We start from the raw sequence: 53,928 nt of genomic DNA, 5'->3' as shown, positions 1-53,928 counted from the left end.
TGAAGGCCTTCTCGGCGATGCGGTCCTGCACGATGGCGACCGCGTCGGCGGCCGGGCTGACGCGGCAACGCGCCGCCAGCGCGCGCAGGCTGTCGGCCGGCACGTTCTCGAATTCGGTGGTGACGGCCTGACAGGTCTGCGCCAGGCGCGCCAAGCCGTCTTCATCGTCATAGGCGGCCTGGATGTGCAGGTCCGCCACCATGCCCGCCGGGCATTCGGCGGCCGGGTCCAGCACCGCGACCTTGTAGCCCAGGCTTTGCGCCGCGTGGCAGAACATGCGGCCCAGCTGGCCGCCACCCAGCAGGCCGAGCCAGCCGCCGGGGGCAATGGTGAAAGCAGTCGATTGCGTCATGGGGATCAGGCCTCGGGCGGAACCTTCATGTCGCGCGCGGCCTGCGTCTGGCGCGCGCGGAACGCCACCAGCTTCTTGCGCAGGCCGGCATCGGTGCCCGCCAGCGTGGCGATCAGGTGCAGCGCGGCGTTGGCGGCGCCGGCCTCGCCGATGGCGAAGGTGGCCACCGGCACGCCCTTGGGCATCTGCACGATGGACAGCAGCGAATCCTCGCCGCGCAGGTACTTGGACGGCACCGGCACGCCGAACACCGGCACCTCGGTCAGGGCCGCCATCATGCCCGGCAGGTGGGCCGCGCCGCCCGCGCCGGCGATGATGCCGCGCAGGCCGCGGTCGAACGCGGCGGCGCCGTACTCGGCCATGTCCTGCGGCATGCGGTGCGCGGAAATCACGCGCGCCTCGTACGGCACGCCGAAGTCTTCGAGCATGGTGACGGCGTGCTTCATGACCTCCCAATCGCTGGAAGAACCCATAATCACGCCCACCACGGGGGTGGCGTCTGCCGCTGCGGAAGTCTTGGCTGTCATAACCGGTGTCGAGTCGTTGAAAGGCCGCGGCCGTGCCGCGAAACCCGGTATTTTACCCGGCGCCGGCGCCACCCCTATGGCGTATTGCCCGAACCCAGCCAGAGATACCCGGCGGGATTGTCCGGGCAGGGCCCGAAACCGCATTGCAGCGTGGTGCTGCCCAGGTTGGCGAGCACCATGATGAAAAACAGGGCCATGATGACCACGCCCAGCACCGACACCGGCCGCTTGAGCATGTTGTCGCCCCATTTGCGGTCCACCGACAGCATCAGCACGCAGAACACGATCAGGGCGCCGAAGGCGATGAAGGCCCAGGTATAGAAGTGCAGGCCCAGGAACGGCGTGCCGTAGCCGGCATCGCCCGGGGCGATGTGCAACAGCACCTGGCGGCCCGACGCCACCATGCCGCCCAGCGAGGCGGCAATGGTCATGGCGTAGTGCATGGGAGACGGGCCCAGCCGCAGGTTCAGCAGCAGCCCCACCCCGGCCAGCATGAAGGCCACGCGTTGCAGCAGGCAGAGCGGGCACGGCAATTCGTCGTAGGCGAATTGCCAGGCGAAGGCCAGCCCGAGGATGGCGGTCACGCCCAGCAGGGCCAGGGCGTTGAGCACGCGCGAGCCGCGCGCGGGATTGCGGGAAAAGATCATGTCGGCGGGGCCTACAGCGACAGCGCCAGCGGGCTGGTCATGTGGAACTGGCACCAGGCGGCGAACACCGCCAGGGTGATCAGCCAGAAAGCGACGCAGGGACGGCGCTTGCCCAGCAGGCCGAACCAGACGGCGACCAGTCCGGTCAGGAAAGGCAACATCATGATCATGCGCAGCTCCTTTCTGCATCCGGTGGGCGGCCAGGCCCAGGCGGCGGCTGCGGGCCGCGTCCGGCAAGTTGACAGAGAGAAAGCCGCGCGGGCGCGCCGACGGCTTCCTGTTGCAAGTTGCCGGCGAGTATAACGTAACAATACGCAATAATTCTTACCGAAAAACAGGGATTACCCTGACGAACGGTCTGCGCCGGGCAAAAAAAAACCGCCCGGCGATCGGGCGGTCTTTCGGGCGGTCTTTCGAATGGGCGGCGCGTCAGGCCACCAGGCGGTCGAGCGCTTCGCGATACTTGGCGGCCGTCTTTTCCAGCACGTCCTGCGGCAGGCGCGGCGCCGGCGGGGTCTTGTCCCAGGTCTGGGTCTCGAGCCAGTCGCGCACGAACTGCTTGTCGAACGAAGGCGGGCTGATGCCGACGCGGTAGCCGTCGGCCGGCCAGAAGCGCGAGGAGTCGGGCGTCAGCACTTCGTCCATCAGGTACAGCGTGCCGTCGTCGTCCAGGCCGAACTCGAACTTGGTGTCGGCGATGATGATGCCCTTGGTGGCGGCGAAGCGGGCCGCCTCGGCATACAGCTTGAGCGTGACGTCGCGGATGCGCTCGGCCATTTCCTGGCCGACTTCCTTGACCACATGCGCGAAATCGACGTTTTCGTCGTGCATGCCGAATTCGGCCTTGGCCGCCGGCGTGAAGATCGGCTCGGGCAGCTGGCTGGCCTGCTGCAGGCCGGCGGGCAGCTTGATGCCGCAGACGGCGCCGGTGGCCTGGTAATCCTTCCAGCCGGAACCGATCAGGTAGCCGCGGGCCACCGCTTCCACCAGGATCGGCTTGAGGCGCTTGACCACCACGGCGCGGCCGCGCACCTGATCGACTTCGTCGGGCGCCACCACGTCTTCGGCCTTGATGCCGGTGGAGTGGTTCGGCAGGATGTGGGCCAGCTTCTGCAGCCAGAACTCGGTCAGTTCGGTCAGCACCTGCCCCTTGCCGGGAATGGGATCGTCGAGGATGACGTCGAACGCCGAGATGCGGTCCGACGCGACGATCAGCAACTTGTCGTCGCCCACCGCGTACATGTCGCGGACCTTACCGCGGCCCAGCAGCGGCAAGGACTTGATGCTGGATTGATGCAAAGCAGAAGTCACGGAAAAATGGCCTATGGCAAAAATGGGGGTCGCGCAAAGCGCATAGGTTACTGCAAATAGCCCCGTCTTGCCGCGCGGCGGGCCCCGGGTTAGTCTGGCCGGATTCCAAAAAATGCGCCGGCCGCGCACCGCGTCACGGCGCCCCCTTTACCCCTGGAGGAGACAGAGTCGTATGCAGGATGCAACCCAGAAACGCCCGCCGCACGCCGACGCGCAGGTCCACCTGACCGGCGGCTGCCAATGCGGCGCGGTGCGCTACGCGGTGACCGAAGAGCCGATCATGGCGGCCACCTGTCATTGCCGCGATTGCCAGTATTCCAGCGGCGGCGCGCCGGCCCACGCGCTGATCCTGCCGGCCGGCTCGGTCACCCTGCTGCGCGGCAAGGCGCGCGAGCACCGCTACCAGGGCGATTCCGGCCACACCGTGATGCGCAGCTTCTGTGCCGACTGCGGCACGCCGCTGTTCGGCGGCTCGGAGGGTATGGGCTACGAGGTGGTGCGGGCCGGTTCGCTGGACGACCCCGAGGCCTTCCACACCCGCGTCACCATGTGGACGGACTCGGCCCCGTCCTGGCACCACGTGGACAGGACCGTGCCGCATTTCCCCCGCAACGCGCCGCCCGCCTGACGGGGCCGGCGCGCAAAGAAAAAAAGGCGGACCCGCCAGGGTCCGCCTTTTTGCTGCCCGCCTTCCGGGGAAGGCGGCCGGTGGCTTACTGCACCACCTGGGTCAGCTTGCCCGAGGCGTACTGGGCGGCGATCTCGGTCAGCGGCAGCGCCTTGATCTTGCTGGCGTTGCCGGCGGTGCCGAACTCGGTGTAGCGAGCCACACAGATCGCCTTGGCGGCGGCGCGGGCCGGCTTCAGGTATTCGCGCGGGTCGAACTTCTCGGGGTTCTCGGCGAAGAAGCGGCGGATGGCGCCGGTCATGGCCAGGCGGATATCGGTGTCGATATTGATCTTGCGCACGCCGTACTTGATGGCTTCCTGGATTTCCTCGACCGGCACGCCGTAGGTTTCCTTCATGTTGCCGCCGAATTCACGGATCTCGGCCAGCAGTTCCTGCGGCACGCTGGAGCTGCCGTGCATCACCAGGTGGGTGTTGGGCAGGCGGGCGTGGATTTCCTTGATGCGGGCGATCGACAGGATGTCGCCGGTGGGCTTGCGCGTGAACTTGTAGGCGCCGTGGCTGGTGCCGATGGCGATCGCCAGGGCGTCGAGCTGGGTGCGGCGCACGAAGTCGGCGGCCTGCTCCGGGTCGGTCAGCAGCTGGTCCATGGTCAGCTTGCCGTCGGCGCCGTGGCCGTCTTCCTTGTCGCCCTGCATGGTTTCGAGCGAGCCCAGGCAGCCCAGTTCGCCTTCGACCGTCACGCCCAGCTTGTGGGCCACGTCCACCACCTTCTTGGTGACCTCGACGTTGTAGTCGTAGTCGGCGATGGTCTTGCCGTCTTCCTTGAGCGAGCCGTCCATCATGACGCTGGAAAAGCCCAGGTCGATGGCGCCCTGGCAGACCTTGGGCGACTGGCCGTGGTCCTGGTGCATGACCACGGGGATGTGCGGGTAGGACTCCACGGCGGCCTGGATCAGGTGCTTCAGGAAGCCTTCGCCGGCGTACTTGCGGGCGCCGGCCGAGGCCTGCATGATCACCGGGCTGTCGGTCTCCGCCGCGGCTTCCATGATGGCCTGGACCTGTTCCAGGTTGTTGACGTTGAATGCCGGGATGCCGTAGCCGTGCTCGGCGGCGTGGTCGAGCAACTGGCGCATGGAGACTAGGGCCATGAGTGGTCCTCCTTAGGTACTGTCGATTGAAAGATGGTTGAAATCAAGCGGAATGGTGAGATTTTACGGGGGATTCGAAGAAAGGTCTTGAAACGACGGGTATCCCTATCCGCCAGGACTAAACCGGCCGCCCGAGCCGCGGCCGGGCGCCTCCCCCATAAGCAGGCCCGCCGTTAGGGGCGGCCGGCGCGCGGCACGTCCACCCGCGTCACCAGGATCCGCCCTTCGGGCCGGGCGCGGCGGTTGGCCTCGATGAAATCGGGCGCCGCCGCCATGAACAGCGTCTTGCCGTCCGGCCCGCCCAGCGCCGCCGCAAAGATGCCCAGTTCGCCGGTATCGATTTGTTCCAGAATCTCGCCGCCGCGCGCCAGCCGCACGATGCGCTTGCCGATCGCGTCGGCCACCCACAGCGCGCCCTCGGCGTCCAGCGCGCCGCCGTCCGGCCCGATGGCCGACGCTTCGATCAGCACCGACAGGTCGTCCGACTCCGGCAGGGCGCCGAAGTGGGCCCAGTCGCGCCGCGGCCCCAGCGCCCCGTCCGCCAGGATGTCGAATTCCGAGATCCGGTTGCCGAAGGTCTCGTTGACGATCAGGGTCTTGCCGTCGGGGGTGATGAAGGAACCGTTGGGAAACCACAATCCGTCCGCCACCACCTGGGCCACCCCGTCCGGATCCACCCGCACCAGGGTGGTGGTGGCGAAAGGCTCGCCAGCCATCAGGTCGAAACCGAAATTGCCCACGTAGGCGCGGCCCAGCTCGTCGACCACCATGTCGTTGACCGGTCCGCCGGTCAGGGCGGACAGGTCGCAATGCGTGACCAGCCGGCCGTCGGGCTCGCGCCGCAGCAGCTTGCGGTCCTTCATGGAGGAAATCAGCAGGCGTCCGTCCGGCAGCCACCCCAGGCCGGACGGCTGCTCCAGGACGCGGCAGATGACTTCCGCCCGACCCTCCAGGTCGACGGCGATGACCTTGCCTGTATAGAAGTCCGATGCCCACAGGCGCCCGTCGCGCCAGCGCAGTCCCTCCAGGAAGGTGTACCCCGAGGCCAGCACGGACAATTCGCGTTGCGGCATGGCTTTGTCTCCCACGGCTTTCTCCTTATTGGTGACGGCGGGCCTGGCTGGCCCAATATCTGTATGGATGGCGCCCGCCCCGGGCAGCGCCTGGGCGTCCCGGGGCCAGGCCATTTTGTCATGAGGCCGGCGCGGCGGCAGTCGGGGTTGACCCGTCCCCAACCTGACAACTAACTGTCAGGTTGACGGCGTTAACATCGCGCCCCAAGGGTTAACCCGCGCCGGTTGCCCTCCGGCATATCCGTCATTGGACCGATCCGCCCCGCCCCATGCCGGCGGGTAAGGCCTTCCCCCGGGCCGACCGCGACGATCCCCGTTTTCCTGTTTTTGAAGATGAATACAAAGAAGCTGACGCGTTACATCGGCATCGCCATGGTGCTGGGCGTCGTGGTGGGCTATTTCTGCAACAAGTACGCGCAGAACGCGCAAGAGGCCAAGGAAATCGCCTCGTACTTCAGCCTGATCACCGACATCTTCCTGCGCATGATCAAGATGATCATCGCGCCCCTGGTATTCGCCACCCTGGTGTCCGGCCTGGCCAGCATGAGCGATGCCAGCGCCGTCGGCCGCATCGGCCTGCGCGCCATGTTCTGGTTCATCGCGGCCTCTGCCATCTCGCTGCTGCTGGGCCTGGCGCTGGTCAACATCTTCCAGCCCGGCGCGCACCTGAACCTGGCGCTGCCCGACGCGGCCGCCACGGCCGGCCTGAAGACCGGCGACTTCACCCTCAAGGCCTTCATCGCGCACGTGTTCCCCAAGAGCATTGCCGAAGCCATGGCCAACAACGAGATCCTGCAGATCCTGGTGTTCTCGCTGTTCTTCGGCGCGGCGCTGTCGTTCATCCGCGGCAAGGGCCACAACACCATCTACAACATGATCGACGAGCTGGCCAAGATCATGTTCCGCGTCACCGACTACGTGATGCGCTTCGCGCCGCTGGGCGTGTTCGCCGCCATGGCCGCCGCCATCACCACCGAAGGCCTGGGCGTGCTGGTCAGCTACGGCAAGCTGATCGGCGAGTTCTACCTGGGGCTGGCGCTGCTGTGGGCCATCCTGTTTGGCGTGGGCTACCTGTTCCTGGGCCGTTCGACCTTCCGCCTGGGCGGCCTGATCAAGGAACCGACCCTGCTGGCCTTCTCGACCGCCAGCAGCGAATCGGCCTATCCCAAGACCATCGAGGCGCTGGAGCGTTTCGGCGTGTCCAAGCGCATTTCGGGTTTCGTGCTGCCGCTGGGCTACTCGTTCAACCTGGACGGCTCGATGATGTACCAGTCGTTCGCGGTGCTGTTCATCGCGCAGGCGTACAACATCGAGATGAGCTTCTCGCAGCAACTGACGCTGCTGCTGGTGCTGATGGTGACCAGCAAGGGCATGGCGGGCGTGGCGCGCGCCTCGCTGGTGGTGGTGGCGGCGACGCTGCCGATGTTCCACCTGCCCGAGGCCGGCCTGCTGCTGATTATGGGCATCGACCAGTTCTTCGACATGGGCCGCACCGCCACCAACGTCGTCGGCAACAGCCTGGCCACCGCCGTCATCGCCAAGATGGAAGGCAAGGAAGAGGACCTGGCGGCCGCCGATGCCGCCGCCGACACTGCCACCGGCGCGGTTTCAGCGCCGCCGCGCACGGCCTCTCGCGAGGCCTGAGCCAGGCGCGCCGACTCGTTCCAGAACCGCAAGCACGGGCCCCGCGATGAATGCGGGGCCCGTTTTTCATGAGTCGGCCGATCCCGCGGCCCGCCTGGGGCCGCCGCGTGGATTCAGTCGTTGACCGAACACGACACCGGCGCGCCGTCCTCGAATTCCACGTCGTAGGTGTGCACCGGGTCCCAGGGCAGCGTGAACCACAGTTCATAGCCGTCGCCGTCCTCGTCGAACAGCCAGAGGGCGCGCAGCACGGCCTTCCCGGCCATCGCCTCGGCGGTTTCCTCGCCCAGCAGCTGGTCGTCTTCGATGCCGAGCTTCTTGTAGTGTTCGTACGAGTAGTTGTCCAGCAGGAAGTCGGCCGCGGCCAGGACCTGCTCATCGAGGTTGTCGATGATGGCCTTGACCACCTTGGACGCCGCGCCGGAGGGCTCCTCGCCGTCGGTCTGCACCATGACGTGGATGGGCGGACGCCCCTCGCCCACGGGCACGTTTTCGGCGGCCCAGAGATCGGGTTCTTCGGGGTCCTGGGTGAAATTGAATCGTGCCATCACGCGCTCCGGAAAATAAGGCAGACGGGCCGCTCGCCCGCTGGCGGCGTCCTCGTCCGCCCATTTAACCAGATGCGCGTGCCGCCCGCTTGTCCGGCGACAAGGTCTGGCGGTTTCCTCAGGCCGCCACCAGGCCGTCGGCCTCGGCCGCGCGCGCGGGCGTCGGCGCGCGCGCCGGCGCATAGTGGGTCGAGAACACCAGGCGGCCGGCGCTCCAGGTATGGCTGATGAGCGGCAACGCGCCAACCTGCGCCACGGCCACCAGGTCGGCGCGCTGGCCCACCGCGATGCGGCCGCGATCGGCCAGGCCGCAGGCGTCGGCCGGATTCGCCGTCACCAGCGCAATCGCCTGCGGCAGCGTCAGGTCGGTCTGCGCCGTCACCGCGAAGGCCGCGGCGATCAGGGTCGAGGGCTGGTAGTCCGAGCACAGGCAGCTGGCCACGCCCGCGCGGATCGCGTCGATGGCGCGCATCGAACCGCTCTGGCTCTTGCCGCGCAGCACGTTGGGCGCGCCCAGGATGGTGGGCAGGCCGCAGGAAACCGCGGCGCGGGCGGTATCGAGCGTGATCGGAAACTCGCTCATCGCCACGCCCAGGTTGCGCATGGTGGCGATGCGATGGATCGAATCGTCGTCATGGCTGGCGGTGGGGATGCCCCGGTCGCGCGCATGCGCCAGCAGCGTTTCCACACGCTGCACCGCGCCATCCTTGGCGCGCGCCTTGGCATGCGCGGCCTCCTCGGCCTGCTCGCGGCTCATGGCGTGGTTGCCGATCATGTATTGCAGGTATGACTCCAGCGTCTTGAACTGGCCCTGGCCCGGCGAATGGTCCATCACCGAAAGCAGGTCCACCGCGCCCTCGTCCATCAACTGCCGCAACACCGGCACCGAGGTGGCGTCGGTCACTTCGTAGCGGCAGTGCACGCGGTTGTCGACCAGGCTGTGCTGGCGGAAGGCGCGCACGCTGCGCACCACCTGCGCGGCGGTGTCGTTGTTGCGCACGCCCCATTCGCTGTTGGCGAACGACAGCGCATGGTAGGGCGTGGTGATGCCGGCCGCGGCGTTGCGGCGATCCACCTGCGCCACCGCGAAATCCAGCGGGAACAGCACTTTCGAGCGCGGCTCGGCTTCCTTTTCGATGGCATCGCAATGCAGGTCGACCAGGCCCGGCACCAGCGTCAGGCCGCGCAGGTCGATCTCGCGGTCGGCCGCGGCGCCATCGGGCGCGATGGCGGCGATGACGCCATCCTCGATCAGGACGGCGCTGTCTTCCAGCACGCGGTCGGGCAAGACGACGCGGGCGTGGGTCAGGTAGGTGCTGGTCATGCTCACTCCAATTCGACGGCGGCCTGCGCGGGACGCAGGGCCAGGACCCGCGACGCCACCGCGTCGCGCACTTCTTCATCGTGGAAGATGCCCAGCAGGCAGCGGCCGGCGGCGCGCGCTTCGCGGATCAGCGCCACCACCACCGCGCGGTTGTCCGGATCCAGCGACGCGGTCGGCTCGTCCAGCAGCAGGATGGGATGCCGGGCGATGAAGCCGCGGGCAATGTTGACCCGTTGCTGTTCGCCGCCCGAGAAGGTGGCGGGCGCCAGCCCCCACAGCCGCTGCGGCACGTTCAGGCGGCGCAGCATGGCGGCGGCGCGCTCGCGCGCCTCGCCGGCGTCGATGCCGGCCATGCGCAGCGGCTCGGCCACCACGTCCAGCGCCGACACGCGCGGGATCACCCGCAGGAACTGGCTGACGTAGCCGATGACGTCGCGCCGCAGCGCCAGGATGCGCTGCTCGGGCGCGCCGACCAGTTCGACCCAGTCGTCCCCGGCGCGCACGCGGATGCTGCCTTCGGTGGCCAGGTAGTTGCCGTAAAGGCAGCGCAGCAAGGTGCTCTTGCCGGTGCCCGAGGGGCCCGCCAGCACCAGGCAGTCGCCGGCGGCGGCGTCGAAATCGACCGCCTCCAGCACCGGCAGGCGAATGCCGCCCTGGTTGTGCAGGGTGAACATCTTTCCGAGGCCCCGCACCTCGATCATGGGAGTCGCAACGGTCATGGTCAGCTCTGCAAAATGGAAGACACCAGCAACTGGGTGTAGGGATGCTGCGGGTCGTCGAGGATCTGGTCGGTCAGGCCGCTTTCGACCACCTCGCCGCCGCGCATCACCAGCGTGCGATGCGCCAGCAGGCGCGCCACCGCCAGGTCGTGCGTCACCACGATCGCGGCCAGGCCCAGGTCGGTCACCAGCTGGCGCAGCAGGTCCAGCAGGCGCGCCTGCACCGACACGTCGAGCGACGCGGTCGGCTCGTCCATGAACACCAGGCGCGGATGGGTCACCAGATTGCGGGCGATCTGCAGGCGCTGCTGCATGCCGCCGGAGAACGAGGCCGGCGCGTCGTCCAGGCGACCGGCGTCGATCTCCATCTTTTGCAGCCAGCTGCCCGCGGCCTGGCGCAACTCGCCGTAGTGGCGGTCGCCCACCGCCATCAGGCGCTCGGCGATGTTGGCGCCGGCGCTGACCTGCATGCGCAGGCCGTCGCGGGCGTTCTGGCGCACGAAGCCCCAGTCGGTGCGGGCCAGCAGCCGCAGGCGCGCGCCGGACAGCGCGGCCAGGTCGGTGAAGCCCTGGTCGCGGGTGTCGTACCAGACGCTGCCGGCGTCGGGCGCGGTCTGGTACGACACGGCCGACAGCAGCGTGCTCTTGCCGGAACCGGATTCGCCCACCACGCACAGCACCTCGCCGGGGAACAGGTCGAAACTGACGTTGCGGCAACCGTGCACGCCGTCCCAGGTGCGCGTCATGCCGCGCACGGAAAGCAAGGGTTGGGCGTTCATGCGGTGGCTTCCTTTTCGGCTTGCGCGGCCTGGCGGTCGTTGCAGTATTCGGTATCGGAGCAGACGAAGCGGCGCGTGCCGGCGTCGTCCAGGATGATCTCGTCCAGGAAGCTGTCGCGCGAGCCGCACACGTCGCAGCATTCCGACCACTTCTCCACGGTGAAGGGATGGTCCTCGAAGTCCAGGCTCTTGACCCGGGTGTACGGCGGCACCGCGTAGACCCGCTTCTCGCGGCCCGCGCCGAACAGCATCAGCGCCGGGCTGTTGTCGAGCTTGGGGTTGTCGAACTTCGGGATCGGCGACGGCCGCATCATGTAGCGGTCGTTGACGATCACGGGATAGTCGTAGGTGGTGGCGATGTGGCCGTGCTGGGCGATGTCCTCGTACAGCTTGACGTGCATGCCGCCGTATTCGGCCAGCGCGTGCATGGTGCGGGTCTCGGTCTCGCTCGGTTCGAGCCAGCGCAGCGGCTCGGGGATCGGCACCTGGAACACCATGATCTGGTCGGCCCGCAGCGGCGTTTCCGGAATGCGGTGGCGCGTCTGCACGATGCTGGCGTCGCGGGTCGATTCGGTGGTGGCCACGCCGGTCACGCGGCCGAAGAAGCGGCGGATGTTGATGGCGTTGGTGGTGTCGTCCGAGCCCTGGTCGATCACCTTGAGCACGTCGCCCGGGCCGATGATCGACGCGGTCACCTGGATGCCGCCCGTGCCCCAGCCGTAGGGCAGCGGCATCTCGCGGCTGCCGAACGGCACCTGGTAGCCGGGAATCGCCACCGCCTTGAGCAGCGCGCGGCGCAGCATGCGCTTGGTGGACTCGTCGAGGTAGGCGAAGTTGTAGTGGTCGTCGCGTTCGACCGCGGCGCCGGGAGTATGGGAAGTTTTCATGGGGCAACGGCCTCGTCCAGCTGGCGGGTGGTCTCGGGGGCCGGCGCGGCGCGTTCGGCGCGCAGGCGGCGCAGCAGTTCCAGGTTGGCCTGGAAGTCCACGTAGTGCGGCAGCTTCAAGTGCTGCACGAAGCCGGAGGCCTCGACGTTGTCGCTGTGGTAAAGCACGAACTCATGGTCGTTGGCCGGCGCATCGGCGCGTTCACCCAGGTCGCGCGCCTTCAGGGCGCGGTCCACCAGCGCCATCGACATGGCCTTGCGTTCGCCGTAGCCGAAGGTCAGGCCATAGCCGCGGGTGAACTTGGGGCCTTCCTCGGCATTGCCGGAGAACTGGCTCACCATCTGGCATTCGGTGATCTCGATCTCGCCCACCGTCACGGCGAAACCCAGTTCCTCGATGTGCATCTCGACTTCCAGGGAGCCGTAGCGGATCTCGGCGGCGAACGGATGCGTGTTGCCGTAGCCGCGCTGCGTGGAATAGCCCATCGACAAGAGAAAGCCTTCGTCGGCGCGCGCCAGGTTCTGCAGGCGCGCCGCGCGCGAGGCCGGGAAGTCCAGCGGCTGGCGCGTCAGGTCGAAGGGCTCGGGATCGCCTTCGGGCACCGGCTCGGCGTCGATCAGGTCGTCGTGCGCCAGCAGGTCCGTCACGCGCGGCATGGCGCTGTCCAGCGGCTCGCCGGCCGCCGGCAGGGCGTCGGCCTCGCGCTCGGCTTCCAGCGAGAAGTCCAGCAGGCGCTGGGTGTAGTCGTAGGTCGGCCCCAGAATCTGCCCGCCCGGCACGTCCTTGAAGGTCGACGAGATGCGGCGTTGCAGGCGCATGGCGCCGGTGTCGATGGGCTGGGTGTAGCCATAGCGCGACAGCGTGGTGCGATAGGCGCGCAGCAGGAACACCGCCTCGATCACGTCGCCGGCGGCCTGTTTCAGCGCCAGCGCCGCCAGTTGCGGATCGTAGAGCGAGCCTTCCGCCATCACGCGCGACACCGCCAGCGGCATCTGTTCGCGGATCTGGTCCAGGCTCAGTTCGGGCAAGGCCCGGTCGCCGCGCCGGTAGTCGTCCAGCATGCGGTAGGAATTGAGGATGGCGCGTTCGCCACCTTTGACGGCCACGTACATGTCAGCTCTCCACGCGCGTGCTGCGGGGCAGCGCGCACAGTTGCCGTCCGTGCGTCAGGAACACGTCGACGCCCAGCGGGAAACGTTGATGGTTGATGCGCCAGTCGCGCCAGAAGCCTTCCGGCAGGCCGGCGGCGCGCAGCGCCTGGCGGCCCTGGATGCCGGGACCGGCCAGCGAAACCTCGGGGCCGGCGTCCAGCGATGCGACCTCGATCAGCAGCGTGGTGGACAGGTCCGGATAGGCCGGGTCGCCCGGGTGGCAGGACGCCGGCCTCGGCGCCGCGCTACCGGCCGGCACCACGGCAAAGCGCGCCAGCGAGGCCGACGGCACCACCGGGCAGGCGCAATGGAAACGCAGGAAGTCCAGCACGCCGGCGTCCAGGCCCTGCGGCAGCCACAGCGGCGTGTCCACGTCCACCAGCGTCAGCAACAGCGCGGTCAGCGCCGGCGACAGGCCGGCCGGCACGCCGCAGGTGGCGGCCACGTCGTACACGCGGCCCGGATGCGCCATGGCATCGAGCGCGGTGCGGAAGGTGGCCTGCGCATCGTTCACCGGATCCGCGAAGCCCGGCAACAGCCGGCGGCTGGCGGCCGCGGCGCCAAGAAGTTCTTGATGCATGTCAGTCCTCGCCTCGCACCATCGTGAAAAATTCGACCTTGGTCTGCGCCGCCACGCGCGCCTGGCGCTCGATGCGCTCGGCGCGTTCGCGCGCCAGCGGCTGGATCAGCTGCGCCTGCACCGTGTCGTGCCAGTCGGGCAGTTGCAGCAGCGCGTCGGCCACCGCGGCCTGCTCGGCATGGCGCAACGAGCGGCCCTGCACGTAGGCGATGCCGACCACGCCGTTGTCCAGGCTGACGGCGCAGCGTGTCACCGTCATTTCACCCAGGTTGAAACGCGCCCCGGTGCCGCCGCTGCGGGCCCGCACCATGGCCATGCCGGTCTGCGCCGGGCGCAGCATCTGGTGCGGCGGCAGCCCGCCGAGCGAGCCGAAGGCCCCTTCCAGCATGGCCGGATCGGCCAGCGCCAACACCCGCATCCAGGCGGTCCGTTGCGCCTGGATTCCGCCCTGCGCTGTTTGTGGATGGTCCATTATTTCCTCTAAACGTCTAGACGACTGGATGGAGTATGATCGCGTTCAGAAGCAAGTTCAACAGCCTGGCGTGAATTTTTGATGACAGTTGCGGCAGGGACGCATCGCCTATCCCCCGCCCGCCGCTTGGTGCACAATCACAGCCATTCCTGATGAAGCTGATATGACAGCACGAGCACATTCCATGGTCGAAAGAGGTTCCGGCATCGCCGTGTGGCGACAGATTGGCGAGTCCCTGGCGGACGACATCCGCAACAAGCTGTACACGGCGGGCGAACAACTGCCCTCCGAACCGGAACTGGCGGCCAAGTTCTCCGTCAACCGCCACACCATCCGGCGCGCCATGGGCGAACTGGAACAGAGCGGACTGGTGCGCATCGAGCAGGGCCGCGGCACCTTCGTGCAGGAACACGCCATCGACTACGCCATCGGCAAGCGCACGCGCTTTTCCGAGAACCTGCGCAGCCAGGGCATGCTGGGCCACCTCGAAGCGCTGGGCAGCCAGACGCTGCGCGCGGCCGAGATCGCCAAGCACCTGGGCCTGGCGCGCAACGCCCCGCTGCTGCGGGTGCAGATGGTCGGCAAGGCCGAGAACCGCCCCATCAGCGCCTCGGAACACTACTTCGACGAAAAGCGCTTCCCCGATTTCATCGAGCGCATGAACACCCTGCGCTCGGTGTCCAAGGTCTACGCCCATTACGGCATCGGCGACTACACCCGCAAGTGGTCGCGCATCACCGCCACCCTGCCGTCGCCGGAGGTGGCGCGCATCCTGGGCCAACCCAAGACACGCCCGATCCTGCAGGTGGAAGCCCTGAACGTCGACCAGGCCGGCGCGCCGCTGCAATACAGCATCACCCGCTTCGTGGGCGACCTGGTGCAACTCATGGTGGCGGACGACAGTTGAGCGCGGCTGCGGCCGCTTTCCGGCGGCCGCGCGGGCGGCACGGCGATTTCACTCATCTAGACATCTGGTTGTAATGCAACACCGCTAACTTCCCTTCATGAACCAAGCACACGCCCCCTCGCCCCTGGCCGGTGTCACAGGCCAACGTATCCTGACCCCGCGCGGCATCGAGCACGCCAGCCTGCGATTCCACGCCGGACTGATCGACGACGCCGGCGGCACGCCCGCGCGCGGCGCGGCCTGGTTCGACGCCGGCGACCTGCTGGTGCTGCCCGGCATCGTCGACCTGCACGGCGATGCCTTCGAGCGCGCCATCATGCCGCGCCCCAGCGTCACCTTCCCCTACGACGGCGCGCTGTTCGACGTCGACCGCCAGTTGCTGGCCAACGGCATCACCACCGAATTCCACGGCGTCACGCTGTCGTGGGAAGGCGGCCTGCGCGGCGAGGCCTACGCCGAGCGCATGTTCGCCGCGCTCGAACGCATGCGGCACCTCATGGGCGCGCGCCACTACGTGCATCTGCGCTTCGAGACCCACCACGTCGGCGGCGTCGAGACCGCCCAGCAATGGATCCGCGACGGCCGCGTGCGCTTCGTCGCCCTCAATGACCACCTGCCCAGCATGGCGCGCCGCCTGGGCGATGACCGCAAGCTGCTGCAATACGCCGACCGCGCCGAATGCGACCTGGACACCTTCCAGGAGCGCATCCGCCGCGCCATGGGCGCGGCCGACTCGGTGGCCGACGCCATGCGCGAGCTGACCGCCAGCGCCCAGGCGGCCGGACTGCGGGTCGCCTCGCACGACGATCCCGACGCCGCCACCCGCCGCTACTACCACCAACTGGGTTGCGGCGTGGCGGAATTCCCGCTGACGCGCGACGCCGCCAGCGTGGCCCGCGACCTGGGCAACTCGGTGGTGTTCGGCGCGCCCAACGTGGTGCGCGGCGGCAGCCACACCAACGCCCCCAGCGCCACCGAAATGGTCCGCGCCGGGTTGTGCGACATCCTGACCTCCGACTATTACTACCCCGCGCCGCTGGCGGCGGCGCTGCGCCTGGTGAACGACGGCGTGCTGCCCCTGGAGCAGGCCTGGAACCTGGTGTCGCTGAACCCGGCGCGCGCCGCCGGCCTGCAGGATCGCGGCATGCTGGCGCCCGGCCTGATCGCCGACGCCATCGTGGTCGACGACCAGGTGCCCGGACTGCCGCGCGTCTGCGCCGCCATCGTCGGCGGCGAGCTGCGCTACGCCACCCGCGCCTTCGGCGACGACCGCCACCAGCGCATGGCGGCCTGACCATGCCGTCGGCCCACCGCTACGCGCTGTATCTCGCCCCCACCGGCCCCTGGCGTGAGCTGGGCAGCCGCTGGCTGGGCCGTTGCGCCGACACCGGCGCGGCCCTGCCGCCACTGCCCGGCCAGCCCGAGGCCGCGCGCGACTGGACCGCGGCGCCGCGCCATTACGGCCTGCACGCCACGCTGAAGCCGCCCTTCCGGCTGCGCGCCGGCGCCACGCCGCGGGATGTGGACGCCGCCGCGCGCCGCCTCGCCGCCGGCGACAGCGCCTTCGGCATCCAGCTCGAATGCGAGCCGCTGCGCGGCTTCCTGGCCTGGCGCATCGCATCCTCCGACGCCGACGGCCGCGCCCGCATCAACGCCCTGGCCGCCGCCGCCGTGCGCGGCCTGGACGACCTGCGCGCCGCGCCCGGCGCCGACGAACTGGCCCGGCGCCAGGCGCATGCGCTATCGCCCGAACAGCAGGCCATGCTGGCGCGCTGGGGCTACCCCTACGTGTTCGATACCTTCACCTTCCACATCACGCTGACCGGCAAGCTCGACGGCGAAGCGCTGGAACAGGCCCGGGCAGGCATCGCCGCCTTCGCCGACCCATTGCGCGGCCAGCCCATGCCGGTGCCCGGCGTGAGCGTGTATGTACAGCCGGAAGCGGGCGCCGACTTCATCGCGGCGCGCCACTACCGCTTCGACGGCGGCCACGTCGACGCGGCGGGCGCGGCCTACCTGGAAGGACCAGCCGCGGCATGAACCCGCCCGTTCCCGCCAGCGGCGAACGCCTGGTCTACCTGATGGGCGCGTCCGGCAGCGGCAAGGACACCCTGCTGCGGCTGCTGCGCGCCGGCCTGCGCGGCGACGAACCGGTGCTGGTGGCGCACCGCTACATCACCCGCGACAGCGGCGCCAGCGAGGACGCGCTGCGCCTGAGCGTCGATGAATTCGCGCGCCGCGCCGCACTGGGCTGCTTCGCCCTGCGCTGGGCCAGCCACGGCCTGCATTACGGCATCGGCATCGAGGTCGATACCTGGCTGGACGGCGGCGCGGCCGTCATCGTCAACGGCTCGCGCGCCCACCTGGCCGAAGCGCACCGGCGCTATCCGGCGCTGACGGCGGTGGAGATCACCGTCGATCCCGCGCGGCTAGCGCAGCGGCTGGCGGCGCGCGGCCGCGAATCCCCTGAACAGATCAGCCAGCGCCTGTTGCGCGCCGCGCAGGACTTCCCCGTCCCCGACGGTTGCCGCCTGCTGCGCGTCGCCAACAACGGCGCGCCGGAAGCCGCCGCCGCCGAATTGCTGGATATCGCCCGCGGCCGCCTCATCGCATAGACCGCGCGGAGCGCCAGGCAGCCCGGACGCGGCCGCACGCCTCAAGCCCGCGGCCGCGCGTCCTGGCCAAGGTCCGCGCACAACTCCAGCAGGATGTCCGAAAAGCGTTCCTCGGCCGCCAGCGCCTGCTCGCGCCGGCGGCGGATCAGGTTGATGGGCGGCAGCTCCCAACCGAAATCCCACGGCACCATGCCGAGCTTGCCGCGCTGGCACAGCTCGCGCGCGATGTCTTCCGGCACCACCGACACCAGCGCGGGGTTGGCGCTGAGCATGCCTTCGATCACGTCGGTGGAATAGGCCTCCAGCACCGGCGATGGCGAGCGCAGGCCGGCGCGGATGAAGTGTTCGACGATCAATTGCCGCGTCGGCGTGTTCACCGCCGGCAGCACCCAGTCCATCCCCGCCAGTTGCGCCCAGTCCGGCGCCCGCCGCGCCAGGCGCTGCGCCAGGCGGCTGTGCGCGATCACGCGCGGCCGCTGCCGGTACAGCACCCGATGGTCCAGGTCATCTTGCGCCACCGTCGACGTGGCGCGGCTGATGACGCAGTCGAGTTCGTGCCGCCGCAGCATCGGCACCAGGTGATCGGTCGTCGCCCGGTGCAGCGTCAGGGTGACGCCATGGCGCTGGTGCAGCCGGCCAATGGCCGCGGTCAGCAGCGCGCTCGATACATACGGCACCACGCCCACGTGCAGGTGGGCGGCCCGGCCATCGTGCAGCGCCTCGACCTCGCGCGCCCACAGGTCCAGGTCGCTCTGCATGCGCCGGGCGCGCACCAGCGCCAGCTCGCCCAGCGGCGTGGGCTGCATGCCGCGCCCGGTGCGCAGGAACAGCGGCGCGCCGAAAATGGCCTCCAGCTCGGCCAGCGCCTTGGTGGCGGCCGGCTGGCTGATGCCGGTGGCCGCCGCCACGCGCGTCAGCGTGCCGTGGCGGGCGATGTTTTCCAGCAGCACCAGGTGGCGTTGACGCAGGCGGTTGGCAAGTCGGGCGGCATCCCAGGTCACGGGCGCATTCCTATAACTGATTGGTTATTCAATTATGCCAACAATGGCTTCCTGAGTTATTTCAGGCTCCTATACTGCGACGAAACCCATCCTTGCCCGTACCGTCCATGTCCACCTTCACCACCCGTCCGGAAATCCGCGGCACCTTCGGCGTCGTCTCGTCCACCCACTGGCTGGCCTCGCAGGTCGCCATGGGCGTGCTGGAGCGCGGCGGCAATGCCTTCGACGCCGCGGTGGCCGGCGGCTTCACGCTGCAGATCGTCGAGCCGCACCTGAACGGCCCCGGCGGCGAAGTGCCGATCCTGCTGTGGAGCGAACGGGAGAGCCGCATGCGCGCCCTGTGCGGCCAGGGACCGGCGCCGGCGCTGGCGACGCCCGCCTACTTTCGCGGACTGGGCGTGGACCTGGTGCCCGGCATCGGCCTGCTGCCCGCCACCGTGCCCGGCGCGTTCGGCGCCTGGCTGACCCTGCTGCGCGACTACGGCACCTGGGAACTGGCCGACGTACTGCGCCCGGCCATCGACTACGCCCGCAACGGTTTTCCGCTGGTGCCGCGCATCTCGCAGGCCATCCTGGCGGTGCAGGCCCTGTTCCGCGACGAATGGACCAGCTCGGCCGCCGTCTGGCTGCCCGACGGCAAGGTGCCCGCGCCCGGCGCGCTGCTGCGCACGCCGGCCATCGCCGCCACCTACACCCGCATCCTGGACGAGGCGCACGCGGCGGCAACCGACCGCAATGGCCGCATCGATGCCGCGCTGGCCATCTGGTACCGCGGTTTCGTGGCCGACGAGATAGACGCCTACTACACCCATGAAGCCGTGCGCGACACCACCGGCCAGCGCAATCGCGGCCTGCTGCGCAAGGCCGACCTGGCCGACTGGCGCGCCCGCTACGACGATCCCGTCACGCTGCAATACGGCCGCTACACCGTGGCCAAGTGCGGCGTGTGGTCGCAAGGCCCGGTACACCTGCAACAGCTGGCGCTGCTGCGCCACCTGGAGATGGACGGCCTGGACCCGGCCTCGCCGCAGTTCGTGCACCGCGTGGCCGAAGCCGCCAAGCTGGCCTTCGCCGACCGCGCCGCCTGGTACGGTGATCCCGATTTCGTCGACGTGCCGTTGGCCGCATTGTTGAGCGACGACTACGCCCGGGCGCGCGCCAGCGGCATCGGCCCCCGCGCCGCCGCCACGCTGCAACCCGGCTCTCCCGCCGGCCGGGCGCCGCGCCTGCCCGACCTGGAGGCCGCCGCCCGCACGCTGGCTGCCTCGGACACGCGCTTCGGCGTGGGCGAGCCGACTTTCGCGGCGCTGCCGCCGGTGGCGGAATGGGCCGCGCGCGAGATCTTCGTCGGCGATACCTGCCAGATCGACGTCATCGACCGCGACGGCAACATGGTCGCGGCCACGCCGTCCGGCGGTTGGCTGTCGTCCAGCCCGGTGGTGCCGGCGCTGGGCTTCCCGCTGACCACGCGATTGCAGATGACCTGGCTGGACGACGGCGTGCCCGGCCAGCTGCAACCCGGCAAGCGGCCCTGCACCACGCTGTCGCCCGGCCTGGTGTTGCGCGACGGCCAACCCTACATGGCCTTCGGCACGCCCGGCGGCGACCAGCAGGACCAGTGGACGGTGGCCTTCTTCCTGCGCCATGCCATGGGCCTGAACCTGCAGGAGGCGATCGATGCGCCGTCCTGGCACATCGATCATTTCCCGGGCTCGTTCTGGCCGCGCGCGCTGACGCTGAACCGCCTGACGGTCGAGGGCCGCCTGGCCGAAGCCACGCAACAAGCGCTGCGCGAGGCCGGCCATGAGTTGCGTGTCGGCCCCAACTGGTCCGAAGGCCGCATCAGCGCCTGCACCCGCGAGCCCGCGGCCGGCGGCGGCCTGCTGCTGCGCGCCGCCGCCAACCCGCGCGGCATGCAGGGCTACGCGGTCGGCCGATGAACCGATTTTCCATCCAGCCGGCGACGAGACCGGCCTTATCGCAAGGGGTAAACACCATGAAAACCATCCGACGACTGTTGCGCGCCTGCGCCCTCACCGTGGCGTGCGCCGCGCCCGCGCTGGCGCAGGCCGCCTGGCCCGAAAAGCCGATCACGCTGATCGTGCCGTGGGCCGCCGGCGGCTCCACCGACATCCTGGCGCGCGTGCTGTCCGAAGGACTGACACAATCGCTCGGCCAGCCCGTCATCGTCGAGAACCGCTCGGGCGCCTCGGGCAACATCGGCAGCACTTTCGTCGCGCGCGCCAAACCCGACGGCTACACGCTGCTGGTCGGCTCGATGAGCACCCACACCATGAACCAGGCGCTCTACGGCAACATGCCGTTCGACGGCGTCAAGGACTTCACGCCGATCGCCGAACTGGCGCTGGTCACCAACACCATGGTGGTGCATCCCTCGGTGCCGGCCGCCAACGTCAAGGAATTCATCGACTACGTCAAGGCCAACCCCGACAAGGTGGCCTACGCCTCGGCCGGCCAGGGTTCGACCAACCACCTGAGCGCCGCGCTGTTCGAGAAGGCCGCGGGCGTGAAGATGATGCACATTCCCTACCGCGGCGGCGCGCCGGCGGTGCTGGACACGGTGGCCGGCCGCACCCAGGTGCTGTTCAGCGCCGGCACCCAGACCCTGCCGCACGTGCAGACCGGCAAGCTCAAGCTGCTGGCCGTCACCGAGGAACAGCGTTCGCCGCTGCTGCCCGAGGCGCCGACCGTGGCCGAGACCCTGCCCGGCTACGAACTGTCGGTCTGGTACGGCGCCTTCGGCCCGGCCGGCATGCCGCCGGAACTGACGACGCGGCTGAACCAGGAGATCAACAAGATTCTCAAGCGGCCCGACGTCGTCAAGAAGATGGGCGACATGGGCGTGCTGCTGCTGGACACCACGCCGGAGCAGTTCGGCCAGGTGCTGGCGCGCGATGCCGACAAGTACGGCAAGCTCATCAAGGAACTGGGAATCACCGCCGAATGAGCATCACGTCCGACACCGTCGAGCGCCTCGCGCAAGCCTATGACGCGGCCTCGGCCCCGGCGGCCTTCGCCGCGCTCGACACGCACGCCCACGCCACGCTGGGGCACACGCTGTGCACCATCAACCGCCATGACGCCGAACGCATGCGGGTGGTGCGGCTGTACAGCTCAAACCCCGCCGCCTATCCGCCCGGCGGCAGCAAGGACAAGCGCGGCACCGCCTGGGGCCGCCACGTCCTGCTCGAACGCAAGGTCTTCATCGGCGAGGGCAGCGACGCGATCCGCGAGTTCTTCGACGATCACGACGCCATCCAGGCGCTCGGCCTGCAATCGGTGATCAACGTGCCGGTGGTGTTCGACGGCGCCTGCCTGGGCACCGTCAACTTCCTGATGCCGCGCGCGGCGCTGGCGCCGGCGGACATCGCCGCCGCCCGGCTGGCGGGACTGCTGGCCCTGCCCGCCTTCCTGGCGCTCACGCCGGCCGACTGAGCCAAAGGGGCGCGCCGCGGCGCGCCCCGGCCTTCAGATCAACGCGCGGCGGATGCGGGCCGACGCCATATCGATCACGACCACGAAGCCGACGATGATGATCATCACCGCGCAGGTTTCCGCATAGCGGAAGCTGCGGATGATTTCCCACAGCACCGTGCCGATGCCGCCGGCGCCGACGATGCCCACCACCGAGGCCGAGCGCACGTTCGACTCGAAGCGGTACAGCGAGTACGAGATCCACAGCGGCAGCACCTGCGGGATCACGCCATAGACGATCTCTTCGAGCGCGTTGGCGCCGGTGGCGCGCACGCCCTCGACCGGGCGCGGGTCGATGGCCTCGACCGCCTCGGAAAACAACTTGGCCAGCACGCCGGTGGTGTGCACCCACAACGCCAGCACGCCGGCGAAGGGCCCCAGGCCCACCGCCACGATGAACAGCATCGCGAACACCATTTCATTGATGGCGCGGCAGGCGTCCATCAGGCGCCGCATCGGTTGGTAGACCCAGGCCGGCACCATGTTCGACGAACACAGCAGCCCCAGCGGCACGGCCACCACGATCGCCAGGAACGTGCCCCACACCGCGATCTGCACCGTCACGATCATCTCGTCCAGGTACATGCGCCAGTCGCGGAAATTGGGCGGAAAGAAGTCGGCCGCGAACTGGGCCATGTTGCCCGAGTCCCGCAACAGGTCCAGCGGCCGCATGTCGGCGCCGCGCCAGGACATCACCAGCAGCGCCAGCACGAAGGCCCATACGAGCAGGACCGGCAGCGACGAGCGCGGCGCGGCGGGGGAACGGGAAGAAGGCACGGCCAGGGTCATGGGGATTCCGGAATAGAAAAATCGGATGGACGCGGCGCCGGCGCTTCAGGGGCAAGCGCCGGCGCCGCGTGGCATCGTTACTGCTTGGCGGTCGGCTGGCCCAGGCTGGCCAGCTTGGCGTCCAGCTCGGCCAGCTGCTTCTGCTTCTCGGCCTGGCCGATGGTGGCATCGGCCTCGATCTTGGCCTTTTCACGCGCCAGTTCGATCTGGCGGATCGGCACCAACTGCTGGTTGTCCGAGGCGCGGAAGCCCTGGTAGGTCAGCGCCTTCAGGTTGGCCATCTCGCGCGCGGCGTCCTTGCCCTTGCCGTAGTTGACGAAGAAGTCGCGGATCTTGGCCTTCATGTCGGCCGGCAGGTCGGTGCGCATGACCAGCGGATCGGCCGGGATCAGCGGCGACTTCCACAGGATGCGCACGCTGTCATTGGCGTCCTTGCCGGTGCTCAGGCGATAGCGCTCCAGCGCCTCGGTGTTGTTGACGGCCACGTCGACCTGCTTGTTGATCACCGACAGCAGGTTGGTCTCGTGGTTGCTGACGCGCACGGCCTTGAAGAAGGTCTTGGGCTCGATCTTGTTGGCGGCCCACAGGTAGTAGCCGGGCACGGCGGTGCCCGAGGTCGAGTTGGGATCGCCGGCGCCGTAGGTCAGCTGGCCGCGGCGCTTGAGCAGGTCGTCCAAGCTCTTGATGTCGCTGTCCTTGTTGACGATCAGCAGCGACCAGTAGCCCGGGTTGCCGTCCTTGTCGATCACCGAGGCGAACACTTCGCCGCTGGCGCGGTCCACGGCTTCGATCGCAGACTTGTTGCCGTACCAGGCCAGCTGCACCTTGTTGAAGCGCATGCCTTCGATGATGCCGGCGTAGTCGGAAGCGAAGAACGGCTTGACCGGCACGCCGATGGCGCGGCTCAGGTCGTCGATGACGGGCTGCCACACCGACTTCAGATTGGTCGACGACTCCGTCGAAATGATGCCGAAGTTCAACGGCTTGGCCTCTTGCGCATGGACTTGCGTGGACAAGGCGGCAGCGGCGATCAGGGCAACAAAGGTTCTGCGTAGCATGGAAAGCTCCGGGTAGGGAACGGGTAAGGTCAGGCCGCGCAGGCCTGTCGGGAAAGCGGCGCCAGGCCCGGCATGGGCAGGACCTGCGGCGTGTATTCGGGAAGCAGCTCGCTCAATTCCGAGCCGTACAGGTCGCGCAGCATGGCCGGCGTCAGCTCGGCCGAGGGACCGTCGTAGACCACCTTGCCATGGCGCAGCGCCACCACCCGCGGGCAGTAGCGCAGGGCGACATCGACCTGGTGCAGCGAGACCACCACGGCCACCTTGCGGCTGCGATTGATCTGCGCCAGCGTGTCCATCACGCGACGTGACGATTCCGGATCGAGCGAGGCGATCGGCTCGTCGGCCAGGATCACGCGGGCGTTCTGCACCAGCGTGCGGGCGATCGCGGCGCGCTGCTGCTGGCCTCCGGACAGCGTCGAGGCGCGCTGAAATGCGTAGTCGTCTATACCAACCTGGGCAAGCGCGTCGAGCCCCTGGCGCACTTCGGCCCGCAGGAACACACGCGTCAGGCTGCGCCACATCGGCACGCGCGGCAGCAGGCCGGTCAGCACGTTGGTGATCACCGGCAGGCGGCCCACCAGGTTGAATTGCTGGAACACGAAGCCGATGCCGGCGCGGGCGCCGCGCACATTGCGCGACAGGCGGCCGTGGCGCTGGATCAGCTGCCCATTGACGGTCACGCTGCCCTGCCCGGCGTCGCCCACCACGAAGCCGGCCAGGTGGCGCAGCAGAGTGGACTTGCCGGAGCCCGAGGCACCCAGCAATGCCACCATCTCGCCGTCGGCCACGCGCAGGTCGACGTTGTCCAGCGCCCGCGCGCCGGGATGGAAGGACTTGCTCAGCCCCTGTACTTCGATGGCGTAGGTCATCGTTGAATCCCCTTGGTCTGGTTCATTCGCGCATTCTGTTTTCGCGGCATGACAACGCGATGACCCGGGGATCGAATCATTTGGCGGAAAATAGGGGCCATGGCAACCAACTGAAAGACATCCGTCATATATGGCCGCGCCGCTGTCGCGGGCCCCGGGTATATTCAAGGCATCCCCTCTTCCCGACAGGCGGTCATCATGCTCAACGGTTCCTGCCTCTGCGGCCGCGTTGCCTACCAGATCACCGGCCCGCTCACCGACGCCCTCAATTGCCATTGCGCCATGTGCCGCAAGTCGCACGGCGCCGCGTTCCGCAGCCGCGCCACGGTGCAGGCCGCCGACTTCGCCTGGACCAAGGGGGAAAACCACGTCACCTGGTACTGCTCGTCGCCCGGCAACTACCGCGGCTTCTGCGAGGCCTGCGGCACGCCGCTGCTCAGCCGCTTCGACCAGACGCCCGACATCTACGGCCTGCCGCTGGGCGCCCTGGACGACGACCCGGGCATCAGGCCGTCCGCGCATTGCCACGTCGCCAGCAAGGCGCCGTGGTTCGACATCACCGACAACCTGCCGCGCTATCCGGGGGCCTATGAAGATGCCGAAGCGGCCTTGCCCCACGCGGTTACATAAAATTCAACCAAACAGTTGAATTCGATATGAACGGCAGGCTATATTCAACCCTATGGTTGAATCAATGCCTTCCTCCCTCGATGCCGTCTTTCGCGCGCTGGCCGACCCCACGCGCCGCGACATGCTGCAAAGCCTGGCGGGCGGAGACCGGACCATCGGTGAACTGGCCGCGCCCCTGCGCATGAGTTTCGCCGGCGCCTCCAAGCACGTGCAGGCGCTGGAACGGGCCGGCCTGCTGCGGCGCACCGTCAAGGGCCGCAGCCACGTGTGCAGCCTCGAGCCGGCCCCCATGGCCGAAGCCATGCAATGGCTGCGTTTCTACGAACATTTCTGGTCGGGCAGGCTGGACGCGCTTGAAGCCGCGCTGGCCGCCCATGCGCCCCGGCCGGACTCCCCCGGAGAGCCAACATGAGTGAATACGGTGTCGTCACCAGCCCCACGTCCCTCTGCTTTACCCGCGTGCTGCCCGCCAGCGTCGAACGGGTCTGGGCCTTCCTGACCGAATCCGACAAGCGCGGCCTGTGGCTGGCGACCGGCGACATGGAATTGCGCGAAGGCGGCGGCGTTACGCTGCGTTTCGTCCATGCCGACCTGTCGTCCGTGGCCGAGCCCACCCCCGAGCCATACAGGCCGTACGAGAACGGCGTCACCACCCACGGCGTCATCACGCGTTGCGAGCCGCCGCGGCTGCTGGCATTCACCTGGGGAGGCTCGCCCGGCGAACCGTCCGAAGTGACGTTCGAACTGTCCCCACAAGGGGACGACACCCGCCTGGTGCTGACCCATCGCAAACTGGCTTCGCGTGCCGGCATGATCGACGTAGCCGGCGGCTGGCATACGCATCTGGGAGTACTGTCGGCCCGCCTGGCGGGGCGCGAACCGGGCCCCTTCTGGTCGGCGCTGTTGCGCTGGGAAGCCGACTACCAGGCGCGCATCCCCGCGCAATGAAAAGCCGGTCAGTCGTTCAATAGCAACTATCACGCCACGAAGCCGGATAAAAACTGGCTAATCATTGCGCTTTGCAGTAACATAAGTGCGTGATTTTTCCGCAAAAACCGGGCTTCGTTCACGTCGAGCGCCTACCCGCAGTTACTACGGGCCATGCCGGACTTTCGCCTGGCATACCTGCGACGCTGCAACCGGTTTTCTTGGGTGAAACCTGCCCCTGGCCCATGGCGCAACCCGCGCCGCGCGCCGTTGCAGCAGACACTCCAACCCGCTTCTTCCGGCGACGCGCCACAAGCGCCAACCCGCGACCAAGCTGCGCATCGCGCGCACACTGCCCTCGCGGCGCGAGTATCCGTCATTTCAGACATCCACTCGGGATGCCATGGCCCATACCCGCGCTTGCCCGGACGTTTTACGTTCAACCGCTGGACCTGGCTATCAGAGTCCGACGCGCTCGCCGCTCCGGTGGCGCGCCATGCCGACGGCATGGCGGCGCGTATTGATCAAGGAGTAGAGAATGGCTAAAGAAGAACTCATCGAACTGGATGGCATCGTTGACGAAGTGCTGCCCGATAGCCGCTACCGCGTCACCCTGGATAACGGCATCGAAGTGGGCGCCTACGCCTCCGGCCGCATCCGCAAGCACCGCATCCGCATCCTGGCCGGTGACCGCGTCACCCTGGAAATGTCGCCGTACGACCTGACCAAGGGCCGCATCAACTTCCGCCACAAGGATGAGCGCGGCCCCGCCCCGAGCCGTCCCCAGCAGCATCGCCGCTGAGAAACCGCGGGGCCGGCATGTGCCGGCCTTCCGCCCCGCCCTGGCGCGCCACGCGGCCTTAAGCCCGCCCGCGCGCTGCCGTAGTAATGCGCAAGACCCCGGTTCGTGAAAGAATGGCGCTCCGCCCGGCGCCCGGCCCGGCGGCAACGCATACGCAGCAAGATGGATCTGACCCAGGAACTGAAGGAAGCCGCCGACCAGCTCTCCCTGACGCGAAGACGCTTCGCCAAGGGGGAAGAAGGCCTGCGCCTGCTGCATCAGTCGCGCGAGGCGTTCATCAACAGCCTGCGCAATACCGGCCTGACCTACGCCGAGGCCAAGACCAAGTACGACAACTGCCTGGATGACCAGGAAGTGCAGTTGCACGACATGCTGGAAAAGATGCGCTACGCCGAGCGCATGCACCAGTACATCCTGCACCGCATCGCGCTGCAGCAGTCGCAGGATGCCGCAGCGCTGCGGCCCGAGCAGGCCGCCGCCCCCGCCTGAGGACGCCGCCCCCGTCAGGGCTTGAAGGCGCCGATGAAGATCGCGGGATCGACCCGCGCATCGTTCAAGCTGACATTCCAGTGCAAGTGCGGCCCCGTGGCGCGGCCGGTGGCCCCGACCTTGCCGACCACGCCGCCGCGCGCGACGCTATCGCCCACCGTCACGTCGATCGCCGACATGTGGCAGAACATGCTGACGAAGCCCTGGCCATGGTCCAGGAAGACCGTCTTGCCGTTGAAGAAGTAATCCCCCACCAGCGACACCACGCCCGCGGCCGGCGCCTTGATCGGCGTGCCGGCCGGCACCGCGAAATCCAGCCCGGAATGCGGATTGCGCTCTTCGCCGTTGAAGAAGCGGCGCAGGCCGAACGGACTGGACAGGCGGCCGCCGCTGACGGGCCGGTCCAGCAGCACGTTGCTGGGCGTGACGCCAGCGCGGTAGGCGCGGTTGGCCGCGCTCTGCTCGGCCATTTCGCGCTCGATGCGCTTCATGTCGTCGGGATCGGGATTGACCTGGCGCGGGTTCTTCAGCGTGATGTGCTGGGCCACGTATTCCTTGGCGCCCACCGTGAAGGGCAACTGGCGCGAGCCGCCGGCGTCGCGCACGGTGACCTCCTGCGGGCCGGGCTTGACCGCCAGCGGGATGCCGACCACGGCGATCCATTGCTTGCCGTCTTCGCGCACCACCAGCACGCGGCGGTCGCGGTAGGTGACCTCGGGCGCCGTCGCGGCGTCGCCCAGCGCCAGCACGGCCACGCCGCCCGGCACCGGTGCGTTGAGCTTGCGGCTGATGTAGCCGCCCGCCTGCGCGGCGGGCGCCTGTCTGGCGCGGGCCGGCAGCGCCAGGCATACCGCCGCCGCGGCCAGGCCCAGCCGCAGCATGTCTCGGCGTTGCGGCATCACTGTTGCAGGCAGAGGTTGGCGGGTTCGATCAAGGTCTGGTCGCGCCGCGCGATGCGGGTCGACAGGCGGGCCTCGGTCTTGCCCTTCCAGGTGGTGGTGGTCAGCACCGCCTCGACGCCCAGGCTGTCCGACTGGATCAGCTCGAAGCCGTTGCGCACCGTCTTGCGTTCGAAATTCACGTCCAGGCTCTTCCAGGCGTCGGCCACGCAGTTGGTGTAGTCCTCGGCCGTGCGCTGGGTCGAGCCGTAGAACACCGGATCACGCTGGCGGACGTCTTTGACGTTGGCGCACGCCGACACGGCAAGCACGGCGGCGGCAAGGGACAAGGCGGTACGGACCTTCATATCGGGACTCTCTGGCAATGAATGGAAAGAGGCGGCCAACTATACCGCAGCGTCCGGCGACGGTTGCGGACGGCGCGCCGACTTGGGGCGGAAGGCCGCGATGACCTCGGGATGGGTCTCGGCGTAGGGGCCGCCGATCAGATCGATGCAGTAGGGAATCGCCGCGAAGATGCCCGCCGCCAGCACCGTGCCGTCATCGGCCTTCAGGCCCTCGAGGGTTTCGCGGATCGCCTTGGGCTGGCCCGGCAGATTGACGATCAGGGCGGCGTGCGATGGCCGTTCGCGGATGACGGCGACCTGCCGCGACAGGATCGCCGTGGGCACGAAGCGCAGGCTGATCTGGCGCATCTGTTCGCCGAAGCCCGGCATTTCCTTGGTGCCGACCGCCAGCGTGGCCTCGGGCGTGACATCGCGCCGCGCCGGGCCGGTGCCGCCGGTGGTCAGGACCAGGTCGCAGCCGCAGGTGTCGACCAGTTCGATCAGGGTGTCGGAAATGCGCCCCGCCTCGTCGGGAATCAGCCGCTCCACGGCCTGCCACGGCGAAGCCAGCGCCCCGCCCAGCCATTCGCGCAACGCCGGCAACCCCTGGTCCTGGTAGGCGCCGGCCGAGGCGCGGTCGGAAATCGACACCAGGCCGATGATCAGTTCGTCGGGGTGGCGGCGGGCGATGCGGGCAGGGGCGGTCATGGGCAGGCGAGGGGTGGAGTGGGCGGATGGCGGCAACCACCGTCCCTGCGGGCCGGGACGCGGTCAATCCTGGTAATCCAGGAGTCCGCCAGACAAGGATGCTAGCGCATTCTCCCCCCTTGGGCCCGCGGACGGGCCTGCCGTCCCTGTGGCAAAAAGGGGAATCCCCGGGTTTGCGCGCTTGTATCGGTCATGGGCGCTGGATAACATCCGCTCACAATCTTCCCTTCCACCCCGACCCGCGCGCCGCGCCTCCTGGTTCCTCATGTTCAAACGCACACTCGGGCAGCATGCGCTGGCGGCGGCGCTGGCCTTGACGGTCGCGCTGGCCGCGGGCCTGGGCGCCTGGCACGGGCTGGCCCTGCGCACCGGCCCGGCGCCGGACGCGGCAACGGGCGTCTACATCCACAACCTCGGCAATACCCTGCAGGACCAGACCCGCAACCTGTCGCGCCTGAGCCAGGCGCTGCGCACCGGCGACCGGCTGGTGGTGATGGGGTCGTCGGAACTCACCAGCACCGACCTGCGCTTCGTGCCCTACCGTTTCCTGGCCGATGAATTGCGCATGCCGGTCATGGCCTACGGCCATTCGGGCTTCCAGTCGCTCGGCATGCAACTGGTGCTGGCGGCGCTGGCCGACGACCTGTCGCCGGCCTCGCGCGTGGTGATCATGGTGTCGCCCGGCTGGTTCGATGGCGACGGCGGCCTGGGGCCGGACGAATTCCGCGAACATGCCAATCCCCTGCTGCCGCGCCTGGTGCGCCAGCCCGAGGGCCGCGAGCAACTGGCGCGCTGGCTGCGCGACAAGGGCGATGCCCGGGTGGCGTGGTCGATGGCCGCCGAGCAGGCCTATGTGTTCCGCCAGCGGCTGGTCGACCTGTGGACGCCGGCCCATGCCGCCCCGGCGCCCGAGACCGAAGCGGCGGGCCCGGCGGCGGCCGCCCGGGTGGTCGACTGGGACGCCCTGGCGCGCGAGGCGCAGGAAGCCGAACAGGCGCGGATGGCGCGCAACCGCTATGCCGTGCGCGACGATTTCTTCGACAAATACCTGCAGGCCGTCCCGGCCGGCGGCAAGACCGCCTTCCTGCCGCGGCCGCTGACCGGCAAGGACGAATTGCGCGAACTGGAGGCGCTGATGCGGTTGCTGCGCAACCATGGCGTCAACGCGCTGTTCGTGATGCAGCCGCTGCACCCGCTGGTGTTCAAGGACCTGGACCGCTTCGCCCCGATCCAGCGCCAGGTCGACGCGCTGTGCGCGCGCTACGCCATGGCCTGCATGAACATGTACGACGCCCCCTACGAGATCGGCACCCTGCGCGACGTGCAGCACCTGGGCGAACTGGGCTGGCTGCGTGTCAACCAGCGCATCGCCGAGGTCTTCCGCCCGTGAACCCGTTCCCCGATACCCCTTCCCTGGCCAAGGACGCCGCGCGATGAGAAAAACCCTGTGGCTGTGCCTGCTCTACCTGGGCCTGCTGGCGGTCATGATGATCCAGGCCGACACGTCGGCCAATCTGGGCAAGCCGCTGGAAATCGAGTTCCAGTACCAGAAGTTCTAGCGGGCTGGCCGGCGCCCGGGCCCCGGCCAACCCGCCATGGCCCCGCGCGGCGGGAGCCCCGTCGGAAAGGCGTCGAGAAAATTGCCCCCAGCAACCGGGGACAGGTCACAAATCTGTAATAATCTGGGCTCGCCGGAACCTCTCCCCGCCCCCCCATGCCCTCCCTCTTCCACGGCCTAGATCTCTGGGTCGGCCTCAGCCTCGTCCTGGCCCTGACGTTCGTCCTGGCCTTCGAATTCATCAATGGCTTCCACGACACGGCGAACGCCGTCGCGACGGTCATCTACACCAAGGCCATGCCGCCCCACCTGGCGGTGGTGCTCTCGGGCATTTTCAACTTCCTCGGCGTGCTGCTGGGCGGCGTGGGCGTGGCCTATGCCATCGTCCACCTGCTGCCGGTCGAACTGCTGATCAACGTCGATACCGGCCGCGGGCTGGCCATGGTGTTCGCCATGCTGGCCGCCGCCATCGCCTGGAACCTGGGCACCTGGTATTTCGGCATCCCGGCCTCCAGCTCGCACACGCTGATCGGCTCGATCCTGGGCGTGGGCCTGGCCAACGCGCTGATCACCGACCTGCCGCTGGCCGATGGCGTGAACTGGGGCAAGGCGATCGACATCGGCGCCTCGCTGGTGGTGTCGCCGGTGGCCGGATTCCTGGTGGCCGGCGGCCTGCTGCTGGCGCTCAAGCGCTGGCTGCCGCTGTCGAAGATGCACAAGACGCCGGAACAGCGCCGCGCCATCGACAACAAGAAACATCCGCCGTTCTGGAACCGCCTGGTGCTGGTGCTGTCGGCCATGGGCGTGAGCTTCGTGCACGGCTCGAACGATGGCCAGAAAGGCATCGGCCTGATCATGCTGGTGCTGATCGGCATCGTGCCGGCCAACTTCGTGCTGGACACCAACAGCACCACCTACCAGATCGAGCGCACCCGCGACGCCGCCACCCACCTGAGCGCTTTCTACCAGCGCAACGAAGCCATGCTGGGCGACTTCCTGGCGCTCAAGCGCGCCGGCTCCGCCTCGGACCTGCCGCGCAATTTCCGCTGCGACCCGCAACTGACCCTGGCCACCATCGACGCGCTGCAGGCCGACCTGCGCGGCGTCAGCAACTACGCCGACCTGTCCGCCGCCAAGCGCATCGACGTGCGCCGCTACCTGCTGTGCCTGGACGACACCGCCAAGAAGGTGGCGCGCATCGAGGGCCTGCCGGCGCGTGAACGCACCGACCTGCAGCGCCTGCGCGCCGACCTGACCGCCACCACCGAATACGCGCCCTTCTGGGTGATCGTGGCGGTGGCGCTGGCGCTGGGCGCCGGCACCATGGTCGGCTGGCGCCGCGTGGTGCTGACGGTGGGCGAGAAGATCGGCAAGCAGGGCATGACCTACGCGCAAGGCATGTCGGCGCAGCTCACCGCGGTCGGCGCCATCGGCCTGGCCAACGTCTTCAGCCTGCCGGTCTCCACCACCCACGTGCTGTCCTCGGGCGTGGCGGGCACCATGATCGCCAACAAAAGCGGCCTGCAGGGCGGCACGGTGCGCAACATCCTGCTGGCCTGGGTCCTGACCCTGCCCGCCTCGATGCTGCTGGCGGCCGGCCTGTTCTGGATCGGCGTGCAGATCGCCGGCTGACGCCGCCACCGGCCGCGCGAACGATCTGCGCGGCCGGCGCAACACAGTGGCTACCGCGGCGGGCTATGTCCCGCGCGGACGCGCCCCTACCATGGCGCCATGGCTACCCCTTTCCCCATCCTGCATTACATCTACGACCCGCTCTGCGGCTGGTGCTATGGCGCCGCGCCGCTGGTGCAGGCCGCCCGCGGCATCGACGGCCTGGCCATTGCGCTGCACGGCGGCGGCATGATGACCGGCGGCAACCGCCAGCCGGTCACCGACGCGCTGCGGCGCTACGTCATGCCGCATGACGAACGCATCGCCGGCCTGACCGGCCAGCAGTTCGGTCCGGATTATTTCGACGGCCTGCTGCGCGACAGCGGCGCGGTATTCGACTCGGCCCCGCCCACCACCGCCATCCTGGCGGCGCAATTGCTGGGCGGCCGTGGCCTGGACCTGCTGCAACGCCTGCAACGGGCCCATTACGTCGAGGGCCGGCGCATCGCCGACCCGGCCGAACTGCGGCGCCTGGCGCAAGACGCCGGCCTGGATGGCGCCGCCTTCCAGGAGGCCTATGCCGCCACCGAAGGCGCGGCCACCGATCGCCACATTGCCGAAAGCCGCGCGCTGCTCGGGCGGCTGCGCGGCTCGGGCTTTCCGACGCTGGCGCTGGAACGCGACGGCGCCTGCGAACTGCTGGAACCGTCGCGCTTCCTGGGCCGCCCGTCGCAATGGCAGGCGGACCTGCGCGCCCGGCTCGGGTAGTCAGCCTTCGCCGATGTCACCGTCGCGCTGCAAGGCGCGGTGCATCGCCGGACGCGCCGCCAGCCGCTCGGCATAGGCCGAGAACACCGGGTTTTCGGCAATCACCTTCATCTGCATCATGAACTGCAAGGTGCCGCCCAGCACGATGTCGACGGCGCTGAAATGCTCGCCGAGGAAATACGGGCGGGCCTGCAGCACCCGGGTCACGACCTGTTCGACCTCGTCGGCCGAGCCCCACCCCATCGTGCCCTGCTGGTGCGCCGTCTTGAACACGCGCTCGGTCATGGCGGGCTCGAACACGCCGGTCGAGTAGGCCAGCCAGGTCAGGTAGGGACCGCGTTGCGGATCGCCGATGACCGGACCCAGGCCGGCCTGGGGGAACAGGTCGGTCAGGTAAAGCGCGATGGCGGGGGTTTCGAACACCGGCACCCCGTCGTGCACCAGCGCCGGCACCTTGCCGTGCGGGTGGATGTCGATGTAGTCGGGCGGGATATGGCCGGAGCCGTCGCGGCGGCGGATCGACACCATCTCGGTGTCGTAGGGCACGCCCAGCTCTTCGAGCAGCCAGAGAATGCGGAAAGAGCGCGAGCGCGGGGCGTGATAGAGGGTCAGCATGGGCGGTCTCCTGGTTCCGGGGCGCGGCCCCTGCGGCCATTGTGCCGCAGGCCGCCCAGCCGCGGCCAGTACCGTCACCGGCGGCCAGGCGCCTGTCCGCCGTCCGCCCTATTCGCCGGTCGCGCCCAGCGCGCGCAGTTGCGCCTTCAGGCGGCGCACTTCCTGGCTCAAATCCAGGATCAGTGCCACGGCATCCAGGCCGGCGCCGAAGTCGCGCTCGAGGCGGCGCGCATCCAGCGCTCGCTGCAGGTCGACGCTGTAGAAGCGCCATTCGGCCGGACGCGGCCCGCTGGCGTCGACGATGCCGACCTCGACCAATTGCGCGACCCATTCGACTTCCGCGCCGCAGGCGCGGGCCAGGTCGTCGGCGCTGAGCGGCTGCGACTTGCCCACCACGGTGGCGCTGCTGATGACGACTTTCTTCATGATCAGACCCCCAGGTGGCGCCGCGGGTTGAACGGCAGGTCGTGCTGCATCTTGCGGTAGGCCTCCTTGGCCGCTTCGGTGTCGGCCGGCGGCAGCGCCAGCTCGAGCACCAGGTACAGGTCGCCGGGCGGATCGCCCGGAATGCCGCGGCCGCGCAGCCGCAGCTTGCGGCCGTTGCCGGACCCCGCGGGCACCGAAACCTCGACCGTGCCGCCCGGCGTCGGCGCATTGACCTTGGCGCCCAACGCCGCCTCCCAGGGCGCCACCGGCAGCGTCATGTACAGGTCGCGGCCTTCGGCGCGGTAGCGGGCGTGCGGCTTGAAGCGGACCTCCAGGTACAGATCGCCGTTCTCGCCGCCGCCGTAGCCCGGCATGCCCTGCCCGGCCAGGCGGATGAACTGGCCCTCTCGCACGCCCGCGGGAATCCGCACACTGAGCGTGCGGGTCTGCACCTGCGGGCGGCCCTGGTCGTCCACCGTCATGGAGCGCAGGCTGATGTCGCGGGTGGCGCCCTGCAAAGCGTCTTCGAGGTCGACCTCGATGGCCGCGTGGTGGTCGTCGCCACGGGCGCGGAATTCCTGCTGGGGGCCCTGGCCCGGCGCGCCGCGGCGGCCGCGGCCGCCGAACAGCGACGAGAAGAATTCGCTGAACTGGGCCTCTTCGCCCGACGCCGGACCGCGGTGGAACTCGAAGCCCTCGTCCCATCCCGGCGGCGGCTGAAAGCCCCCGCCCGGCGACACGCCGGCGGCGAGATTGTCGTAAGCCTCGCGCTTTTCCTTGTCGCGCAGCACGTCGTAGGCTTCATTGACGTCGCGCATGCGCGCCTCGGCGTCGCTTTCCTTGCTGACGTCGGGGTGGTACTTGCGGGCGAGCTTGCGGTAGGAGCGCCGGATCTCGTCTTCGGAGGCGCCGCGCTCCACACCAAGAATGCTGTAGTAGTCCTTGAACTCCATTTCCCAGCCCATGGTAAGGGTTGCAGCCAAAGGCGGCTCGCGCCGGATTCGGCTCTGAATGGAAAGAAGATAGGGGTTACGGTGCGATTTTTCAATGCGTTTCGTCAGCCGCGCGGCTTCGCGCATAATGGACGGTTGCCGCGCCCGCCGCCGGGCCCGGCAGGCCATCGCCAATGAACAGGAACCGATCGTGCTGGAAATCATCGACGTCGACTTCAACAACCCGGAACACGGCCGGCAGGTGCTGGCCATGCTCAACGAATACGCCAGCGGCCCCATGGGCGGCAACACGCCCCTGCCCGAGTACGCCCAGCGCAACCTGATTCCGGAACTGGCCAAGCGGCCGACGGCGCGCGCCCTGCTGGCGCGGGTCGACGGCGAGGCGGCCGGCGTGGCCATCTATATCGAGGGCTTTTCGACCTTCGCCTGCCGTCCGCTGGTCAACCTGCACGACCTGGGCGTGTCGCCCCGGTTCCAGGGCCAGGGCGTGGGCAAGCAGCTGCTGGCCGCGCTGGAAGACCGCGCCCGCCGGCTGGGCTGCTGCAAGATCACGCTGGAAGTGCTGGAAGGCAACGACGTGGCCCAGGGCCTGTACCGCAAGCTGGGCTACGAAGGCTATTCGCTGGACGAAGACACCGGCCGCGCCATGTTCTGGCAGAAGAAGCTGGCCGCCTGAGTCCTCCATTCGCGGCGCGCGGGGCGCGCCGCCCCCAAGGGAAAAACACATGAAGATGAGCAACATCCCCTTCGGCACCACCGATTGGTCCGAGGTCGAAGCCACAGAACATGCCGGCGACACCGGCATGGCCTATTGGCGCACCCGCCAGTTCGGCGACCTGCGCGTGCGCATGGTCGAATACACGCCGGGCTACCTGGCGGACCACTGGTGCAGCAAGGGCCACATCCTGTTCTGCCTGGAAGGCGAGCTGCATACCGAGCTGGAAGACGGTCGCACCTTCGTGCTGACGCCCGGCATGAGCTACCAGGTGGCCGACCAGGCCGAGCCGCATCGCTCGTCCACCACCACCGGCGCCAGGCTGTTCATCGTCGACTGACGCGCCGGCGCGACACGCGAAATTTCAGTTGCGTTACGCTTTGCGCTACGCACCCCTTTTTCAACGCCGCGCCGCTTCGAGATGAAAGCCCCTTTTCCGGGGCAGCAAGCCGAAGGCGCAACGTTGGAGTTTTTTCAATCGCCTGACCGGAGATCCACTTGGGCGCCCCGTTTACGCTGTACGTCGATTCCCAGTTCCTCAGCCTCTACGCCATGTCGGCCTATGTGGCGCTGGCCGAAAAACAGTTGCCCTTCGAGGTCCGCCTGATCGATCTGGACGCGGGCGAACAGCGCATGCAGCCCTACCAGTGCCGCGCCCTGACCGCGCGCGTGCCGGCCCTGACCCACGGCGATTTCAACCTGACCGAATCGACCGCCATCACCGAGTACCTGGAAGACCTGCATCCGGCGCCGGCCTGTACCGCCCTGTACCCGGCCCAGCCGCGCGAGCGCGCCCGCGCCCGCCAGCTGCAGGCCTGGCTGCGCAGCGACCTGGGCGCCCTGCGCCAGGAACGGCCGACCGAATCGGTGTTCTACGGCGCCGCCGGACAACCCCTGTCCGACGCCGGCCATGCGGCCGCGGCCAAGCTGATCCACGTGGCCGGCGCCCTGATCGGCGCGGGCCAGGCCAGCCTGTTCGACGACTGGTGCATCGCCGACCTGGACCTGGCGGTGGCGCTGCGCCGCCTGTGGCAGGACGGCCTGCCCGACCCGCTGCGCGAGTATGTCGAGATCCAATGGCAGCGGCCCTCGGTGCGCAAATGGCTGGATCACAACGCGGCCGCCCGCGCCTGATCCACCACTCGGAGCCGCCATGCAATTGCTGGATCACGTCTCCATCAGCGTCGCCGGGCTCGACACCGCCCGGCCCTTCTACGACGCCGTCATGGCCGCCCTGGGCGCGGCCAAGGTCTACGACCACGCCGACGCGCTGGGCTACGGCGAACGCTGCCGCCCCGGCGATTCCGGCCACACCTACCTGAGCGTGCAGGCCGATCCGGCCGCGTCGCCGAGCGCGCCGGCGCGCCGCCATTGGTGCTTCAAGGCCGCCAGCCGCGCCGCGGTGGACGCGTTCCATGCCGCCGGGCTGGCCCACGGCGGGCGTGACGAAGGCGCCCCCGGCCCGCGCCCCCACTACCACCCGCATTACTACGCCGCCTTTCTGTCGGACCCATCCGGCAACCGTATCGAAGCCGTTTGCCACGACGCGCCGTGAGGCCGGGCGCGGCTGCCGCGAACAAGCAGGGACGGATAGTCCCCGACGTTTGACCTGCATCAACCGTCCCCATGTTGCGATGCAACATCCATTCAGGTGTAATGGGGGGGTCAAGTCAGCTGGTTCCACTTGAGGAACCGGTCCGGTAGCACCCGCTGCCGGGTGCTACCTATAGGAGATCGCCATGGCCGGATCCGGCAACGATCGCGTCCCCGCCCCGTCCTTCAACCCCTGGACGGCCGCCTATGAATACGCTGTGGACGCCTGGCAGCGCGGCGTGCTGTACGCCGATGTGATGCGCCAGCGCGGCAATCAGTACCACGACCACATGGCCAAGCGGGCCCCCAACGTGCTCAGCATGGAGTACGAACTGGTGCTGGATGGCCGCGAACTGCCGCGCCCGGTCAACTACGGCCTGCTGCGCATCAAGCCGCCCGAGGGCGTGACGGTCGACCCGATCAAGCGCCCCTTCCTGGTGGTCGATCCGCGCGCCGGCCACGGCCCCGGCATCGGCGGCTTCAAGCCCGAGAGCGAGATCGGCGTGGCGGTGCGCGCCGGCCATCCCTGCTATTTCGCCACCTTCCTGCCGCAGCCCGTGCCCACCCAGACCGTCGAAGACGTGATGAAGGCCGAGGCCCATTTCCTGGAAGAGATCATCGCGCGCCACCCCGACGCCGAAGGCAAGCCGGTGGTGGTGGCCAACTGCCAGGCCGGCTGGCAGATCATGATGACCGCCGCCGTGCGTCCCGAGCTGTTCGGCCCCATCATCATCGCCGGCGCGCCGCTGTCCTACTGGGCGGGCTGGCGCGGCATGAATCCGATGCGCTACGCCGGCGGCCTGCTGGGCGGCAGCTGGCTCACCGCCCTGACCAGCGACCTGGGCGACGGCAAGTTCGACGGCGCCTGGCTGGTGCAGAACTTCGAGAATCTCAACCCGGCCAACACGCTCTGGTCCAAGCAGTACAACCTGTATTCCAAGGTCGACACCGAAGCCGGCCGCTACCTGAGCTTCGAGAAATGGTGGGGCGGCCACGTGTTCCTGAACGGGCCGGAAATCCAGTACATCGTCGACAACCTGTTCGTCGGCAACCGGCTGTCGACCGCCGGGCTGGTCACGTCGGACGGCATCCGCATCGACCTGCGCAACATCCGCTCGCCCATCGTGGTGTTCTGCTCCAAGGGCGACAACATCACGCCGCCGCCGCAGGCGCTGGGCTGGATCCCGGACCTGTACCAGGACGACGCCGAGGTGCTGGCGCACGACCAGACCATCGTCTACGCCGTGCATGAAAGCATCGGCCACCTGGGCATCTTCGTGTCCGGCAGCGTGGCGCGCAAGGAACACCAGGAATTCACCTCCAACATCGACATGATCGATGTGCTGCCGCCGGGCATCTACCAGGCCGAGATCGCCGACAAGACGCCGGACACGCCCAACGCCGACCTGGCCTATGGCAACTACGTGCTGTCGTTCGAGCAGCGCCGCATGGACGACGTGCGCGCCATCGTCGAACGCAAGGAAGACGACGACCTGCGCTTTGCCGCCGTGGCCCGCATCTCCGACATCAACCTGGGCATGTACCGCAGCTTCGTGCAGCCCTGGGTGCGCGCCCTGGTGACGCCGCAATCGGCCGAATGGAGCCAGCGCCTGCATCCGCTGCGCCTGCCCTACGAACTGGTGTCCGACCGCAACCCGCTGATCGCGCCCATCGCCCAGGTGGCCGAGCAGGTGCGCGAACATCGCCAGCCGGTGTCACCCGACAACCCGTTCCTGCTGGCCCAGGAGATGTTCTCCAAGCTGGTCGAGACCAGCCTGAACATCTTCCAGGAACTGCGCGATTCGGCCGACGAGCGCACCTTCATGAGCGTCTACGGCTCGCCGCTGGTGCAGGACCTGGCCGGGCTGGGCGGCAAGGATGGCCAGCCGCGCCGCCACCCCGGCGTGTCGCCCGAACACCGCCGCTTCATGGAAGAACGCGCCGCCGAACTGCGCTCGCTGCTGCAGGAAGGCGGCCTGCGCGTGGCCGCCATCCGCATGCTGCTGTACGTGGCCGGCGCCGAGGGCGGCCTGGACGAACGCAGCTTCGCGCTGATCCGCAAGATGCGGGCCGAGGCCGGCAACGCCATGACGCTGCAGGAATTCAAGGACATCACCCGCGACCAGGCCATGATGATGCGGCTCGATTCCGCGGCCGTGCTGCAGACCATGCCGAAGCTGCTGGAAGGCTCGTCGCCCGCCGCCATCCGCGAGGCGCTGGAGGCCATGAAACACGTGCTCGAGGCGGCCCAGCCCCTGAGTCCGGCGGCGCGTGACAGCCTGGCCGAGATGGAACGGATCTTCGAGACCGCCGCGCGCCGCGCGCAAAAGCATGAACCGGCGCCGGGCGCGCGCAAGGCCGTGCGCGCCGCCACCGCGAAACTGCAACCGTCGCCGCCGGCGCCGCCCGCCGCCCGTGCGCGCCGCGCCGCCACGGCGGCCGCCGCCAAGTCCACGCCGCAGGCCGCGGTCAAGGCCGCCGCCCGCAAGAAGGAAGCCGCGCCCGCGCGCGTCCGCAAACCCGCCACCGCCAAGACCAAACCGGAATGAGCCTGCCCACCTCCACGCACTACGACAAACTGATCGCGCGCGCCCAGACCCTGGCGCCCGCGGCCTGCGCCATCGCCCATCCCTGCGACGAACCGTCGTTGTCGGCCGCGCTGGAAGCGCGCGACCTGGGCCTGCTGCGCCCCATCCTGGTGGGGCCGGAACTCAAGATCCGCGACACGGCCGCGCAGCACAAGCTGAACCTGGGCGACGCCCGCATCGTCGATGCGCCGCACAGCCACGCTGCGGCCGAGACCGCCGTGGCGCTGGTGCGCGGCGGCGAGGCTTCGCTGCTGATGAAGGGCAGCCTGCACACCGACGAACTGATGCACGAGGTGGTGGCGCGCGCCACCGGCCTGCGCAGCGGCCGGCGCATCAGCCATGTGTTCATCATGGAAGTGCCGACCTACGCCGAGCCGCTGTTCATCACCGACGCGGCCATCAACATCTTTCCGGACCTCGAAACCAAGGCCGACATCATCCGCAACGTGATCGACCTGCACCACGGCCTGGGCCTGGGCGAGCCGCGCGTGGCGATCCTGTCGGCGGTGGAACAGGTCACGCCCAGCATCCCCAGCACCATCGAGGCCGCCGCGCTGTGCAAGATGGCCGACCGCGGCCAGATCAGCGGCGGCGTGCTCGACGGCCCGCTGGCGCTGGACAACGCCATCAGCCCCGACGCCGCCCGCATCAAGGGCATCCGCTCGCTGGTGGCGGGCGTGGCCCAGGTGCTGGTGGTGCCCGACCTGGAAGCCGGCAACATGCTGGCCAAGAACCTGACCTTCCTGGCCAACGCCGAGGCCGCCGGCATCGTGCTGGGCGCGCGCGTGCCCATCATCCTGACCAGCCGCGCCGACAGCCCGCGTTCGCGCCTGGCGTCCTGCGCGGTGGCGGCGATCTACGCGCACCACCTGGCCGCGCAGCAGGCGCGCCCGCTGGCTTAGGCGGGCCGACAGGCCGTGAATGAGCGGCGGGGCCCCGGCCCCGCCTTGTCCGTTGCATCAAGAGGCGATCGACTCCATGTCCGACACCATTCTCGTCATCAACGCCGGCAGTTCCAGCATCAAGTTCTACCTGTACGACATCGACGGCAAGCAGGCCCTGGCGCCGCGCCTGGGCGGCCAGCTCGAAGGCATCGGCACCGGCCATCCGCGCCTGCGGGTGCGCGACGCCGCCGGCCAGACGCTGGTGGAACGCGACATCGCGCCCAGCCACGCGCCCGACGTGCCCAACGGCCAGGAAGTGGTCGGCACCTGGCTCAGCGGCCACCTGGGCGGCGCGCCGCTGGCCGTGGGCCATCGCGTGGTGCATGGCGGCCCCGACCTGGCCGAGCCGGTGCTGATCGACGACGCCATCCTTGCCAAGCTGGATACCTTCACGCCGCTGGCGCCGCTGCACCAGCCCAACAACCTGGCGCCGATCCGCGTGATCCGCGAGCGGCGCCCGTGGATTCCGCAGGTGGCGTGCTTCGACACCGCCTTCCATCGCAGCCATTCCGACGTGGCCGACCGCTACGCCCTGCCCGAGAACCTCTACCAGCAGGGCGTGCGCCGCTACGGCTTCCACGGCCTGTCGTACGAGTACATCGCGCAGCGGCTGCGCCAGGCGCTGCCCGAGATCGCGATGGGCAAGATCATCGCGGCGCACCTGGGCTCGGGCGTGTCGGCCTGCGCCATGCACCAGGGCAGGAGCGTCGACAGCACCATGGGATTCACCGCGCTCGAAGGCCTGCCCATGGGCACGCGGCCCGGGCGCCTGGATGCGGGCGTGGTGCTGTGGATGATGGAACAGGGCATGTCGCACGACGACATCGAGCACCTGCTGTACCACGACTGCGGCATGAAGGGCCTGTCGGGTATCAGCAACGACATGCGCGAGCTGCTGGCCAGCGACGCGCCGTCGGCCAGGCTGGCGCTCAAGTACTTCGCCTGGCGCGTGGCCGAAGGCATGATCGGCCTGGGCTGCGCCATGAACGGCATCGACGGCATCGTCTTCACCGCGGGCGTCGGCGAGAACTCGGCCGAGATCCGCCAGGCCATCAGCGAGCATTGGGGCTGGCTCGGCATCAAGCTGGATCCCGAGCGCAATGCGCATCACGGGCCGCGCATTTCCAGCGACGACAGCCGCATCGGCGTGTACGTGGTGCGCACCAACGAAGAACTGATCATCGCGCAGCACACGCTGGCCCTGGTGAAGCAACGATGAGCGCCGCCCTGCCTCTTGCCGGCAAGCGCGGCCTGGTCACCGGCATCGCCAACGCCGACTCCATCGCCTGGGGCTGCGCCAAGGCGTTCCGCGCCATGGGCGCGGAACTGGCCGTGACCTACCTGAACGACAAGGCCCGCCCGCACGTCGAGCCGCTGGCGCGCCAGGTCGACGCGCCGCTGCTGATGCCGCTGGACCTGCTGCGCGAGGGCGAGCTGGAGGCGGTGTTCGAGCGCATCGCGACCGAATGGGGCGGCCTGGACTTCGTGCTGCATTCCATCGCCTACGCCCCGCGCGACGACCTGCACGGCCGCGTCACCGACTGCTCGCGCGACGGCTTCCTGACGGCCATGGACGTGTCGTGCTGGTCGTTCATCCGCATGGCCAAACTGGCCGAGCCGCTGATGCCGACCGGCGGCACCTTGTTCTGCATGAGCTACTACGGCTCGCAGATGGTGGTCGAGCACTACAACATGATGGGCCCGGTGAAGGCCGCGCTGGAATCGGCCACCCGCTACCTGGCGGCCGAACTCGGCCCGCAGGGCATCCGCGTGCATGCGATCTCCCCCGGACCGCTCAAGACCCGCGCCGCCTCGGGCATTGCCGAGTTCGACGCGCTGCTCGACCGCGCCCAGGCCAAGGCGCCGGCGCGCAGCCTGGTGTCGATCGACGACGTCGGCGAGGCCACCGCCTGGCTCGCCACCGACGCCGCCCGCCGCATGACCGGGCAGACGCTGTATATCGACGGCGGCTATCACATCATCGATTGAGGCGCGGGCGCCACGGCCCGCGCCGAGTATCAGGAGAGCGTGGCTGGCGCCGGCCCCTGGCGCCAGCGCTCGATGGCCTCGACCGCCTGTTCGGGCGACGCAAAGATCTTGTCACGGCCGATGCGCTCGGCCAGGCCCGAGCGCTCCAGCGCCATGCGGAACTGGCCGTGGCCGCCCGCCACCAACAGCACCATGCCGCGGTCGCGCAGCTCGCGCCGCAATTCGTACAGCGCCTCGATGGCGTCGGCATCGGCCTGCGTCATGGCTTCGGCGTCCAGCACGAACCAGGTGACATCGCCGGCCTGCTCGATGATTTCGCGCGCGCGCCGGCGGAAAGCGTCCGCGTTGAAGAACCACACCGACGACTCGAACAGCCAGATCACCGCGCCCGGCACCGGCTGCGCCTGCGGGTTCAGGTGCATCTTGCCCAGCACCGACTCGCCCGGCAGCCGCCCGAGCAGCGCATCGCGCGGATTGCCGGACACGTACATGGCGTACAGCAGGGTCGCGCCCACCGACACCGCCACGCCCTGCAGTACGCCGAAGCCCACCACGCCCACGGCCGCCAGGATGCCGAAGGCCAGCTCGATGCGCGAAATGCGCGCCAGCCGCATGAAGGCCTGGCCGTCGAACAGGCTGGCGGCCGCCAGCAGCAGGATCGCCGACAGCACCGCCTGCGGCAGCCAATAGAGCGGCGCGCTCAGCAGGCCCACCACGACGGCCAGCGCCACCGCCGCGCTCACGCCCACCAATGGCGACGAGCCGCCCGCGGCCAGGCCCACCGCCGTGCGCGAATCGGCCCCCGTCACCACGAAGCCCTGGAACAGCCCGGCCGCCACGTTGGCCGCGCCGAAGCCGACCAGCTCGCGGTTCGGATCGACGTGTTCGCCGGTGCGCGCGGCAAAGCTGCGCGCCGTCACGATGCCGCTGGAAAAACTCACCACCAGCACACCCGCCGCGCCCAGCAGGATGTTGTCCACGCCGTCCAGCCGCACCGGCAGGCGCAGCGCCGGCAGGCCCGCCGGCACCTCGCCCACCACCGCGATGCCAAGGCTGGGAAAATCGAACAGCCACGACAGCAGGCAGGCGCCCACCACCAGCATGATCGGCCCCGGCCAGGTCGGCCGCCAGCGCTTGATCGCCACCAGCAGCAGGCACGACGCCAGCCCCAGGCACAGCGTCGGAATGCGGATCTCCGACACGCGCCGCGACAGTTCCAGGAACGGATGCACCAGCCCGCTGTTGCGCAGGCCCACGCCGGTCAGGCCGCTCAGTTGCGACAGCGCCAGCGTCACCGCCACGCCCGCCATGTAGCCGATCAGCACCGGCCGCGACAGCAGGTTGGCCAGCACGCCCAGCCGCAGCAGCCGCGCGATCAGGCAGCCCACCCCCACGGTCAGCGCAATGCCGGTCGCCGCCACCAGGCGGTCTTCGGGCGAGGTCAGCGCCATGCCGGTCAGCGTCGCCGCGATCAGCGTGCAGGTGGCCGTGTCCGGCCCCACGATCAAGGTGCGCGACGACCCGAACAGCGCGTACCCCAGCATGCCCGCGATGGCCGCCCACAGCCCCGCCACCGGCGGCACGCCCATCATCGCGGCATACGCCAGCCCCACCGGCAGCGCCACCGCGGCCACGCTCAGGCCCGCGGCAATATCGCGGCCCGCGGACTCCCGGGTCATGCCCCGGAAATTGTTCAGGCCAGGAAGAAAACGTAGGTTCATGGTGCTGCGGGGCAGGCGAAACGTGGACGGATACCGCGGAGCGCGGGCGAGCGCCAAGCCTACACCAGTCCGCGTCCCCCAAACCGGGGGAGAATCAAGCGCCGATCGACAGTAAACGCGCCTTCATTCCAAAAAGGAATCGACTTCCTTAAATATTTATCCCTTTTTATCAATCTGGGGATTGCGTAGAGTCTGGGGCACAACAGATGCGGCCTCGCGGCCGCTCACGGGGCCGTCCAGCGGCCCTTGAACAAGAGCGCGGCCGAACCCATGGACCGCGCGCCAGGAGACCCCAGCATGCCCCACGCATTCCTGCGCCGCGCCGCCGGCGCCGCGCTCGCATTCGCCGCACTTGCCGCCTTCCCCGCGCTGTCCCACGCCCAGGCCTACCCCGACCGTCCCATCAAGCTGGTCGTGCCATGGCCTCCGGGCGGCGCCACCGACGCCCTGGGGCGCATGCTGGCGCAGCGCCTGACCGAACGCCTGGGCCAGACCGTCATCGTCGACAACAAGGCCGGCGCCGGCGGCAACATCGGCACGGCCGCATTCGTGCGCGAGAAACCCGACGGCTACACCCTGCTGGTCGCCACCAGCTCGACCAACGCCGCCAACCCGCACCTGTATGCGCGCCTGGGCTTCGACCCGGTCAAGGACTTCACGCCCGTCGCCTTCGTCGCCGAGATTCCCAACATCCTGGAAGTGCCCAAGCAGTCGCCCTACCGGTCGGTGCAGCAGTTGGTGGACGCCGCCAAGGCCGCGCCCGGCAAGCTCAACTACGGTTCGGGCGGCGTCGGCTCGTCGCAGCATCTGGCTGGCGCCATGTTCAAGGCGCGTACCGGCGTCGACATCCTGCACATCCCCTACAAAGGCAGCGGCCCCGCCGTATCCGACCTGCTCGCGGGCCAGGTCGACATGATGATCGACACCGGCTCGCTGGCCCAGGTCCAGGCCGGCGCCCTGCGCGCCCTCGCCGTCGCTTCGCGCCAGCGCCTGCCCGCTTTGCCGGACGTGCCCACCTTTGCCGAAGTGGGCGTCAGCGACATGTATGCCTCGGCCTGGTACGGCATCGTCGCCCCGGCCGGCACGCCCGACGACATCGTCGCCCGCCTGAACCGCGACATCAACGCCATCACCAGCGACCCGGCCATGCGCCAGCGCATGGAATCCATGGGCGCCATCGTCCCCGCCGGCCAGACGCCCGCGGCCTTCGGTGATTTCATGCGCGCCGAGGTCGACCGCTACGGCGGCATCGTGAAGCTGTCGGGCGCGAAGATGGAATAAATGCCCCGCGGCGGACAATGTGGTCTCCGGCCCATGAAAAAAAAAGCCGCTCCTTTCGGAGCGGCTTTTTCATCGCGCGGGCGGAAAGATTACTGGGCCCGCTCTTGCAGCACCGCCACCGCCGGCAGGGTCTTGCCTTCCAGGAATTCCAGGAACGCGCCGCCGCCGGTCGAGATGTAGCCGACCTGCTCGCCGATGCCGTACTTGGCGATCGCGGCCAGCGTGTCGCCGCCGCCCGCGATCGAGAAGCCCTCGGAATCCGCGATCGCCTGCGCCACCACCTTGGTGCCGTTGGCGAACTGGTCGAACTCGAACACGCCGACCGGGCCGTTCCAGACGATGGTGCCGGCCTGCTTGAGGATCTCGGCCAGCTGCTGCGCGGTCTGCGGGCCGATGTCCAGGATCATGTCGTCGGCGGCCACGTCATCGGCCGCCTTGACGGTGGCCTCGGCGTCCGCGCCGAACGCCTTGGCGCACACCACGTCCACCGGGATCGGCACGTCCGCGCCACGCTGCTTCATCAGCTCGATCACGGCGCGCGCCTGCTCCACCTGGTCCGGCTCGGCCAGCGACTTGCCGATCGGCAGCCCGGCGGCCAGCATGAAGGTGTTGGCGATGCCGCCGCCGACCACCAGCTGGTCGACCTTGTCGGCCAGCGATTGCAGGATCGACAGCTTGGTCGACACCTTGGAGCCGCCGACGATCGCCACCAGCGGGCGCTTCGGTTCGTGCAGCGCGCGGCCCAGCGCGTCCAGCTCGGCTTCCAGCAGCGGGCCGGCGCAGGCCACCGGCGCGAAGCGCGCGATGCCGTGCGTGGTGGCCTCGGCGCGGTGCGCCGTGCCGAAGGCGTCATTGACGTAGACGTCGCACAGCGCCGCCATCTTGCGCGACAGCGCTTCGTCGTCCTTCTTCTCGCCGACGTTGACGCGGCAGTTTTCCAGCAGCACCACCAGGCCCGGCTCGACCTTGACGCCATCGACCCAGTCGCGCACCAGCGGCACGGGCATGCCCAGCAGCTCGGACAGGCGCTGGCCGACCTTGGCCAGCGAATCGGCCTCGGTCAGCACGCCCTCTTTCGGGCGGCCCAGGTGCGAGGTGACCATCACCGCGGCGCCGGCGTCCAGCGCCAGGCGGATGCCGGGCACCGAGGCGCGGATGCGGGTGTCTTCGGAAATGCGGCCGGCGTCATCGAACGGCACGTTCAGATCGGCGCGGATGAACACGCGCTTGCCGGACAGGGCGCCGGCCTTGGCCAGCGCGGACAGGGTATTGACCTTGGACATATGCTTTGCGTCTCCTAGAGTTGGCGAACGAAGGGGACGAACCCGCTTTCCGCCGTGGCGGAAAACCTGTTCGTCCCCTTCGATCCGACAGCGATGCTTACTTGGCCGACATCAGCGCGACGGTGGTGTCGAGCATGCGGTTCGAGAAGCCCCACTCGTTGTCGTACCAGGACGAAACCTTGACCAGGCGGCCCGAGACCTTGGTCAGCGACGCGTCAACGGTGCTGGAGGCCGGGTTGTGGTTGTAGTCCACCGAGACCAGGGGTTCGGTGTTGTAGTCCAGGATGCCCTTGAGCTCGCCTTCCGAGGCGGCCTTCAGGATGCCGTTCACTTCCTCGACGGTCGTGTCGCGCTTGGCCACGAAGGACAGGTCGACGATCGACACGTTGATGGTCGGGACGCGGATGGCGTAGCCGTCCAGCTTGCCGTTCAGTTCCGGCAGCACCAGGCCGACCGCGGCGGCGGCGCCGGTCTTGGTCGGGATCATGCTCATGGTGGCCGAACGGGCGCGGCGCAGGTCTTCGTGGTAGACGTCGGTCAGGACCTGGTCGTTGGTGTAGGCGTGGACGGTCGTCATCAGGCCGTTTTCCAGGCCCAGCTTGTCGTTCAGCGGCTTGACCAGCGGGGCCAGGCAGTTGGTGGTGCACGACGCGTTCGAGATGACGGTGTCGGTCGACTTCAGCACGCCGTGGTTGACGCCGTAGACGACGGTGGCGTCAACGTCCTTGCCGCCCGGGGCCGAGATGATGACCTTCTTGGCGCCGCCCTTGATGTGCGCGCCGGCCTTTTCCTTGGTCGTGAAAAAGCCCGTGCATTCCAGCACCACGTCGACCTTCAGCTCGCCCCACGGCAGTTCGGCCGGGTTGCGGTTGGCCAGCACGCGGATCTTGTCGCCGTTGACGACCATGTACTCGCCGTCGACGTCGACGGTGCCCGGGAACTTGCCGTGGGCGGTGTCGTAGCGGGTCAGGTGGGCGTTGGTCTTGGGATCGCCCAGGTCGTTGATGGCGACGATTTCGATATCGTGCTTCTTGCCACCTTCATAGTGGGCACGCAGGATGTTGCGGCCGATGCGACCGTAACCGTTGATGGCGACGCGAATGGTCATGACTAGGCTCCTTTTTTACAGAACTTGCTTGACGGTCTCGGCCACCTTGTCGGCGGTCAGCCCGAAGAACTTGAACAGCGCGCCCGCGGGGGCCGATTCGCCGTAGCGGTCGATGCCGACCACGGCGCCTTCCAGGCCCACGTACTTGTGCCAGAAAGCGGTCACGCCGGCCTCGACGGCCACGCGCGGCAGGCCCTTGGGCAGCACCGATTGCTTCCAGGCGGCGTCCTGCTTGTCGAACACGTCGGTGCTCGGCATGGACACCACGCGCACCGCGATGCCTTCCTTGGCCAGCTGGGCTTGCGCGTCCAGGGCGATGGCGACTTCGGAACCGGTGGCGATGATGACGGCGCGGGCGCCATCGGCGTCGCGCAGCACGTAGCCGCCGCGGGCGATGGCGTCCACGGTGGCGGCATCGCGTTGCACGAACGGCAGGTTCTGGCGCGACAGCAACAGCGCCGTCGGGCCGCCGTCATGCACATCCATGCCGATGCTGGCAGGACGCGTCACGGCGGCATTCCAGGCCACGGCGGTTTCGGCCGTGTCGCAGGGGCGCCAGAGCGACAGGTTGGGAATCAGGCGCAGGCTGGCGGCGTGCTCGATCGACTGGTGGGTCGGGCCGTCTTCGCCCAGGCCGATGGAGTCGTGCGTGAACACGTGCACCACGCGCTGCTTCATCAGCGCGGCCATGCGGATGGCGTTGCGCGAGTAATCGGAGAACGTCAGGAAGGTGCCGCCGAACGGCAGGTAGCCGCCGTGCAGGGCCACGCCGTTCATGATGGCGGCCATGCCGAATTCGCGCACGCCGTAGTTGATGTGGCGGCCGAACTGGATGCCCTTGTCGCCGGCGCGCACGGCGCCCACGCCCTTCCAGTCGGTGAAGTTCGAGCCGGTCAGGTCGGCCGAGCCGCCCAGCATTTCGGGCAGCGCGGCGGCCAGCGCCGTGATCGCGAACTGCGAAGCCTTGCGGGTGGCGACGGTTTCGGCCTTTTCCAGCGTGGCGTTCAGGAACGCCTTGAATTGGTCGGCGTAGCCGGCCGGCAATTCGCCCTTCATGCGGCGCGTGAACTCGGCGGCCTCGGCCGGGAATTCGGCGGCGTAGGCGTCGAACGCCGATTGCCATTCGGCCTGCGCGGCGGCGCCGGCCTTGCGGCCGTCCCAGCCGTCGTAGACGTCCTGCGGGATCTGGAACGGCTCGGCCGACCAGCCCAGCGCGGCGCGGGTGGCGGCGATCTCGTCCTTGCCCAGCGGCGCGCCGTGCACGTTGTGGGTGCCGGCCATGTTGGGCGAACCCTTGCCGATGACGGTGCGGCAGACGATCAGCGTGGGCTTTTCCGATTGCGCGCGGGCGGCCTTGATGGCGGCGTCCACGGCGGCGGCGTCGTGGCCGTCGATGCCGCGGATGACGTTCCAGCCGTAGCCTTCGAAGCGTTTGGCGGTGTCATCGGCGAACCAGTGCTCGACGTGGCCGTCGATCGAGATGCCGTTGTCGTCATACAGCACCACCAGCTTGGACAGCTTGAGCGTGCCGGCCAGCGAGCACACTTCGTGCGAGATGCCTTCCATCAGGCAGCCGTCGCCGGTGAAGGCGTAGGTGTGGTGGTCGACGATGGTGTGGCCGGGCTTGTTGAACTCGGCGGCCAGCAGCGCTTCGGCCAGCGCCATGCCGACGGCGTTGCCCAGGCCCTGGCCCAGCGGGCCGGTGGTGGTTTCCACGCCCGGGGTGATGCCCACTTCGGGGTGGCCCGGCGTCTTGGAATGCAGCTGGCGGAAGTTCTTCAGTTCTTCGATCGGCAGGTCATAGCCGGTCAGGTGCAGCAGCGCGTAGATCAGCATCGAGCCGTGGCCGTTGGACAGCACGAAGCGGTCGCGGTTGGCCCAGGCGGGATCCTTGGGGTTGTGGCGCAGGTTGCCGATCCAGAGGGCCTGGGCGATTTCCGCCATGCCCATGGGAGCGCCCGGGTGCCCGGAGTTCGCTTGTTGCACGGCATCCATCGCGAGGGCGCGGATGGCATCCGCCAAGGCAAGTTTAGGGGCGGTCGGATTGCTCATTCGGAAGGCTCTTTGAGGCTGGCGCGCCCACGCAGGAAATGGGGGCCAGTTGAGTAGGTTGCGAAGCAGACGATTTTAACACCTGGGGATGACCCGGCCGGCGGCTGGCGGCGGGGTCCGCCAGATGGACGATACCCCCTGGGGAAAACGCGGTCCCCCGGGGCGGAAACCGCAATGGCATGGCGTAGTTCCCACAATTGCGGCGGGCCGGTCCGAGATTCATGATGGGCCGGCATCCCCCCTTGCTGGATTCCGTATCATGATTGCCATGTTGAGCTTCACCATTCCCGCCGCCGGCATCCTGGCCCTGCGCAACGCGCTCGGCGAGGAACGCGCCATCGCGGTGGCGCAGGCGCTGGAACACGCCCGCCTGCAGGGCGAGGCCGACCTGCTCAAGCGCTCGCAGGACGAAGCACGCGCCGAACTCCAGGCCTATGCCCTGTCACGCGTCGACTTCGCCCGCGAACGCGCCGAGCTTGAACGCGACATCGCCAAGCGCGCCGCCCAGGAACAATTCGACAGACTCGTCGAAATCGTCGCGCAATTGCCCACCCGCGAGGAACTCAAGCAATTGCCCACCCGCGAAGAACTCAAGCGTTTCGCCACCCACGAAGACCTGGCCGAGGTACGCCACGACCTCCTGCGGCTGGACAAGAAAATGACCGTGGGTTTCCTGACCCTGCTGACGCTGCAACTGGCGTCCAGCGCTCCCACCCTGATCGACTGGGGCATCAAGATGGTAGGCTACGCGCTCAGGTGACCGGGCGACGAGCCTGGCCCCTGAGTCGCCGGGCCGCTGCCCGTGCCGCGCCCCGGGTCTGCGCCCGGCCCCACGTCCGCTTTCCGTCCGCCACCGCGTTACCCATGTCCGCTCCCCGCTTCTTCTGCGACGCTCCCCTTTCCGCCGGCGCCCGCATCGCCCTGCCGGAGGCCCTGGCTCACCACGCCATCCGCGTGCTGCGGCTGCGCGCGGGGGAACCCATGGTGCTGTTCAACGGCCAGGGCGGCGAATATCCAGCGGTGCTGGAAATCGAGGGCAAGACCGGCTTCGCCCAGCTGGGCGCGTTCGATCCGCGCGAAGCCGAGCTGGCCGGCCGCATCACCCTGGTACAGGGCCTGCCCGCCGGCGACAAGATGGACTGGGTGGTGGAAAAAGCCGTGGAGCTGGGCGCCGCCCGTGTCTGTCCCATCGCCGCGCAGCGCAGCGTGCTGCAACTGGCCGGCCCGCGGCTGGAAAAGCGGGTGGCCCACTGGCAGCGCATCGCGCAGTCGGCCGCCGAACAGTGCGGCCGCAATCGCCTCATGGCGGTCGACGCGCCCATGGCCCTGGCCGACTGGCTGGCGCGGCCCGCCGATGGCCTGCGCCTGCTGTGCCACCCGCAGGCCGATACCGACCTGGCCGGCCTGCTCGGCGCCACGCCCGGCCTGGCTTCACTGACGCTGCTGGTCGGCCCCGAGGGCGGCTGGTCGGACCAGGAATTGGCCCTGGCGCGCGAGGCCGGCGTGCAGGCCGTCAGGTTCGGCCCGCGCGTGCTGCGCACGGAAACAGCTGGCCTGGCCTTGATCTCAGCCGCCGGGGCGCTGCTGGGCTGGTAACGGCGCGAATGCCGCCCGCCAGGACTTCAGTCGTTCTCGCCGTAGGGCGCGGCGGCCACGCCGGGCTCGGGGTCCGGGTGCTTGCCCGCGTGCTCCACCACATACGCAAAGGTGCGACCATTTTCGTGGGCGAACTCCGCGGCGTCGGCGCACACCGACTCGATGCGGGCGGCGTCTTCCTCCAGCGCCGGGTCGCCGGAATGCAGCTTGTACAGCCACAGCACCACGCCGGTCTTGTGATCCAGCACGGTGTCGCACAGGCAGTCGTAGAGCGCGTCGAGGTTGCCGCCGAAATACTCGGGGAAATCGACCGCCTTGACGATGGCGCGCAGCACCGCGGAACGGCTGCGGGCCGGGTCGCAATTGGCCACGAACAGTGCCAGGCCGAGCTCGTGCGCGGCGTCGACCACGGCCTTTTTGTCCAGCCCGTCATGGGCCAGCGCTCCACCTCGCTTCAACTGCTTGTGCAGGGTAGATTGGGCATTGCGCGTCATGCCTGTGCCTCCTTGAAAAAGGCGATCACTTCATCGTTACGCTGCATCGTATCGGCATAACCCAGTTCGATCAATCGCTTGGTGTAGCTGGACTCGAACAACAGGTAGGACATCAGCGCACCGCCCCCGGGACGGCCTGGGTCGGACGATACACCGAGTACGCGGAAAAGGGCACGGGCCTGCGCCGGCATGTCGCCCAGGTGCTCCAGCGCCAGCGAATCCAGCGAGCGGCTCGGGGTGATGGTCAGCACCTGGATGCGGCGCACGGTGACCGGCTCGCCCCCATCGCGTGGAACGGCCTGGTCGACCAGGTGGTTCATCCGCTCCAGGCGCTCGACGTCCATCGACAGGCCGTCCAGGAAAATGCTGGACAGGGCATGCCCGCCCACCTGGGCCAGGGAGGGATACGGCGGGGAATCCTCGCGGTGTTCAGGATGGGTGTCGTCGCGAAAGCCGGTGCCGATCACCAGCACCCGGTGCGCGCCCAGGTGGATGGCGGGGCTGATCGGCGCCAGCTGCCGCATGGAACCGTCGCCGCACCACTCGCCCTTGCCGTGCACCTTGATCTGCCGGGCCGGGAAGACGAAGGGAATGGCGGACGACGCCATCAGGTGATCGACCGTGATCGGCGTCGGGATGGCCAGCCGCAGGTAGCGGTGCCAGGGCTCGATCGGCGTGTGCGCCTGGTAGAAGGTCAGGTGCTCGCCGCTGGTGTAGCCCGAGGCCGTGATCGCCAGCGCCGACAGGGCGCCGCTTTCCAGGCTGGACTGCAGGTGGTCGAAATCCAGTACCCGCGCCAGCAGCGCCTGCATCGGGCTGTTGTCCAGCAGCGACTGCGGCCGCTTGCGCGTCAGGCCGGAGTACATCCACCCCAGCGACAGCAGCCCCAGCCAGCGCACGCCCGTGCGGATCAGGCCGGGCGCGTCGGCCCGGTAGATCATGTCGGTGTTGAGCGACGACCACAGGCGCCGGATGCGCCGTACGCCCAGGTGGGGACGCTCGGCCCGGCATGCCAGCGCGGCGGCGTTGATGGCGCCGGCGGACGTGCCGCAGATGATGTCGAAGGGATTCTTGAAACGCGAATGCCAGTCGGGGTCCAGCAGCTCCATGATGGCGCTGAGCACGCCCACCTGGTAGGCGGCGCGGGCGCCGCCGCCTGTCAGGACCAGGCCGGTCGGCGTGCGCGGGCACGCCGGACCGCCATTGGTGACTTCAACGCGGGGTATTGGCATCGACCACCGTCATCGCGGTCATGTTGACGATGCGGCGCACGGTCGAGCTGGAAGTGAGGATGTGCACCGGCGCGTTGGCGCCCAGCAGGAA

At 68.8% G+C, this 53,928-nt stretch carries 60 protein-coding genes (1 of these 60 cut by a window edge); 29 read left to right on the top strand and 31 right to left on the bottom strand.

What is annotated here, in order from left to right; all coding sequences use genetic code 11:
* The 5 genes from DK459_RS11035 to DK459_RS11020 all read right to left on the bottom strand — a co-directional run.
* A protein-coding gene (locus DK459_RS11035; RefSeq protein ID WP_006385552.1) for a 5-(carboxyamino)imidazole ribonucleotide synthase crosses the window boundary here: on the bottom strand, nucleotides 1-352 show its beginning. The gene continues 839 nt to the left of window position 1, outside the view; the window shows 352 of its 1,191 coding nt (coding positions 1-352); it begins with the start codon at nucleotides 350-352; the stop codon falls past the left edge of the window.
* A gap of 5 nt (nucleotides 353-357) precedes the next feature.
* On the bottom strand, nucleotides 358-879 hold the full coding sequence (gene purE / locus DK459_RS11030; protein WP_053497327.1) for a 5-(carboxyamino)imidazole ribonucleotide mutase: 522 nt from the start codon (nucleotides 877-879) through the stop codon (nucleotides 358-360).
* A gap of 74 nt (nucleotides 880-953) precedes the next feature.
* Complete coding sequence (locus tag DK459_RS11025; RefSeq protein WP_006385554.1) at nucleotides 954-1,526, bottom strand: disulfide bond formation protein B; 573 nt, start codon at nucleotides 1,524-1,526, stop codon at nucleotides 954-956.
* A gap of 11 nt (nucleotides 1,527-1,537) precedes the next feature.
* A complete protein-coding gene (locus DK459_RS30760) occupies nucleotides 1,538-1,696 on the bottom strand; it encodes a DUF5993 family protein (RefSeq protein ID WP_006385555.1) in 159 nt (52 codons plus the stop codon).
* A 259-nt stretch (nucleotides 1,697-1,955) separates the two neighbouring features.
* Nucleotides 1,956-2,837, bottom strand: coding sequence for a phosphoribosylaminoimidazolesuccinocarboxamide synthase (locus DK459_RS11020; protein WP_006385556.1), 882 nt, complete (start codon nucleotides 2,835-2,837; stop codon nucleotides 1,956-1,958).
* 172 nt (nucleotides 2,838-3,009) lie between these two features.
* On the opposite strand from DK459_RS11020, the gene DK459_RS11015 reads away from it, so the two are divergent.
* Entirely contained in the window at nucleotides 3,010-3,465 is a 456-nt protein-coding gene (locus DK459_RS11015; protein WP_024070134.1) for a GFA family protein, read from the top strand.
* Nucleotides 3,466-3,550: 85 nt separating this feature from the next.
* Here DK459_RS11015 and fba read toward each other — a convergent pair whose 3' ends face one another.
* A complete protein-coding gene (gene fba / locus DK459_RS11010; RefSeq protein WP_006385558.1) occupies nucleotides 3,551-4,615 on the bottom strand; it encodes a class II fructose-bisphosphate aldolase in 1,065 nt (354 codons plus the stop codon).
* 173 nt (nucleotides 4,616-4,788) lie between these two features.
* On the bottom strand, nucleotides 4,789-5,688 hold the full coding sequence (locus tag DK459_RS11005) for an SMP-30/gluconolactonase/LRE family protein (RefSeq protein WP_035181935.1): 900 nt from the start codon (nucleotides 5,686-5,688) through the stop codon (nucleotides 4,789-4,791).
* A gap of 333 nt (nucleotides 5,689-6,021) precedes the next feature.
* Here DK459_RS11005 and DK459_RS11000 point away from each other — a divergent pair, with 333 nt between their 5' ends.
* Complete coding sequence (locus DK459_RS11000; RefSeq protein WP_006385560.1) at nucleotides 6,022-7,332, top strand: dicarboxylate/amino acid:cation symporter; 1,311 nt, start codon at nucleotides 6,022-6,024, stop codon at nucleotides 7,330-7,332.
* A 113-nt stretch (nucleotides 7,333-7,445) separates the two neighbouring features.
* Here DK459_RS11000 and DK459_RS10995 read toward each other — a convergent pair whose 3' ends face one another.
* The 8 genes from DK459_RS10995 to phnG all read right to left on the bottom strand — a co-directional run bounded on the left by DK459_RS10995 (nucleotide 7,446) and on the right by phnG (nucleotide 13,792).
* Nucleotides 7,446-7,880 (bottom strand): hypothetical protein, encoded by a 435-nt coding sequence (locus DK459_RS10995; protein WP_006385561.1) that lies wholly within the window; start codon nucleotides 7,878-7,880, stop codon nucleotides 7,446-7,448.
* Between the two features lie 118 nt (nucleotides 7,881-7,998).
* On the bottom strand, nucleotides 7,999-9,204 hold the full coding sequence (locus tag DK459_RS10990) for an alpha-D-ribose 1-methylphosphonate 5-triphosphate diphosphatase (protein ID WP_049054883.1): 1,206 nt from the start codon (nucleotides 9,202-9,204) through the stop codon (nucleotides 7,999-8,001).
* A gap of 2 nt (nucleotides 9,205-9,206) precedes the next feature.
* Complete coding sequence (gene phnL, locus DK459_RS10985) at nucleotides 9,207-9,923, bottom strand: phosphonate C-P lyase system protein PhnL (RefSeq protein ID WP_026383179.1); 717 nt, start codon at nucleotides 9,921-9,923, stop codon at nucleotides 9,207-9,209.
* 2 nt (nucleotides 9,924-9,925) lie between these two features.
* Nucleotides 9,926-10,702, bottom strand: a complete 777-nt coding sequence (gene phnK, locus DK459_RS10980) for a phosphonate C-P lyase system protein PhnK (RefSeq protein WP_006385564.1) — start codon at nucleotides 10,700-10,702, stop codon at nucleotides 9,926-9,928.
* A complete protein-coding gene (locus DK459_RS10975; protein ID WP_054447981.1) occupies nucleotides 10,699-11,589 on the bottom strand; it encodes an alpha-D-ribose 1-methylphosphonate 5-phosphate C-P-lyase PhnJ in 891 nt (296 codons plus the stop codon). The genes phnK and DK459_RS10975 overlap by 4 nt, the downstream gene beginning before the upstream one ends.
* Nucleotides 11,586-12,701, bottom strand: coding sequence for a carbon-phosphorus lyase complex subunit PhnI (locus DK459_RS10970; protein ID WP_020926721.1), 1,116 nt, complete (start codon nucleotides 12,699-12,701; stop codon nucleotides 11,586-11,588). Before DK459_RS10970 ends, DK459_RS10975 begins: the two co-directional genes overlap by 4 nt.
* A gap of 1 nt (nucleotide 12,702) precedes the next feature.
* Nucleotides 12,703-13,320, bottom strand: coding sequence for a phosphonate C-P lyase system protein PhnH (gene phnH, locus DK459_RS10965; RefSeq protein WP_054442911.1), 618 nt, complete (start codon nucleotides 13,318-13,320; stop codon nucleotides 12,703-12,705).
* A gap of 1 nt (nucleotide 13,321) precedes the next feature.
* Nucleotides 13,322-13,792: a phosphonate C-P lyase system protein PhnG gene (gene phnG / locus DK459_RS10960; RefSeq protein WP_054438527.1), complete on the bottom strand. Its 471-nt coding sequence runs from the start codon at nucleotides 13,790-13,792 to the stop codon at nucleotides 13,322-13,324.
* Nucleotides 13,793-13,976: 184 nt separating this feature from the next.
* On the opposite strand from phnG, the gene phnF reads away from it, so the two are divergent.
* The 4 genes from phnF (at nucleotide 13,977) to phnN (ending at nucleotide 17,314) form a co-directional block, all read left to right on the top strand.
* The gene (gene phnF / locus DK459_RS10955) at nucleotides 13,977-14,699 is read left to right on the top strand and encodes a phosphonate metabolism transcriptional regulator PhnF (protein ID WP_006385569.1); all 723 of its coding nucleotides are present in this window, start codon (nucleotides 13,977-13,979) and stop codon (nucleotides 14,697-14,699) included.
* 97 nt (nucleotides 14,700-14,796) lie between these two features.
* Nucleotides 14,797-15,993, top strand: a complete 1,197-nt coding sequence (locus DK459_RS10950; RefSeq protein WP_020926717.1) for an alpha-D-ribose 1-methylphosphonate 5-triphosphate diphosphatase — start codon at nucleotides 14,797-14,799, stop codon at nucleotides 15,991-15,993.
* 2 nt (nucleotides 15,994-15,995) lie between these two features.
* Nucleotides 15,996-16,739, top strand: a complete 744-nt coding sequence (locus DK459_RS10945) for a DUF1045 domain-containing protein (RefSeq protein WP_024070140.1) — start codon at nucleotides 15,996-15,998, stop codon at nucleotides 16,737-16,739.
* Entirely contained in the window at nucleotides 16,736-17,314 is a 579-nt protein-coding gene (gene phnN / locus DK459_RS10940) for a phosphonate metabolism protein/1,5-bisphosphokinase (PRPP-forming) PhnN (RefSeq protein WP_006385572.1), read from the top strand. Before DK459_RS10945 ends, phnN begins: the two co-directional genes overlap by 4 nt.
* Nucleotides 17,315-17,355: 41 nt before the next feature.
* On the opposite strand, the gene DK459_RS10935 is transcribed toward phnN, so the two are convergent.
* On the bottom strand, nucleotides 17,356-18,315 hold the full coding sequence (locus DK459_RS10935; RefSeq protein WP_024070141.1) for a LysR family transcriptional regulator: 960 nt from the start codon (nucleotides 18,313-18,315) through the stop codon (nucleotides 17,356-17,358).
* Nucleotides 18,316-18,422: 107 nt separating this feature from the next.
* Here DK459_RS10935 and DK459_RS10930 point away from each other — a divergent pair, with 107 nt between their 5' ends.
* The 3 genes from DK459_RS10930 to DK459_RS10920 are packed head-to-tail and all read left to right on the top strand — an operon-like array spanning nucleotide 18,423 to nucleotide 21,771.
* Complete coding sequence (locus DK459_RS10930) at nucleotides 18,423-20,255, top strand: gamma-glutamyltransferase family protein (RefSeq protein ID WP_024070142.1); 1,833 nt, start codon at nucleotides 18,423-18,425, stop codon at nucleotides 20,253-20,255.
* 56 nt (nucleotides 20,256-20,311) lie between these two features.
* The gene (locus DK459_RS10925) at nucleotides 20,312-21,283 is read left to right on the top strand and encodes a tripartite tricarboxylate transporter substrate binding protein (RefSeq protein ID WP_024070143.1); all 972 of its coding nucleotides are present in this window, start codon (nucleotides 20,312-20,314) and stop codon (nucleotides 21,281-21,283) included.
* Nucleotides 21,280-21,771 carry a hypothetical protein gene (locus tag DK459_RS10920; protein ID WP_024070144.1) on the top strand — a complete coding sequence of 164 codons (492 nt, stop codon included), beginning with the start codon at nucleotides 21,280-21,282 and terminating at the stop codon, nucleotides 21,769-21,771. The genes DK459_RS10925 and DK459_RS10920 overlap by 4 nt, the downstream gene beginning before the upstream one ends.
* A gap of 33 nt (nucleotides 21,772-21,804) precedes the next feature.
* On the opposite strand, the gene phnE is transcribed toward DK459_RS10920, so the two are convergent.
* The 3 genes from phnE to phnC all read right to left on the bottom strand — a co-directional run bounded on the left by phnE (nucleotide 21,805) and on the right by phnC (nucleotide 24,529).
* Nucleotides 21,805-22,599: a phosphonate ABC transporter, permease protein PhnE gene (phnE, locus tag DK459_RS10915; RefSeq protein ID WP_020926712.1), complete on the bottom strand. Its 795-nt coding sequence runs from the start codon at nucleotides 22,597-22,599 to the stop codon at nucleotides 21,805-21,807.
* A gap of 77 nt (nucleotides 22,600-22,676) precedes the next feature.
* Complete coding sequence (gene phnD / locus DK459_RS10910) at nucleotides 22,677-23,657, bottom strand: phosphonate ABC transporter substrate-binding protein (RefSeq protein WP_006385579.1); 981 nt, start codon at nucleotides 23,655-23,657, stop codon at nucleotides 22,677-22,679.
* A 29-nt stretch (nucleotides 23,658-23,686) separates the two neighbouring features.
* Nucleotides 23,687-24,529 carry a phosphonate ABC transporter ATP-binding protein gene (gene phnC / locus DK459_RS10905; RefSeq protein WP_006385580.1) on the bottom strand — a complete coding sequence of 281 codons (843 nt, stop codon included), beginning with the start codon at nucleotides 24,527-24,529 and terminating at the stop codon, nucleotides 23,687-23,689.
* A gap of 198 nt (nucleotides 24,530-24,727) precedes the next feature.
* On the opposite strand from phnC, the gene DK459_RS10900 reads away from it, so the two are divergent.
* From DK459_RS10900 to DK459_RS10880, 5 genes are all read left to right on the top strand, one after another.
* Nucleotides 24,728-25,159, top strand: coding sequence for a GFA family protein (locus tag DK459_RS10900; RefSeq protein WP_024070146.1), 432 nt, complete (start codon nucleotides 24,728-24,730; stop codon nucleotides 25,157-25,159).
* Nucleotides 25,160-25,211: 52 nt separating this feature from the next.
* Nucleotides 25,212-25,571 (top strand): helix-turn-helix transcriptional regulator, encoded by a 360-nt coding sequence (locus tag DK459_RS10895; protein ID WP_006385582.1) that lies wholly within the window; start codon nucleotides 25,212-25,214, stop codon nucleotides 25,569-25,571.
* Complete coding sequence (locus tag DK459_RS10890) at nucleotides 25,568-26,107, top strand: SRPBCC family protein (protein ID WP_006385583.1); 540 nt, start codon at nucleotides 25,568-25,570, stop codon at nucleotides 26,105-26,107. Before DK459_RS10895 ends, DK459_RS10890 begins: the two co-directional genes overlap by 4 nt.
* A gap of 517 nt (nucleotides 26,108-26,624) precedes the next feature.
* Nucleotides 26,625-26,888, top strand: a complete 264-nt coding sequence (infA, locus tag DK459_RS10885) for a translation initiation factor IF-1 (RefSeq protein WP_006385584.1) — start codon at nucleotides 26,625-26,627, stop codon at nucleotides 26,886-26,888.
* Nucleotides 26,889-27,050: 162 nt separating this feature from the next.
* Nucleotides 27,051-27,377: a hypothetical protein gene (locus DK459_RS10880; protein ID WP_006385585.1), complete on the top strand. Its 327-nt coding sequence runs from the start codon at nucleotides 27,051-27,053 to the stop codon at nucleotides 27,375-27,377.
* 14 nt (nucleotides 27,378-27,391) lie between these two features.
* Here DK459_RS10880 and DK459_RS10875 read toward each other — a convergent pair whose 3' ends face one another.
* From DK459_RS10875 to mog, 3 genes are read right to left on the bottom strand one after another with little or no spacing between them, the layout of a single operon-like run.
* On the bottom strand, nucleotides 27,392-28,276 hold the full coding sequence (locus DK459_RS10875; protein WP_199234276.1) for a peptidoglycan DD-metalloendopeptidase family protein: 885 nt from the start codon (nucleotides 28,274-28,276) through the stop codon (nucleotides 27,392-27,394).
* Entirely contained in the window at nucleotides 28,276-28,623 is a 348-nt protein-coding gene (locus tag DK459_RS10870) for a hypothetical protein (protein ID WP_006385587.1), read from the bottom strand. Before DK459_RS10870 ends, DK459_RS10875 begins: the two co-directional genes overlap by 1 nt.
* A gap of 39 nt (nucleotides 28,624-28,662) precedes the next feature.
* A complete protein-coding gene (mog, locus tag DK459_RS10865; RefSeq protein WP_006385588.1) occupies nucleotides 28,663-29,310 on the bottom strand; it encodes a molybdopterin adenylyltransferase in 648 nt (215 codons plus the stop codon).
* A gap of 265 nt (nucleotides 29,311-29,575) precedes the next feature.
* On the opposite strand from mog, the gene DK459_RS10860 reads away from it, so the two are divergent.
* From DK459_RS10860 to DK459_RS10850, 4 genes are all read left to right on the top strand, one after another.
* Nucleotides 29,576-30,700 carry a D-alanyl-lipoteichoic acid biosynthesis protein DltD gene (locus tag DK459_RS10860; protein ID WP_024070150.1) on the top strand — a complete coding sequence of 375 codons (1,125 nt, stop codon included), beginning with the start codon at nucleotides 29,576-29,578 and terminating at the stop codon, nucleotides 30,698-30,700.
* Nucleotides 30,701-30,743: 43 nt separating this feature from the next.
* The gene (locus tag DK459_RS31125; RefSeq protein ID WP_020926707.1) at nucleotides 30,744-30,869 is read left to right on the top strand and encodes a hypothetical protein; all 126 of its coding nucleotides are present in this window, start codon (nucleotides 30,744-30,746) and stop codon (nucleotides 30,867-30,869) included.
* A 155-nt stretch (nucleotides 30,870-31,024) separates the two neighbouring features.
* Nucleotides 31,025-32,500: an inorganic phosphate transporter gene (locus tag DK459_RS10855; protein WP_006385590.1), complete on the top strand. Its 1,476-nt coding sequence runs from the start codon at nucleotides 31,025-31,027 to the stop codon at nucleotides 32,498-32,500.
* A gap of 99 nt (nucleotides 32,501-32,599) precedes the next feature.
* Entirely contained in the window at nucleotides 32,600-33,247 is a 648-nt protein-coding gene (locus DK459_RS10850) for a DsbA family protein (protein WP_006385591.1), read from the top strand.
* On the opposite strand, the gene DK459_RS10845 is transcribed toward DK459_RS10850, so the two are convergent.
* The 3 genes from DK459_RS10845 to DK459_RS10835 form a co-directional block, all read right to left on the bottom strand.
* Nucleotides 33,248-33,862 carry a glutathione S-transferase family protein gene (locus tag DK459_RS10845; protein ID WP_006385592.1) on the bottom strand — a complete coding sequence of 205 codons (615 nt, stop codon included), beginning with the start codon at nucleotides 33,860-33,862 and terminating at the stop codon, nucleotides 33,248-33,250.
* A gap of 108 nt (nucleotides 33,863-33,970) precedes the next feature.
* Nucleotides 33,971-34,288: a chaperone modulator CbpM gene (locus tag DK459_RS10840; protein WP_006385593.1), complete on the bottom strand. Its 318-nt coding sequence runs from the start codon at nucleotides 34,286-34,288 to the stop codon at nucleotides 33,971-33,973.
* Between the two features lie 2 nt (nucleotides 34,289-34,290).
* Complete coding sequence (locus DK459_RS10835; RefSeq protein WP_047993273.1) at nucleotides 34,291-35,241, bottom strand: DnaJ C-terminal domain-containing protein; 951 nt, start codon at nucleotides 35,239-35,241, stop codon at nucleotides 34,291-34,293.
* Between the two features lie 190 nt (nucleotides 35,242-35,431).
* Between DK459_RS10835 and DK459_RS10830 the strand changes: the two genes are divergently transcribed.
* The 8 genes from DK459_RS10830 (at nucleotide 35,432) to fabI (ending at nucleotide 43,070) form a co-directional block, all read left to right on the top strand.
* Nucleotides 35,432-35,917 carry a GNAT family N-acetyltransferase gene (locus DK459_RS10830; RefSeq protein WP_035181972.1) on the top strand — a complete coding sequence of 162 codons (486 nt, stop codon included), beginning with the start codon at nucleotides 35,432-35,434 and terminating at the stop codon, nucleotides 35,915-35,917.
* Between the two features lie 49 nt (nucleotides 35,918-35,966).
* Nucleotides 35,967-36,296: a DHCW motif cupin fold protein gene (locus tag DK459_RS10825; protein WP_053499157.1), complete on the top strand. Its 330-nt coding sequence runs from the start codon at nucleotides 35,967-35,969 to the stop codon at nucleotides 36,294-36,296.
* A gap of 158 nt (nucleotides 36,297-36,454) precedes the next feature.
* The gene (gene yfcF, locus DK459_RS10820; protein WP_110134713.1) at nucleotides 36,455-37,090 is read left to right on the top strand and encodes a glutathione transferase; all 636 of its coding nucleotides are present in this window, start codon (nucleotides 36,455-36,457) and stop codon (nucleotides 37,088-37,090) included.
* Nucleotides 37,091-37,109: 19 nt separating this feature from the next.
* Entirely contained in the window at nucleotides 37,110-37,511 is a 402-nt protein-coding gene (locus DK459_RS10815; RefSeq protein WP_006385598.1) for a VOC family protein, read from the top strand.
* A 184-nt stretch (nucleotides 37,512-37,695) separates the two neighbouring features.
* Complete coding sequence (locus DK459_RS10810) at nucleotides 37,696-40,098, top strand: DUF3141 domain-containing protein (RefSeq protein ID WP_053499153.1); 2,403 nt, start codon at nucleotides 37,696-37,698, stop codon at nucleotides 40,096-40,098.
* A complete protein-coding gene (locus tag DK459_RS10805; protein ID WP_024070154.1) occupies nucleotides 40,095-41,039 on the top strand; it encodes a phosphate acetyltransferase in 945 nt (314 codons plus the stop codon). The genes DK459_RS10810 and DK459_RS10805 overlap by 4 nt, the downstream gene beginning before the upstream one ends.
* A gap of 76 nt (nucleotides 41,040-41,115) precedes the next feature.
* Entirely contained in the window at nucleotides 41,116-42,300 is a 1,185-nt protein-coding gene (locus DK459_RS10800; protein WP_054442906.1) for an acetate/propionate family kinase, read from the top strand.
* On the top strand, nucleotides 42,297-43,070 hold the full coding sequence (gene fabI / locus DK459_RS10795; protein WP_054442905.1) for an enoyl-ACP reductase FabI: 774 nt from the start codon (nucleotides 42,297-42,299) through the stop codon (nucleotides 43,068-43,070). Before DK459_RS10800 ends, fabI begins: the two co-directional genes overlap by 4 nt.
* Nucleotides 43,071-43,099: 29 nt before the next feature.
* On the opposite strand, the gene DK459_RS10790 is transcribed toward fabI, so the two are convergent.
* A complete protein-coding gene (locus tag DK459_RS10790) occupies nucleotides 43,100-44,791 on the bottom strand; it encodes a SulP family inorganic anion transporter (protein ID WP_006385603.1) in 1,692 nt (563 codons plus the stop codon).
* A 297-nt stretch (nucleotides 44,792-45,088) separates the two neighbouring features.
* On the opposite strand from DK459_RS10790, the gene DK459_RS10785 reads away from it, so the two are divergent.
* On the top strand, nucleotides 45,089-46,072 hold the full coding sequence (locus tag DK459_RS10785) for a tripartite tricarboxylate transporter substrate binding protein (protein WP_054447975.1): 984 nt from the start codon (nucleotides 45,089-45,091) through the stop codon (nucleotides 46,070-46,072).
* 89 nt (nucleotides 46,073-46,161) lie between these two features.
* On the opposite strand, the gene DK459_RS10780 is transcribed toward DK459_RS10785, so the two are convergent.
* The 3 genes from DK459_RS10780 to tkt all read right to left on the bottom strand — a co-directional run bounded on the left by DK459_RS10780 (nucleotide 46,162) and on the right by tkt (nucleotide 50,515).
* Entirely contained in the window at nucleotides 46,162-47,355 is a 1,194-nt protein-coding gene (locus DK459_RS10780; RefSeq protein ID WP_006385606.1) for a phosphoglycerate kinase, read from the bottom strand.
* 97 nt (nucleotides 47,356-47,452) lie between these two features.
* On the bottom strand, nucleotides 47,453-48,463 hold the full coding sequence (gap, locus tag DK459_RS10775; protein WP_006385607.1) for a type I glyceraldehyde-3-phosphate dehydrogenase: 1,011 nt from the start codon (nucleotides 48,461-48,463) through the stop codon (nucleotides 47,453-47,455).
* Between the two features lie 15 nt (nucleotides 48,464-48,478).
* Entirely contained in the window at nucleotides 48,479-50,515 is a 2,037-nt protein-coding gene (gene tkt, locus DK459_RS10770) for a transketolase (protein ID WP_006385609.1), read from the bottom strand.
* A gap of 259 nt (nucleotides 50,516-50,774) precedes the next feature.
* Here tkt and DK459_RS10765 point away from each other — a divergent pair, with 259 nt between their 5' ends.
* Both DK459_RS10765 and DK459_RS10760 read left to right on the top strand, forming a co-directional pair.
* Nucleotides 50,775-51,275: a hypothetical protein gene (locus DK459_RS10765; protein ID WP_024070159.1), complete on the top strand. Its 501-nt coding sequence runs from the start codon at nucleotides 50,775-50,777 to the stop codon at nucleotides 51,273-51,275.
* Nucleotides 51,276-51,379: 104 nt separating this feature from the next.
* Nucleotides 51,380-52,111: a 16S rRNA (uracil(1498)-N(3))-methyltransferase gene (locus DK459_RS10760; RefSeq protein ID WP_054470884.1), complete on the top strand. Its 732-nt coding sequence runs from the start codon at nucleotides 51,380-51,382 to the stop codon at nucleotides 52,109-52,111.
* A 26-nt stretch (nucleotides 52,112-52,137) separates the two neighbouring features.
* On the opposite strand, the gene DK459_RS10755 is transcribed toward DK459_RS10760, so the two are convergent.
* Both DK459_RS10755 and DK459_RS10750 read right to left on the bottom strand, forming a co-directional pair.
* A complete protein-coding gene (locus DK459_RS10755; RefSeq protein WP_006385613.1) occupies nucleotides 52,138-52,605 on the bottom strand; it encodes a barstar family protein in 468 nt (155 codons plus the stop codon).
* The gene (locus tag DK459_RS10750; protein ID WP_199234275.1) at nucleotides 52,602-53,837 is read right to left on the bottom strand and encodes a patatin-like phospholipase family protein; all 1,236 of its coding nucleotides are present in this window, start codon (nucleotides 53,835-53,837) and stop codon (nucleotides 52,602-52,604) included. Before DK459_RS10750 ends, DK459_RS10755 begins: the two co-directional genes overlap by 4 nt.
* Nucleotides 53,838-53,928: the final 91 nt, after the last annotated feature.

The organism is Achromobacter sp. RW408 (genome assembly GCF_003184165.1).
In the GTDB taxonomy this organism is placed as follows: Bacteria; Pseudomonadota; Gammaproteobacteria; order Burkholderiales; family Burkholderiaceae_B; genus Achromobacter; species Achromobacter xylosoxidans.
Note: the sequence above shows the minus strand (reverse complement) of the source record. Positions and strands in the feature narration are given on the sequence as shown.

Coding starts and splice junctions, on each gene's coding strand:
- DK459_RS10970 (WP_020926721.1), bottom strand. CDS start 12,701: ATGTACGTGGCCGTCAAAGGTGGCGAACGCGCCATCCTCAATTCCTAC.
- phnK (WP_006385564.1), bottom strand. CDS start 10,702: ATGAACGCCCAACCCTTGCTTTCCGTGCGCGGCATGACGCGCACCTGG.
- phnD (WP_006385579.1), bottom strand. CDS start 23,657: ATGCTACGCAGAACCTTTGTTGCCCTGATCGCCGCTGCCGCCTTGTCC.
- phnG (WP_054438527.1), bottom strand. CDS start 13,792: ATGGACCATCCACAAACAGCGCAGGGCGGAATCCAGGCGCAACGGACC.
- DK459_RS10835 (WP_047993273.1), bottom strand. CDS start 35,241: ATGGAGTTCAAGGACTACTACAGCATTCTTGGTGTGGAGCGCGGCGCC.
- phnH (WP_054442911.1), bottom strand. CDS start 13,320: ATGCATCAAGAACTTCTTGGCGCCGCGGCCGCCAGCCGCCGGCTGTTG.
- DK459_RS30760 (WP_006385555.1), bottom strand. CDS start 1,696: ATGATCATGATGTTGCCTTTCCTGACCGGACTGGTCGCCGTCTGGTTC.
- DK459_RS11025 (WP_006385554.1), bottom strand. CDS start 1,526: ATGATCTTTTCCCGCAATCCCGCGCGCGGCTCGCGCGTGCTCAACGCC.
- mog (WP_006385588.1), bottom strand. CDS start 29,310: ATGACCGCCCCTGCCCGCATCGCCCGCCGCCACCCCGACGAACTGATC.
- DK459_RS10870 (WP_006385587.1), bottom strand. CDS start 28,623: ATGAAGGTCCGTACCGCCTTGTCCCTTGCCGCCGCCGTGCTTGCCGTG.
- DK459_RS10925 (WP_024070143.1), top strand. CDS start 20,312: ATGAAAACCATCCGACGACTGTTGCGCGCCTGCGCCCTCACCGTGGCG.
- DK459_RS10765 (WP_024070159.1), top strand. CDS start 50,775: ATGATTGCCATGTTGAGCTTCACCATTCCCGCCGCCGGCATCCTGGCC.
- DK459_RS10860 (WP_024070150.1), top strand. CDS start 29,576: ATGTTCAAACGCACACTCGGGCAGCATGCGCTGGCGGCGGCGCTGGCC.
- phnE (WP_020926712.1), bottom strand. CDS start 22,599: ATGACCCTGGCCGTGCCTTCTTCCCGTTCCCCCGCCGCGCCGCGCTCG.
- DK459_RS10815 (WP_006385598.1), top strand. CDS start 37,110: ATGCAATTGCTGGATCACGTCTCCATCAGCGTCGCCGGGCTCGACACC.
- DK459_RS10840 (WP_006385593.1), bottom strand. CDS start 34,288: ATGAAGAAAGTCGTCATCAGCAGCGCCACCGTGGTGGGCAAGTCGCAG.
- DK459_RS10825 (WP_053499157.1), top strand. CDS start 35,967: ATGAAGATGAGCAACATCCCCTTCGGCACCACCGATTGGTCCGAGGTC.
- DK459_RS11015 (WP_024070134.1), top strand. CDS start 3,010: ATGCAGGATGCAACCCAGAAACGCCCGCCGCACGCCGACGCGCAGGTC.
- DK459_RS10805 (WP_024070154.1), top strand. CDS start 40,095: ATGAGCCTGCCCACCTCCACGCACTACGACAAACTGATCGCGCGCGCC.
- fba (WP_006385558.1), bottom strand. CDS start 4,615: ATGGCCCTAGTCTCCATGCGCCAGTTGCTCGACCACGCCGCCGAGCAC.
- DK459_RS10890 (WP_006385583.1), top strand. CDS start 25,568: ATGAGTGAATACGGTGTCGTCACCAGCCCCACGTCCCTCTGCTTTACC.
- DK459_RS11005 (WP_035181935.1), bottom strand. CDS start 5,688: ATGCCGCAACGCGAATTGTCCGTGCTGGCCTCGGGGTACACCTTCCTG.
- purE (WP_053497327.1), bottom strand. CDS start 879: ATGACAGCCAAGACTTCCGCAGCGGCAGACGCCACCCCCGTGGTGGGC.
- DK459_RS10755 (WP_006385613.1), bottom strand. CDS start 52,605: ATGACGCGCAATGCCCAATCTACCCTGCACAAGCAGTTGAAGCGAGGT.
- DK459_RS10950 (WP_020926717.1), top strand. CDS start 14,797: ATGAACCAAGCACACGCCCCCTCGCCCCTGGCCGGTGTCACAGGCCAA.
- DK459_RS10760 (WP_054470884.1), top strand. CDS start 51,380: ATGTCCGCTCCCCGCTTCTTCTGCGACGCTCCCCTTTCCGCCGGCGCC.
- DK459_RS10920 (WP_024070144.1), top strand. CDS start 21,280: ATGAGCATCACGTCCGACACCGTCGAGCGCCTCGCGCAAGCCTATGAC.
- DK459_RS10810 (WP_053499153.1), top strand. CDS start 37,696: ATGGCCGGATCCGGCAACGATCGCGTCCCCGCCCCGTCCTTCAACCCC.
- DK459_RS10750 (WP_199234275.1), bottom strand. CDS start 53,837: ATGCCAATACCCCGCGTTGAAGTCACCAATGGCGGTCCGGCGTGCCCG.
- DK459_RS10930 (WP_024070142.1), top strand. CDS start 18,423: ATGTCCACCTTCACCACCCGTCCGGAAATCCGCGGCACCTTCGGCGTC.
- DK459_RS10900 (WP_024070146.1), top strand. CDS start 24,728: ATGCTCAACGGTTCCTGCCTCTGCGGCCGCGTTGCCTACCAGATCACC.
- DK459_RS10975 (WP_054447981.1), bottom strand. CDS start 11,589: ATGAAAACTTCCCATACTCCCGGCGCCGCGGTCGAACGCGACGACCAC.
- DK459_RS10790 (WP_006385603.1), bottom strand. CDS start 44,791: ATGAACCTACGTTTTCTTCCTGGCCTGAACAATTTCCGGGGCATGACC.
- fabI (WP_054442905.1), top strand. CDS start 42,297: ATGAGCGCCGCCCTGCCTCTTGCCGGCAAGCGCGGCCTGGTCACCGGC.
- DK459_RS11000 (WP_006385560.1), top strand. CDS start 6,022: ATGAATACAAAGAAGCTGACGCGTTACATCGGCATCGCCATGGTGCTG.
- DK459_RS10800 (WP_054442906.1), top strand. CDS start 41,116: ATGTCCGACACCATTCTCGTCATCAACGCCGGCAGTTCCAGCATCAAG.
- DK459_RS10995 (WP_006385561.1), bottom strand. CDS start 7,880: ATGGCACGATTCAATTTCACCCAGGACCCCGAAGAACCCGATCTCTGG.
- DK459_RS10945 (WP_024070140.1), top strand. CDS start 15,996: ATGCCGTCGGCCCACCGCTACGCGCTGTATCTCGCCCCCACCGGCCCC.
- phnN (WP_006385572.1), top strand. CDS start 16,736: ATGAACCCGCCCGTTCCCGCCAGCGGCGAACGCCTGGTCTACCTGATG.
- DK459_RS10780 (WP_006385606.1), bottom strand. CDS start 47,355: ATGTCCAAGGTCAATACCCTGTCCGCGCTGGCCAAGGCCGGCGCCCTG.
- DK459_RS10845 (WP_006385592.1), bottom strand. CDS start 33,862: ATGCTGACCCTCTATCACGCCCCGCGCTCGCGCTCTTTCCGCATTCTC.
- DK459_RS31125 (WP_020926707.1), top strand. CDS start 30,744: ATGAGAAAAACCCTGTGGCTGTGCCTGCTCTACCTGGGCCTGCTGGCG.
- phnC (WP_006385580.1), bottom strand. CDS start 24,529: ATGACCTACGCCATCGAAGTACAGGGGCTGAGCAAGTCCTTCCATCCC.
- tkt (WP_006385609.1), bottom strand. CDS start 50,515: ATGAGCAATCCGACCGCCCCTAAACTTGCCTTGGCGGATGCCATCCGC.
- DK459_RS10785 (WP_054447975.1), top strand. CDS start 45,089: ATGCCCCACGCATTCCTGCGCCGCGCCGCCGGCGCCGCGCTCGCATTC.
- phnL (WP_026383179.1), bottom strand. CDS start 9,923: ATGACCGTTGCGACTCCCATGATCGAGGTGCGGGGCCTCGGAAAGATG.
- phnF (WP_006385569.1), top strand. CDS start 13,977: ATGGTCGAAAGAGGTTCCGGCATCGCCGTGTGGCGACAGATTGGCGAG.
- infA (WP_006385584.1), top strand. CDS start 26,625: ATGGCTAAAGAAGAACTCATCGAACTGGATGGCATCGTTGACGAAGTG.
- DK459_RS10875 (WP_199234276.1), bottom strand. CDS start 28,276: ATGCCGCAACGCCGAGACATGCTGCGGCTGGGCCTGGCCGCGGCGGCG.
- DK459_RS10895 (WP_006385582.1), top strand. CDS start 25,212: ATGGTTGAATCAATGCCTTCCTCCCTCGATGCCGTCTTTCGCGCGCTG.
- DK459_RS10855 (WP_006385590.1), top strand. CDS start 31,025: ATGCCCTCCCTCTTCCACGGCCTAGATCTCTGGGTCGGCCTCAGCCTC.
- gap (WP_006385607.1), bottom strand. CDS start 48,463: ATGACCATTCGCGTCGCCATCAACGGTTACGGTCGCATCGGCCGCAAC.
- DK459_RS10850 (WP_006385591.1), top strand. CDS start 32,600: ATGGCTACCCCTTTCCCCATCCTGCATTACATCTACGACCCGCTCTGC.
- DK459_RS10990 (WP_049054883.1), bottom strand. CDS start 9,204: ATGACCAGCACCTACCTGACCCACGCCCGCGTCGTCTTGCCCGACCGC.
- DK459_RS10880 (WP_006385585.1), top strand. CDS start 27,051: ATGGATCTGACCCAGGAACTGAAGGAAGCCGCCGACCAGCTCTCCCTG.